The sequence below is a fragment of the Flavobacterium sp. SP2 genome, assembly GCF_057626655.1.
In genome coordinates, this window is the sequence record NZ_JBVHBT010000006.1 from 1 (window position 1) to 57671 (window position 57671).

The window sequence follows — 57671 nt, forward strand, 5'->3', positions numbered from 1 at the left end:
ACTTTAAAAAGGTCTGATTGTCCTAATGTACCCGGCATGTCTGAGGCAAAATACAATGTTTTATCATCTGCCGATAATGCTGGATGGGCAACGCTGTATTGGTCGCTGTTGAATGGTAGTTCGGTTACATCGGTCCAATTGTCGTCTTGTAGTGTTGCTTTGTACAATTTAAGAAGCGTTGATTTTTGGGCGTCTTTTCCTTTTTTACCGTCAATATAATTGTTTCTTGTAAAATAAACAGTTTTTCCGTCTTGGGTAAATGCTGGTGTAGACTCGTGGTATTTGGAGTTTATTTTTTTTCCAAAACGTTCTGCTTTTGACAAGGCTCCTTCGGCACCTATTTCGGCATCGTAGAGATTGGTAAAACTTTCGCCTGTCCACTTGTGTTTTCTGCTGGTCAAGCTTCCGGTATCTCTGGCTGATGTAAAGATTACTTTACTGTTGTAAAAGGTACTTCCGTAATCTGAAAATTCTGAATTGATTCCGGCATCTTCAACGGTATATCTTCCCGAATTTTTTTTGATTTGGGCTAAGTAATCTTTTTGTGATGAAGCTAGTTTTGCGCGTAAATCGTTACCGCTTTTTTGATTGAATTTGACTAGCATTTCGTCGGCTTTCTTATAATCTTTTATCGATTTTAAAGATTGAGCATAACGGTAGTAATATTCAGGTTCTACATCTTGTGTTACTGCAAATAGCTCGGTATACCATTTGGCTGCACTTTCTAAATCGGCTTTGAAATAGTAAGCGTCGCCCAATTTTTGAAGCATGTCTGCCGACTTGTAGCCTTTTTCAAACACGCGTTCGTAGGTTTTTATGGCATCTACATAGGCAAATTTGTCAAATTCTTTGTCTGCTTTGGCTACTTTTAGTTTTTGTGAATAAACATTCATCGAGGCGATGCTTATTGCTACTAGATATATAATTCTTTTCATGATTGTTTCTTTTTTAGAAGAATCTTGGTGATACTATTCGTTCGGCGCGTTTAAACAATTCAAATCGTAGAAATACTTCGTGCGATCCTGAGTTGTAATTGGCAAGTTTAGTGGTTTCTAAATCATATCCATATCCTATATAGAGTCCGTCGCTTACTTGAAATCCGGCCATTAAACTTGCTGCGGCACTCCATCTCCATGCTGCTCCTAAAACAAATTTTTCGTTTATTAAAAAGTTTCCAGATACGTCGACTTGCAATGGTGCGCCTTCGACTGCTTTGGCTAAGAATGCTGGCTTGAATTGTAAACTTGGACTTAAATCGAAAACATAACCTCCTATCAAATACAAATTCAATCGCTCTTTGTACACTGCTACCGAATTGTCATCATAGCGTCTTGTTTCTAAGAAATTAGGAACCGATAATCCTACATATGACTTGTCGGAATGAAAGTAAACTCCTGCGCCAACATTGGGTGAGAAATAGTTGTTTAAATTTTGCAACGATGGATCGCCTTGGTCTACTGGGTTCAACTTATCTCGGTCTAAACTAAACAAGTTGGCTGTTCCTTTTACTCCAAATGAAAGTTTGTAGCTCTCTGAGGTTTTAATAGTATAGGAAATATCGGCAGATATTGTGTTTTCGTTAGTCGGTCCAATTTTATCGTTTACAAACGATAGTCCAACTCCCAAATTGCTATTCTCTATCGGTGAGTTGATAGAAAATGCATTGGTTACTGGCGCACCGTCTAAACCAACCCATTGCGTTCGGTGTAAGCCAAAAATACTCATCACTCCGCGTGATCCTGCATAGGCCGGATTGATATTGATAGTATTATACATATACTGAGTGTACTGAGCATCTTGCTGAGAATAACTCACTAAACTTATTAGAAGCATTACGAATATTATAATCTTTGTTCTCATGTATCGGTTGTATTTCAGTTGAACATTATGATGTTCGGTAAATTTAATTTAATTAATTTATATATAAATATCCGGCCTTCTCTTTCTCTGTATTGTTTGCCTTTGTGTATTTTAATACATAAAAATAGGTTCCATTAGGTAAACTAGAATCTTGTTTGACTGTAACTCTTCCTTCAGAAAAACCTGTGAAAACTTTAGTTACATTGTCATATCCTTCTCGCTCATAAACTAAAACTCCCCAGCGGTTATAAATTTGTACAGAATTTTTTGGAAATCTTTCTATTCCTTCTAACATAAAAAATTCATTTGTTCCATCGCCATTTGGTGATAAATAATTATGAACTATGACTTCGCAAGAACTTGGAGCATCATCAAAATCACATGGATCACTTACGACAATAATAACTTGTGCGGTGTCGCAATTATTAGTGTTATTAGCATCACAAATTGTATATGTTAATGTATAAGTTCCAACAGCTGTACCAGCAGGAATGTTAAGATTACCTTGATTATCTAAAGAAGCTCCAAATACGCCACCATCATTATTTAAAGTAAAAATAACTTGACCTGGACTAAAAGGACTACCATTAAGTAAATCGTTTCCTGAAATTGCTAAAACAGCTCCGGTTTCTGAGTTAATTGGAGTACTGCTGTAGTCGTTATCTACTGCTGTTATTGGTGGCGATGTTACAACTAAAGTTATAGTAGCGTTATCGCAATTTGACGGATTTAAAACTTCACAAATAGCGTAAGTCACCAAATAAGTTCCTCCAGGAGTACCTGCAGGTACGTTAACTGTTCCATCATTAGAAATAATTAATCCTGTCAATCCTCCATTATTTACTATTGAAATATTGACTTCAGCATCTAAAACTGGTAAACCATTTAGAGTATCTACACCATTTCCATTGTCATCAAAAATATTACCTGCAATTCCTCCTTCAAAACCGTTGATAGGATTAGATGATAAATTATCATCTTGAGCTATAATGGCAGGTGAAGAAACAACGACGACAACCGTGGCAGTATCACAATTTAATGGATTCGAATTTAACTCACAGATACTATATGTAAACGAATAGCTTCCTGCAGGAGTATTTGGTGAAACCGAAACTTGTCCCGTATTCACATCAAAATTTATTCCATTAGGTAAAACACTATTTAGAGACAAAATTACCTGTGCATTTGAAAATGTTGTACCATTTAAAGTATCATTATTTAAAACAGAAGTGATTGCAATTCCGCCATCGTAACTATTAATTGAAACTGTGTTAATATCGTTTACGGCATCAATTGGATTTAAAATTACAACTGTAGCAGTTGCTGTTGCGCAATTCGCTGGATTTGCTCCTACTTCACATAATTGGTAAGTAACGGTGTACGTTCCTGATGGTGTGTTTGGTGCTACAGTTAAATTTCCGTTGGCATCTACACTTAATGGTCCGTTTGTTACTGGTGTTACATCGGTGTTCGCTGGTGTTACTGCTACTCCGTTTAACGTATCGTTGGCTGTTACGTTTCCTCCTGTTGATGGAATCGTGTCGTCGTTAGCTACAATTGGATTGGCAACTACTACTGTCGCTACTGCTGTATCGCAATTCGCTGGTGTAGCTCCTACTTCACATAATTGGTATGTGATGGTGTATGTTCCACTTGGTGTGTTTGGTGCTACGGTTAAATTTCCGTTGGCGTCTACAGTTAATGGTCCTGTTGTAATTGGTGTTACATCAGTGTTCGCTGGTGTTACTGCTACTCCGTTTAACGTATCGTTGGCTGTTACGTTTCCTCCTGTTGATGGAATCGTATCGTCGTTAGCTACAATTGGATTGGAAACTACTACTGTCGCTACTGCTGTATCGCAATTAGCTGGTGTAGCTCCTACTTCACACAATTGGTACGTAACGGTGTACGTTCCACTTGGTGTGTTTGGCGCTACAGTTAAATTTCCGTTGGCGTCTACACTTAATGGTCCGTTTGTTACTGGTGTAACATCAGTGTTCGCTGGTGTTACTGCTACTCCGTTTAACGTATCGTTGGCTGTTACGTTTCCTCCTGTTGATGGAATCGTATCGTCATTGGCTACAATTGGATTGGCAACTACTACAGTAGCTACTGCTGTATCGCAATTCGCTGGATTTGCTCCTACTTCACATAATTGGTACGTAACGGTGTATGTTCCACTTGGTGTGTTTGGTGCTACGGTTAAATTTCCGTTGGCATCTACACTTAATGGTCCGTTAGTTACTGGTGTTACATCAGTATTAGCTGGTGTTACTGCTACTCCGTTTAACGTATCGTTGGCTGTTACGTTTCCTCCTGTTGATGGAATCGTATCGTCATTGGCTACAATTGGATTGGCAACTACTACCGTAGCTACTGCTGTATCGCAATTCGCTGGATTTGCTCCTACTTCACAAATTGTATACGTAACTGTGTACGTTCCTGATGGTGTGTTTGGTGCTACAGTTAAATTTCCGTTGGCGTCTACACTTAATGGTCCGTTAGTTACTGGTGTTACATCAGTGTTAGCTGGTGTTACTGCTACTCCGTTTAACGTATCGTTGGCTGTTACGTTTCCTCCTGTTGATGGAATCGTATCGTCGTTAGCTACAATTGGATTGGAAACTACTACTGTAGCTACTGCTGTATCGCAATTCGCTGGATTTGCTCCTACTTCACACAATTGGTAAGTAACGGTGTATGTTCCACTTGGTGTGTTTGGTGCTACAGTTAAATTTCCGTTGGCGTCTACACTTAATGGTCCTGTTGTAATTGGTGTTACATCAGTGTTCGCTGGTGTTACTGCTACTCCGTTTAACGTATCGTTGGCTGTTACGTTTCCTCCTGTTGATGGAATTGTATCGTCATTGGCTACAATTGGATTGGCAACTACTACTGTAGCTATTGCTGTATCGCAATTAGCTGGTGTAGCTCCTACTTCACATAATTGGTAAGTGATGGTGTAAGTTCCACTTGGTGTGTTAGCTGCTAGAGTTAATATTCCGTTTGCGTCTATACTTAATGGTCCTGTTGTAATTGGTGTTACATCGGTGTTAGCAAGTGTTACTGCAATCCCGTTTAATGTATCGTTTAATGTTACATCTCCTACTGTAGTAACTACTGTAGCAGCTGGTACATTATAACTTGGATCGTTTACTGCATCAATTATATTGGCAACTACTACCGTAGCTACTGCTGTATCGCAATTCGCTGGATTTGCTCCTACTTCACATAATTGGTACGTAACGGTGTATGTTCCACTTGGTGTGTTTGGTGCTACGGTTAAATTTCCGTTGGCATCCACACTTAATGGTCCATTTGTTACTGGTGTTACATCGGTGTTCGCTGGTGTTACTGCTACTCCGTTTAACGTATCGTTGGCTGTTACGTTTCCTCCTGTTGATGGAATCGTATCGTCATTGGCTACAATTGGATTGGCAACTACTACCGTAGCTACTGCTGTATCGCAATTCGCTGGATTTGCTCCTACTTCACACAATTGGTATGTAACGGTGTAAGTTCCACTTGGTGTGTTAGCTGCTAGAGTTAATATTCCGTTTGCGTCTATACTTAATGGTCCTGTTGTAATTGGTGTTACATCGGTGTTAGCAAGTGTTACTGCAATCCCGTTTAATGTATCGTTTAATGTTACATCTCCTACTGTAGTAACTACTGTAGCAGCTGGTACATTATAACTTGGATCGTTTACTGCATCAATTATATTGGCAACTACTACCGTAGCTACTGCTGTATCGCAATTCGCTGGATTTGCTCCTACTTCACATAATTGGTACGTAACGGTGTATGTTCCACTTGGTGTGTTTGGTGCTACGGTTAAATTTCCGTTGGCATCTACACTTAATGGTCCTGTTGTAATTGGTGTTACATCAGTGTTCGCTGGTGTTACTGCTACTCCGTTTAACGTATCGTTGGCTGTTACGTTTCCTCCTGTTGATGGAATCGTATCATCATTGGCTACAATTGGATTGGCAACCACTACTGTCGCTACTGCTGTATCGCAATTCGCTGGATTTGCTCCTACTTCACATAATTGGTACGTAACGGTGTATGTTCCTGATGGTGTGTTTGGCGCTACGGTTAAATTTCCGTTTGCGTCTATACTTAATGGTCCGTTAGTTACTGGTGTTACATCCGTGTTCGCTGGTGTTACTGCTACTCCGTTTAACGTATCGTTGGCTGTTACGTTTCCTCCTGTTGATGGAATCGTATCGTCGTTAGCTACAATTGAATTTGTAACTACTACTGTCGCTACTGCTGTATCGCAATTAGCTGGTGTAGCTCCTACTTCACATAATTGGTATGTGATGGTGTATGTTCCACTTGGTGTATTTGGTGCTACGGTTAAATTTCCGTTTGCGTCTATACTTAATGGTCCGTTTGTTACTGGTGTTACATCAGTGTTCGCTGGTGTTACTGCTACTCCGTTTAACGTATCGTTGGCTGTTACGTTTCCTCCTGTTGATGGAATCGTATCGTCGTTAGCTACAATTGGATTGGCAACTACTACTGTCGCTACTGCTGTATCGCAATTCGCTGGTGTAGCTCCTACTTCACATAATTGGTATGTGATGGTGTATGTTCCACTTGGTGTGTTTGGTGCTACGGTTAAATTTCCGTTGGCGTCTACACTTAATGGTCCGTTAGTTACTGGTGTTACATCGGTGTTCGCTGGTGTTACTGCTACTCCGTTTAACGTATCGTTTAATGTTACATTTCCTCCTGTTGATGGAATCGTATCGTCATTGGCAAAGATTGTTCCTCCAACTACTACTGTAGCTACTGCTGTATCGCAATTCGCTGGTGTAGCTCCTACTTCACACAATTGGTATGTGATGGTGTAAGTTCCTGATGGTGTGTTAGCTGCTAGAGTTAATATTCCGTTTGCATCTATACTTAATGGTCCTGTTGTAATTGGTGTTACATCGGTGTTAGCAAGTGTTACTGCAATTCCGTTTAATGTATCGTTTAATGTTACATCTCCTACTGTAGTAACTACTGTAGCAGCTGGTACATTATAACTTGGATCGTTTACTGCATCAATTATATTTGTAACTACAACTGTAGCGGTTGCTGTATCGCAATTCGCTGGATTTGCTCCTACTTCACATAATTGGTACGTAACGGTGTATGTTCCTGATGGTGTGTTTGGCGCTACGGTTAAATTTCCGTTGGCATCTATACTTAATGGTCCGTTAGTTACTGGTGTTACATCCGTGTTCGCTGGTGTTACTGCTACTCCGTTTAACGTATCGTTGGCTGTTACGTTTCCTCCTGTTGATGGAATCGTATCGTCGTTAGCTACAATTGGATTGGTAACTACTACTGTAGCTACTGCTGTATCACAATTCGCTGGATTTGCTCCTACTTCACATAATTGGTAAGTAACTGTATATGTTCCACTTGGTGTGTTTGGTGCTACGGTTAAATTTCCGTTGGCGTCTACAGTTAATGGTCCTGTTGTAATTGGTGTTACATCAGTGTTCGCTGGTGTTACTGCTACTCCGTTTAACGTATCGTTGGCTGTCACGTTTCCTCCTGTTGATGGAATCGTATCGTCATTGGCAAAGATTGTTCCTCCAACTACTACTGTAGCTACTGCTGTATCGCAATTCGCTGGTGTAGCTCCTACTTCACACAATTGGTATGTGATGGTGTAAGTTCCTGATGGTGTGTTAGCTGCTAGAGTTAATATTCCGTTTGCATCTATACTTAATGGTCCTGTTGTAATTGGTGTTACATCGGTGTTAGCAAGTGTTACTGCAATTCCGTTTAATGTATCGTTTAATGTTACATCTCCTACTGTAGTAACTACTGTAGCAGCTGGTACATTATAACTTGGATCGTTTACTGCATCAATTATATTTGTAACTACAACTGTAGCGGTTGCTGTATCGCAATTCGCTGGATTTGCTCCTACTTCACACAATTGGTAAGTAACGGTGTATGTTCCTGATGGTGTGTTTGGCGCTACGGTTAAATTTCCGTTTGCGTCTATACTTAATGGTCCGTTAGTTACTGGTGTTACATCCGTGTTCGCTGGTGTTACTGCTACTCCGTTTAACGTATCGTTGGCTGTTACGTTTCCTCCTGTTGATGGAATCGTATCGTCGTTAGCTACAATTGAATTTGTAACTACTACTGTCGCTACTGCTGTATCGCAATTCGCTGGTGTAGCTCCTACTTCACATAATTGGTATGTGATGGTGTATGTTCCACTTGGTGTGTTTGGTGCTACGGTTAAATTTCCGTTGGCGTCTACAGTTAATGGTCCTGTTGTAATTGGTGTTACATCAGTGTTCGCTGGTGTTACTGCAACTCCGTTTAACGTATCGTTGGCTGTTACATTTCCTCCTGTTGATGGAATCGTATCGTCATTGGCAAAGATTGTTCCTCCAACTACTACTGTAGCTATTGCTGTATCGCAATTCGCTGGTGTAGCTCCTACTTCACACAATTGGTATGTGATGGTGTAAGTTCCACTTGGTGTGTTAGCTGCTAGAGTTAATATTCCGTTTGCATCTATACTTAATGGTCCTGTTGTAATTGGTGTTACATCGGTGTTAGCTGGTGTTACTGCAATTCCGTTTAATGTATCGTTTAATGTTACATCTCCTACTGTAGTAACTACTGTAGCAGCTGGTACATTATAACTTGGATCGTTTACTGCATCAATTATATTTGTAACTACTACTGTAGCTATTGCTGTATCGCAATTGGCTGGATTTGCTCCTACTTCACACAATTGGTAAGTAACGGTGTAAGTTCCTGATGGTGTGTTTGGTGCTACAGTTAAATTTCCGTTGGCGTCTACACTTAATGGTCCGTTTGTTACTGGTGTTACATCGGTGTTCGCTGGTGTTACTGCAACTCCGTTTAACGTATCGTTGGCTGTTACGTTTCCTCCTGTTGATGGAATCGTATCATCATTAGCTACAATTGGATTGGTAACTACTACTGTAGCTACTGCTGTATCACAATTGGCTGGATTTGCTCCTACTTCACATAATTGGTAAGTAACTGTATATGTTCCACTTGGTGTGTTTGGTGCTACGGTTAAATTTCCGTTGGCATCTACACTTAATGGTCCTGTTGTAATTGGTGTTACATCAGTGTTCGCTGGTGTTACTGCTACTCCGTTTAACGTATCGTTGGCTGTTACGTTTCCTCCTGTTGATGGAATCGTATCATCATTGGCTACAATTGGATTGGCAACCACTACTGTCGCTACTGCTGTATCGCAATTCGCTGGATTTGCTCCTACTTCACATAATTGGTACGTAACGGTGTACGTTCCTGATGGTGTGTTTGGTGCTACGGTTAAATTTCCGTTGGCATCTACACTTAATGGTCCGTTTGTTACTGGTGTTACATCGGTATTAGCTGGTGTTACTGCTACTCCGTTTAACGTATCGTTTGCTGTTACGTTTCCTCCTGTTGATGGAATCGTATCGTCGTTAGCTACAATTGGATTGGCAACTACTACCGTAGCTACTGCTGTATCGCAATTCGCTGGTGTAGCTCCTACTTCACACAATTGGTATGTGATGGTGTAAGTTCCACTTGGTGTGTTAGCTGCTAGAGTTAATATTCCGTTTGCGTCTATACTTAATGGTCCTGTTGTAATTGGTGTTACATCGGTGTTAGCAAGTGTTACTGCAATTCCGTTTAATGTATCGTTTAATGTTACATCTCCTACTGTAGTAACTACTGTAGCAGCTGGTACATTATAACTTGGATCGTTTACTGCATCAATTATATTTGTAACTACTACTGTCGCTACTGCTGTATCACAATTCGCTGGATTTGCTCCTACTTCACATAATTGGTACGTAACGGTGTATGTTCCTGATGGTGTGTTTGGTGCTACGGTTAAATTTCCGTTGGCATCTACACTTAATGGTCCGTTAGTTACTGGTGTTACATCAGTGTTAGCTGGTGTTACTGCTACTCCGTTTAACGTATCGTTGGCTGTTACGTTCCCTCCTATTGATGGAATCGTATCATCATTGGCAAAGATTGTTCCTCCAACTACTACTGTAGCTATTGCTGTATCACAATTGGCTGGATTTGCTCCTACTTCACATAATTGGTACGTAACGGTGTATGTTCCACTTGGTGTGTTAGCTGCTAGAGTTAATATTCCGTTGGCGTCTATACTTAATGGTCCTGTTGTGATTGGTGTTACATCAGTATTAGCTGGTGTTACTGCAATTCCGTTTAATGTATCGTTTAATGTTACATCTCCTACTGTAGTAACTACTGTAGCAGCTGGTACATTATAACTTGGATCGTTTACTGCATCAATTATATTTGTAACTACTACTGTAGCTATTGCTGTATCGCAATTGGCTGGTGTAGCTCCTACTTCACATAATTGGTACGTAACGGTGTATGTTCCACTTGGTGTGTTTGGTGCTACGGTTAAATTTCCGTTGGCATCTACACTTAATGGTCCGTTAGTTACTGGTGTTACATCGGTATTAGCTGGTGTTACTGCTACTCCGTTTAACGTATCGTTGGCTGTTACGTTTCCTCCTGTTGATGGAATCGTATCGTCATTGGCTACAATTGGATTGGCAACTACTACCGTAGCTACTGCTGTATCACAATTCGCTGGATTTGCTCCTACTTCACATAATTGGTAAGTAACGGTGTATGTTCCACTTGGTGTGTTTGGTGCTACAGTTAAATTTCCGTTGGCGTCTACACTTAATGGTCCGTTAGTTACTGTTGTTACATCGGTATTCGCTGGTGTTACTGCTACTCCGTTTAACGTATCGTTGGCTGTTACGTTTCCTCCTGTTGATGGAATTGTATCGTCGTTAGCTACAATTGGATTGGCAACTACTACTGTCGCTACTGCTGTATCACAATTGGCTGGTGTTACGTTTAATCCTGTTGATGGATTAGCCTCACATAATTGGTACGTGATGGTATAAGTTCCTGATGGCGTGTTAGCGGCTACTGTTACAATTCCATTTGCATCAATGCTTAATGGTCCACTTGTTAATGGAGTCACATTAGTATTGGTTGTGGTTGCAGCGATTCCTGCTAAAGTATCATTTGTTAAAGCATTAACTGCTGTTACAACTGCATTTGTTGATGCAACGGTTACTGGTCCGTCGTTTACTGCGTCAATTGGATTGGCAACTACTACTGTAGCTACTGCTGTATCGCAATTGGCTGGTGATACGTTTAATCCTGTTGATGGATTAGCTTCACATAATTGGTACGTGATGGTATATGTTCCTGATGGTGTGTTAGCGGCTACTGTTACAATTCCATTTGCATCAATGCTTAATGGTCCAGTTGTTAATGGAGTCACATTAGTATTGGTTGTGGTTGCAGCGATTCCTGCTAAAGTATCATTTGTTAAAGCATTAACGGCTGTTACAACTGCATTTGTTGATGCAACGGTTACTGGTCCGTCATTTACTGCGTCAATTGGGTTGGCAACTACAACTGTAGCTATTGCTGTATCGCAATTGGCTGGTGTTACGTTTAATCCTGTTGATGGATTAGCCTCACATAATTGGTACGTGATGGTATATGTTCCTGATGGCGTGTTAGCGGCTACTGTTACAATTCCATTTGCATCAATACTTAATGGTCCACTTGTTAATGGAGTCACATTAGTATTGGTTGTGGTTGCAGCGATTCCTGCTAAAGTATCATTTGTTAAAGCATTAACTGCTGTTACAACTGCATTTGTTGATGCAACGGTTACTGGTCCGTCGTTTACTGCATCAATTGGATTGGCAACTACAACTGTCGCTACTGCTGTATCGCAATTGGCTGGAGTTACGTTTAATCCTGTTGACGGATTAGCCTCACATAATTGGTACGTGATGGTATAAGTTCCTGATGGTGTGTTCGCGGCTACTGTTACAATTCCATTTGCATCAATGCTTAATGGTCCACTTGTTAATGGAGTCACATTAGTATTGGTTGTGGTTGCAGCGATTCCTGCTAAAGTATCATTTGTTAAAGCATTAACTGCTGTTACAACTGCATTCGTTGAAGCAACGGTTACTGGTCCGTCGTTTACTGCGTCAATTGGATTGGCAACTACTACTGTAGCTATTGCTGTATCGCAATTGGCTGGATTTGCTCCTACTTCACATAATTGATAAGTGATAGTGTAGGTTCCACTTGGTGTATTTGGTGCTAGAGTTAAAACACCGTTAGCATCTACACTTAATGGTCCCGTTGTGATTGGTGTAACATCGGTGTTAGCAGCTGTCACAACAACTCCATTTAACGTATCGTTTGCTGTTACGTTTTGAACTGTGGTTGGTGTTGCAGCCGTTGCAACTGTGGTTGGTCCGTCGTTTACTGCATCTATACAATTTGTTGTAACAACATTAACGATTCCGCTCACTGGTCCATAACAATTTCCTATTGAATCATAAAAAGCTGCATAATAAGTTCCAGCAGACACTGCAGTTAAATTTGAAATTTGATTAGCATTTGTTGCTGGTGTACCAGTATGCCAAGTCAAAGTAGTTCCACTTTGAGAATTGGTAATTGTAATAGCGGTGTTTAAATTCACTGTACTTGTTGGACAAGTATTGGTGAGTGTAATAGGAATTGTAACAGAAGAACTGTTATTATTTGAATTGGTATCTATTTGAGTACCAGAAATAGTTGCATTGTTTGTATAATTACCGCTAGCTCTTACAATTGCGTTTATTGTTAACGTTGCATTTGCTCCATTTGCAAAATTTCCAATAGTCCAAACACCTGTTGTGTTATTGTAACCACCTGTAACTGTAGAAGCAGAAACAAATGTGTAGCCCGAAGGTAGTAAATCATTTACTACAACTCCTGTAGCATTACTTAAACCAGCATTTGTTGCAACTAAAGTAAACTGAACTGTCGAACCGATAGCTGGATTAGGATTGTTAATAGTTTTTGTAATTCCTAAATTAGCTTGACTAACAGGTACGGGTGTTATAGTACTCCCATTATTAGCAGTATTTGGATCTATTTCATTTCCGGTAATTCCAGCAGAATTTGCATACGTTCCAGTTTCATTAACCGTTGCATTTATTGTTAGGGTTGCAGTAGCACCACTATTTAACGTACCAATGTTCCAAAAACCCGAAGTATTATTGTAAATCCCTACAGATGGAGTTGCATTAGTAAAAGTATAACCATTTGGCAACAAGTCAGCAACTTGAACATTTGTAGCATTACTTGTTCCTGCGTTAGTAGCAGTAAGTGTAAAAGATATTGCTCCTCCTCTAACTGGAGACATTGTGTTTGCTACTTTTGTTATTTGCAAATCTGTTTGCGTCAACGCAGTTGCATTGTTGGTTGTCTGTGGTGTAGTGAAAGTTCCTGGAACAGTACCCAAAACCATAGAGAATTGTCTATTTGCTTGAGTTCCTGTCGAACCTAAATTTACATCGACTGAAGTTTTAGAGTTTCCGTAAAATGAAATAAAAGCAGCTGAATTATCAAATGTAATACCTCCCAAACTTGATGCAATTCCCAGAAACTGAGTAAAAGTTGCTGCTGGGGAAATAGTTAAACCTGTTGGATTATTAACTTGATAACTAGTAAAATCTCTAATTTGATATAATTCTCGCTGATTCGTACTGTTACCATCTATATCTAATCCACTCAAATTAAAATTATTCAAATAAGCTGGAATATTAGTAGCGGTATCAAAAAATTCTAATCGATAGGATATAAAACCTGCCACACCATTTGCCGCTGTTGAGGATATTACTGGTTGAAAAGCGGCTGGAGTACCAGGAGCAGCATCTTCGTCAAAAGTTACAACAGTTGCATTTGTTGCAGCTAATATTGTAACCCTAGCATAGATTATTCTCCCTGCAACAGTTGCAACATTATCATATCGATGAACCGAACCTACAGTATTTCCTCCAGTAATAATCGTCTTATTAGTATTTAGAAATGTAAAATTTTGTCCTGTTAAATTAAATACAAATGATTGCGAATTTACACTAACACTAAAAAACATAAATAGTACAACTATTAAGTTTAAAACTGATTTATGTAATGGTTTTGAATGTAAAGTATTTCGACCGTTGAAATTCATTTTTTTATTGTTTGCAACTTTATTAATTAAAACAGAAAATATGTTCGAAGCGTTGCTACGAGAATGGGTAAAATTTTTCATATTTCTAATTTTAATTTTTATTTAATGAAGGCGCTATTGTAGCGTTACAATTGGGCGAGACAGTAACAAAAGAGGTATTGTTACCAGAATCTGCATCTGCGACATTACTAGAGGCTGTTGCAGTATTTGTGTAGTTTCCTGAGCCTAAAACGGTAGCAACTATTTGAAGTGAAACAGAAGCCGAATTTGCTAACGTACCAATAGTCCAAATACCAGTTGAACTGTTATAAGAACCACCACCATTATCACTTACGTAAGTGTAAGCATTTGGCAATAAGTCATTTACAATAACCGATGTAGCCGATCCTGGTCCATCATTAAAAACAGTTAATGTGAAAGTCACATTATTACCGTAGTTAGGAGCATTATTATTAACTGTTTTAGTAATACGTAAATTGGCCGATGCGTCAACAAAATTTCTTCCGATGATAGATTGAAATCCAAAAACGTTATTACCAATTATATCATCGTTCGCACCGTCAACATCTGAAACACTAGAATATCCAGCTAAGTTAGTTTGCGAAATTGTGTATGTACCTAAACTACCAACTGGAACTGAAAAAGAATAATTTCCAGATGCATCAGTGGTTGTACTTTGATTACTTGGTCCGTTAAGATTTATTGTAGAACCAACAATTGGTCCGCCACCTTGTAAAACAACATTTCCACATATAAGCGGATTTGTTATAACAGTCGTAACTTGATTGGTGTAGGTAATATTCTGAAAATACAGCGATTTTAATCTATCTATTGAAGCAGATGCTCCAGATGTACCTATTGTGTAAACAAAACTAGATCTGTTTTCATAATAATTAGTAAACGCATTTCCTGGAGTCACACTTGTTCCAGGTTGAGCCGCTGTAGTAGTTGCAGTTCCTCGTATGGTAGTTGCAGTTGTTGTAAATGTGATGTTAGTAGGAGTATTTCTAAAATAAGCATCAGGTAAAGTTAACTGATCATATTCTAGCAAATTAGCGCCATTACCATCAACGTCTAAAGCTGATGCGTAAAAATTTAAACTTACAGGGTTGGCTAAAGTTCCACCAGCTAAAACAAAATTAAAAGTAAAAGTTATTGAGGTTGGATTACCACCATTAGTCCGTAAAGACGGCTGAAATGCTGCATTATATCCATCAACACCTTCATTAGGTGCTGGTCCATCGAGTATAGGAAGTGTGGCACCACCAGTAGCACTGTTAATAGTTATTAAAGCATCAACACCTGTAAAAACAGCTGGGAAACGATAAACATCACCCACATCGGCTACACCATTATTACTACCAGAAACATAAACTGGATTAGCAAAATTTAAAGTTGGAGCAGTAATTGCGGAATTGTTACAAGCTCTTTGAGCAAATGAATTGGTACATAAAAAAAATAGACTAGCTACTAAAAAAAGTGGTTTTTTAATTTTTTCTGAAAATATTTTAATACAAAAAATGTTTTCAAAAAAATTTGAAAGTGTAATGTTGTTCATGAAAAGTAAATAATTAACGTATTGTAGGGAAATAGTTTAATCATCTAATCTGGGTTAACAGATTTTATAAAATTGCATGGATATAAAACCCATAAAATTTTTCGCAAATTTATACAGATAATTTAATTAAACAAATAAAAGAAATGTAAATAGTGAAAATACTGAAAATAAAAAGTTTATATTTCTAAATAAAGAATATAAAAATATCTTCTTTTGAATATATTCTATTCTTCAGAAACAATAGCTTTATCTCTATCTGAATAAATTTTTAATGTAGATGCAATACCATATTCATTAATCATTGTCATATTTAAAATATCCTTTTGAAAAAGATTTTTAGATACAACACCATTAAATCCATTGTATGAAATATTCATTTCTTTCAAATTAGAAAGCTTTTCTAAATCAAATGGAACTTGACCATTTAGCTTATTATCAAACAAACTTAAATTTTCTAAAGACGTCAAATTTGCTATCGAAGCGTCTAAACTTCCAGTTAATTGATTGCTATTTAACTGCAAGATTTTAAGCATTTTTAAATCATACAAAGCCATCGGAATAGTTCCTGCTATTTGATTATTGTAAAGAGAAAGCACTTCCAAATTACGAAGCTCTCCAATAGAAGCCGGAATTACTCCAGATAATGAATTCATAAATAGCTCTATGCTAACTAAAGAATTTAAACTACCAATTGATACTGGAATACTACCTGTTAAATGATTGAAACTTAAATTTATAGTTCTTAATTTTTTTAAATCTCCAATGCTTTCAGGAATAGTGCCAGAAATGGAATTTTTAAATAAATTTAATTCTTTAAGATCTAGTAATTTTGAGATATCTGTTGGTATAAAACCAGACAACTTATTATCTGGTAAAGAAATTGACACAACTTTATCATTTTCAATTTGCACTCCAAACCATGTAAATGGTGATTTGTTTAAATCCCATTTAATTAACCAAGAATCTCCATTTGTTGATTGATTAAATTTTATTAGCGCTTCTTTTTCTATTGTAGAAATTTCTGCATTCATTAAAACCGGAAAAATAATGAAGAATAATAAAGTAATTTTTGATTTCATGTCATTCATATTTGAGATGCAAATTTACGTAAATATAACGTTGAAATGCAAATTTTATCGATGAAATACACTAATTCTTTATTTTTTATCTTTTTTAAATGTATTTTCTTACATATTTATTTTAAAATTGAAAAGTTAAATTTACTTCCTTCTCCAACTACGGAATGTACTGAAATTGAACCTCCTAAACTTTCGACTACTTTTTTTACCGTAGACAATCCAATTCCACTACCAACTTGATTATTTCTGTCACTTTCTCCTAATGTTTGAAAGATTTCAAAAATTTTATTATAATGCTCTTTTGCAATACCTATACCATTATCAATAACCTCAAAATGATGGTATTTAATATCTTGATAATAAATAATTTTAATATTTACTTGTTCTCTCGAATTGTATCGGATTGCATTCGAAACTAAATTCAGAATGATTTGCTGAAGAACCGACTTGTTTGAAAAAACTAAATTACTTTCAAAATCGGTTTCGATTTGTACCGATGAATCAACCGATAAAATATTCTTAACCTCTAAAATTAAAGCTTCTAAATTTACAGATTCAAAATTATCTTCAACAAGATTTATACTTTTATAAAATCCTAAAACACCATCAATGTAATTTTTTAAAGAATTTGCAGAAGAATGCAAATATTGAATATACAACTCAGAATCTGATGAAAATTTACCACTATTATCTTCTTCAATTAAGCCAGTTAAAGACATAATATTAGCAAGTGGCGATTTTAAATCGTGAGAAACCATACAAGCAAATTTTTCAAGATACTCGTTTTGAAGCTCCAGATTCTTTTTTAAGTTATTCAATACATTATTCTGATATTCATGTTCCAGCAAAACCATTAATTGTTTACCTAAAATTTTTAAAGTCTCGATTTGTTTTGCATTTATTTCTCTAGCAACTACATCAGTAATGCACAAGGTACCTATTTTAAATCCTTGATAATTAACCAATGTGTAACCAGCATAAAAGTTTAGAATACCACTTTTAACATTCGGATTATTTAAATAAATGTCGTTTTGGGAACAATCACTAACAATAGTTATTTCCTCTTCAGAGTTAATTGTATTAATACAAAAGGAGTGAATATTAGATTGGGAAACAAAATCATTATCGTAATACGCTTTAGAGCTATTCTCACCATTGCCAACAAAAACAACCATTGCGCAAGGAACTTCACAAACTTGAGCCACAAGTTTTAAGATATCATTATAATCATCACTGTGTACTTTGAATAAATTTTTATAATTCAATGAAGCAGCTTGTCGGTTGGTTTCGTAAGTTGTATCCATAACAATAGTAGTTTACTATACCATATAGATACGTAAAACAAGAAGTGGTGGATTTAAAAAAATATATTTTTATTTAGAATTGTTTAAATGGATCATAAAAACTGGTAAAACTCATATAATATTGAAAATGAAATGATAACCCATTGTAATCAATAAAAAAATAATTAAATTTGAATATCAACCAATAAAATTTAAAATCATGAACATTAATTTTTTAGCTCTAGCGCTAGCTTCGTTATCAACACTATTTGTGGGATTTATTTGGTATCATCCAAAAGTTTTTGGAACTATTTGGATGAGAGAATCGGGAACTACTGAGGAAAAAATAAACAAATCTAACATGGTTCTATTATTTGTAGCCTCATTATTTTATGCATTTTTAATTTCATTTGTAATCCAATTTCTAGTTATTCACCAAACAGGTGCCTATGCTGCAACTGTTGCTATTAAAGATGTTGATCCAAGTGTTGCAGAAAATTATTTCAAAGCTTTTGGAAAAACCTACAGAACGTTCCAACATGGAGCGTTACACGGATTTATGTCTGGATTATTCTTAGTTTTACCAGTTATCGGAACAAATGCATTATATGAAAGACGCAGTTTTAAATATGTTTTAATAAATGGCGGATTCTGGATTGTGTGTTTTACAATAATGGGAGGCATAATTTGTGCCATGAAATAAATTGCAACTTAAAAAAGGCATCTGTATTTTTCAACTCAGATGCCTTAAAATACTTCGGCTGATTACTTAGAAATCATCAAAAATTTTAAATACAAGATTGCTTTTTTTTGACCATTCCAATTTAAAAGCAGTAATTCTATTTTTCAATTAAAGAATATTTAAGAATTGTAAAACAAATAGTTTAACTAATTTTAAGTAATTTTGAAAAATATCTTCAAAAATAGTTGAAACCTACCTACTCTTTTACCATTTACAATGCTACAGATACACTTCCTAATAGTTGGAACGATCTAGCAAAAGACAATATATTTTTAAGAAAAGAATATCTTGCAATATTACAAGACTCGGCTCCCAAAAATATGATTTGTAATTTCATAGGACTATTTGAAAATACAGAGTTAGTTGGAATTGTATTATCGCAATTCTTAGATTTAAACCAACTTGAGTCATTTGGTGAACGAGACAAATGTTTAAAAAAAACATTTCGGAATTTTATTTTCAAAAAATTCGCATCGCACGTCTTACTCATTGGCAACAATATGCTAACTGGGCAAAATGCAGTTGTATTTTCTGAAAAAATAAATCACGAATTGGCGATAAAAACAATACAAACTGTAGTAGCACAATTAGAAACAAATTTTAAAAGCGTAGGCAAAAAAATTCATATAACGACTTTTAAAGACTTTGATACCACTGAAATTTCAATCTTCAAAAAATCTTATTTTCAAGATTATTATTTGTTTTCTACACAGCCCAATATGATTTTCAAAATAAAGGAAAGTTGGCTTTCTAACGAAGACTACATCAATTCTTTATCTAAAAAATATCGTGATCAATACAAGCGTGCTCGTAAAAAAGCATCTGAAATTGAAAAGCGAAAAATGCATCTAGAAGATTTAATTCTGTACGAAAATGAAATAAACAATTTGTATTACTTTGTTGCAAAAAATGCTCCTTTCAATACTTTCTTTTTAAAACAAAATCATTTTAAAATTTTTAAAGAAAAACTAAAAGACGACTTTCTTTTTTACGGCTACTTTATAGACAATCAACTTGTTGGCTTCAATACCTTGATAAAAAACGGATCCACATTAGACACTTACTTTTTAGGATACAGCGACAAAGTGCAACGTGATACCATGTTGTATTTAAACATGTTGTACGACATGATAGGTTACGCAATAAATAAAGGTTTTAAAGAAATTGTTTTTGGAAGAACTGCCTTAGAAATTAAAAGTTCGGTTGGTGCTAAACCTGAGAAAATGTATGGTTACATAAGGCACAGCACTAGTTATGTAAACAAATATATGTCTAAAATATTTCCTTATTTAGAACCCGAAACCATTTGGCAAGAGCGCAATCCTTTCAAGTAAAAGGTGCTGTTTTATACATTTTCAAACTATACAAGCTGTAAAAGCCAAGTAGCAACTCTCCAAAAACTCCAATTACAAATAGCAATGACGGTACGCCGTCAAAAAACAAACTCATCATTCGTCCAAAACCCAAACTTAGCATAAAAATAGAGTTAGAAACGGTAGCCATTTTCCAGTAATTTTGATTGTAAATTCCTAAAATCCACAACGAAGAAAAGCCTAAATACAACATCATTACCGCTTTAAAAATCGTCTTTAAGTCGGTTGAAACAACATTAAAATCAAGGAAATTATTAGGTAAAAAACCATAACCAATTCCAACAGGCATAACTATGATTGCCGATAGGGATAGATGTAAATTGGAAATTTTAAAAAAACTATTCATTACGATTTATGGAATGGCAACTTTCATTTGAGCTGGCAAAATTTTTATATTCAATTGCGTTTCTTCGCCAATATATTCACCGTCTATTTGAAAACTTACGGGTTTAGTCGTAGTAATTATGGCGCTATCGGTAGATATGATTTCGACATCTTCAGAATTCACCGGAATATTACCTGTAATTATTTTTCCGAAAACTAGTAAATCTAAATTTTTAAGAATTACAATTTCAAATTTACCGTCGTTCATAACGCCGTTAGGATTTATGGTAACTCCTGTTCCATATTTTTGAGAGTTGGCAATGACAATCATTCTTGCAACACATTCGGTAGTTTCATTATTTGCTTCTATTTTGGCAGAAAAAGGTTCTTCCAATTCCGTCAATGTAGTTATAACTTGCAAAGCATATCCCAATTTTCCTCTTGTAGAACCGTTTTCATAATTCTTAACCAACTCGGCATTTAAACCTAAATCGCTTAGGTGAAGACTTTTCTTTCCATTTATCGATATCATATCCATTTCGATAAAATGATTATGAAATGAAACCGAAAGATTCTCTTCTATAGTCGTAGGCAAGTTTAAATCAACAGACAATCCGTTGGCAGAACCAGCAGGCAAAATACCAAATATTACATCTTGCTTTTCAAGTGCTTCTCCAACCATTTTTATAGTTCCATCACCACCAGCAATCAGTATGCGTTCAGGTTTGTGAATGGAATACAGATTTTGAATTGCAGCTTCGTCACCTTCACCAGATGTTTCATACACCATAATTTCGACCTCAAATTCTTTGGCAAAAGCTAGTGTTTTGGTTAAAATTTCGCTTTTATCAACATCGCCAGATATTGGGTTTACTACTAAAATGTATTTCTTTGTTGCTGTCATGAATAGGAATTGCTAAAAAAATTGTAATTTGTGAATCTCTTTCAAATGTATAAAATATTAATGAAACCTATTCTAAAATTATATCGAGGTTATGCCAACGAGCAAGAATTAATTGTAATGGGCCATGTTTTTAAACCCACTTCTAAAGAAGATTATGATTTTCAAAGGAAGAATTTTAAAAATGCAACTTCGGTTATCAGAATGTTTCGTGTTGCAACTCAATCGAATGCCGATGTATATTTAGAACACAACGGGAAAAAAATTCATACAAAAACCTTGGATGATGGTTATTTTAAATTTTGCATTCCGTTACAAGAAAGTATTGCTTTTGGTTGGATAAAATATAGTGTAAGCATTTTTAATGGTGACGAGGAAATTAAAGAAACGGCAAGCTATATTAAACCTCATGAAGGAAATTTTGGATTTATTTCGGATATTGATGACACATTTTTGGTTTCTCATACGCGAAATCCGTTGAAGAAATTATACATTTTACTATTTAAAAATGTGTTTTCAAGAAAAGTTTATGATGATGTTGTAACCCATTATTTAGCATTGAGTTCGGCTGGAAGAACAAATAATGCAGAAGAAAATGCCTTCTTCTATGTTTCCAGTAGCGAATGGAATTTATACCGATTTATTATTCAGTTTACAGAAATCAACAAATTACCAAAAGCGGTTTTGTTGTTGAAAGATATTAAAACCAGCTTGACCGATTTATTTATTACTGGTCGTGGCGATCACAACCATAAGTTTGAAAAGATAAAACACATCTTAGAGTTTTACCCCAATTTACAATACACGCTTTTAGGCGATGATTCGCAGCACGATCCTTACTTATATGAAAACATTTGCAAAATATTTCCTGTAAATGTAAAAGCAGTTTACATAAGACAAACTGGAAGTTCCAAAAAAAATAAAGCCGAAATGGCTTTAAAAAATATTGCAACTTTGAATGTGGAAGTGTGTTACTTCAAAAACAGTTCGGAAGCAATTGCCCATTCTAAAAAAATAGGCTTGATTTTGTAGGCAGTTCTAGCCCAGAGTGCAGTGGAAATCCTTGGTTTGTAAAAACTATTTTTTGCTGGTTTTGCAGAACGACCAACGGAAGTTCCTGCAAAGCCTTGCTAAAAAAGTTTTTACAAAGCAAGATTGAAATGAAAAGCTGGAAATAGCTCCAAAAATTATAAATTATCGATTTCTTCTTGAACGATTTCCCATTCAGAAAGAAGTTTGTCTAAATCGGTTTTTTTCTTGTTGTAGGCTGTGAAAAAATTAGCGTTTTCCAAGTGCTTATCGTAGTTCGAAGCCAGTTCTTTATCGTCCTTTTGAATATCAATTTCGAGTTGTTTTATCTGACTTTCTATTTTGCTTAATCGATTTTGAAGCGATTTACTTTTCTTTTGATCTTCGTACGAAACTTTGGAATTACTAACAGGCGCTTCTTTCTTTGCCACGTCTTTTTTCTCGACTTCGCGCATATTTTCTAGATTGCGTTGTTCCAAGAAAAAGTTGATGTCGCCAAGGTATTCTTTGATTTTTTGATCTTTAAATTCGTATACTAAGTTGGACATTCCTTGTAAGAAATCTCTATCGTGTGATACTAAAAGCAACGTACCTTCATACTTTTGAAGTGCCGCTTTTAGTACGTTTTTAGATTTAATATCCAAGTGATTTGTTGGCTCATCCATCACCAATACATTGATTGGCTGCAGCAACAACTTACACAAAGCCAAACGGTTACGTTCGCCTCCAGAAAGTACCTTGACTTTTTTATCGACATCGTCTCCACGAAATAAAAACGAACCCAACATGTCACGAACTTTACTTCTATTGGTATCTGTGGCAGCATTTTCCATGGTTTGTAGAAGTGTGATTTCGCCGTCAAGATACTCAGCTTGATTTTGAGCGAAATAACCCACTTGAACGTTATGACCTAATTTGATTTCGCCTTGGTATTCGAATTCGTTTACGATTGCTTTGATAAAAGTAGATTTTCCTTGACCATTCTGACCAACAAATGCTATTTTACTTCCTCGTTCTACCAAAAGTGAAATATCTTTAAGAATGGTTTTATCACCGTAAGATTTGGTAACGTGATCGGCTTCGACCACAACTTTTCCTGGTACTTTAGAAACTGGAAATGAAATGTTCATGACTGAATTATCATCTTCATCGACTTCAATTCGTTCCACTTTATCTAATTTTTTAATCAACGATTGCGCCATTGATGCTTTCGACGCTTTGGCACGGAATTTCTCGATTAGTTTTTCGGTTTCCTCAATTTTCTTGGCTTGATTTTTTTGAGTAGCCAATTGCTTTTCACGAATTTCATGACGCAATTCAAGATATTCAGAATACGGTTTATTGAAATCGTAAGCTTTTCCAAGTGAAATTTCAATAGTTCGGTTGGTTACATTATCTAAAAACATTTTATCGTGCGAAACGATAACTACAACTCCAGGAAAATTTCTTAAAAAACTTTCCAACCAAATGATACTTTCGATATCCAAGTGATTGGTTGGCTCATCCAGAAGCAAAATATCGTTGGATTGTAAAAGTAGTTTCGCCAATTCAATACGCATTCTCCAACCTCCAGAAAAAGTTTCGGTTTGGTTATTAAAATCTTCTCTTTTAAAACCTAAACCCAGCAAGATTTTTTCCGTATCTCCAACATAATTATATCCTCCAAGTAATTCAAAGCGGTGTGTATAATCGGATAAGTCTTCAATTATTTGTGAATATTCTTCACTTTCATAATCGGTTCTTGTTACTAATTGGTGGTTTATTTGTTCTAATTTTTTTTCTACAATTTTAATTTCTGTAAAAGCTTCATAAGCCTCTTCAAGAACGGTTCTACCTTGTTCAAAATCAATATCTTGACGAAGAAAACCCATTCGAACTTCTTTTTCGGTAGCAATTTGACCAGAATCAGGTTTGAAATCGCCTGCAAGAATTTTGAGCATTGTCGATTTTCCTGCGCCATTTTTTCCGACAAGTCCTACTCTATCGCCTGAACCAAGGCGAAAAGTTACTTCTTCAAAAAGATAAGAACCACCAAAAGAAACCGATAAATTGTGAATATTTAACATTAAAATAGATTAAAAGATTGTGTTGATTTTAAGACAATATTAAATTAGATATCAGCTTTTCAATCGTAAATTTGTACAACCAAAATAATGGTAAAACAAATTTTTTGCAAATGTTAAAAAAAGGATTCAAATTATATAGTATTTTAACAGGAACTTGTCCTAAATGTCATGAAGAAAGCATGTATGTGGATAAAAACCCATATAATGTCGGAAATTTATACAAGATGCATGAACATTGTGGTCACTGCGGGTTAAAATATCAGGTCGAGCCTTCGTTTTTTTATGGCGCAATGTATGTTAGTTACGGATTAACAGTTCTAATAGGAATCTTAGTATTCTTGATACTAAATACTTTTATTGTTTTAAATGCAAATAAATCACTTCTAGCTATAATTATTGGGATTGTGGTGTTGATGCCAATTACCGCAAGACTAGCTCGAAACATATACATAAACATGTTTATTTCCTTTGACAAGAATTGGAAAAACCATAAGAAAGAAAACTAAAATTGTTCTTTAGATTTCAAATTCTTTATTCTTTTGATGTCAACATGAATATCCAAAGGAATTTTATGCTCAATCAAATTAAATAAGTCTTTGGCCATTGCTGGCGCTAACATAACACCTCTAGTTCCAAGTCCATTAAGCACATGAAGCGTATTAAAATCAGGATGTGTACCAACTAATGGTTTTCTGTCTTTAACCGTTGGTCTAACTCCAGCACGATGTTCGATAACTTCAAAATCACAAGTAACCAATTCTCTTAAATCCTTTAGCAATTCATTTTTTGCCTCTTCTGTAGGATCATTGGTTTTATCAGACCAATTGTACGTAGCGCCAACTTTATACAAATAATTACCAAGTGGAACAACGAAAATAGACGATTTCATGATTACATCTAAATCCAGATTAGCCGCTTTTATGATAAGTAATTCGCCTTTAGTTCCATCAAGAGGTAAATCGCAAAAAAACGGATTTAAACGCATACCAAAGCCTTCTGCAAAAATGATATGCCTTGCTTTTATATTTTTGTATTCAACACTATCGGTATTGAAAATAATTTTACTGTGATCAAAATTATCTTCTAAATAAAAGTTACGTTTTTTCAAATAATTTACATATTCTTTAACAAGCAAATGGGTATCAACATAACCAGAAAATAGTACTTCTCCAAAAGCATACTTTGAAGGAATAGAGTTAAATTTTTTAGTGACTAACGTACTAGATAAAAATTCAGAGAGATTGGGTTTGTCTGATGCAATAAACCAATTGTTTTGCTCTTCCACTGAAAAGAGTTTTCTTAATAATGGTAATTTATAGTCTAACTTACAATTCAATTTGATTTCTAGTTTGGAATAAAAATCATTTCCCAAATGTAATTGTTCTTTTGCTTTCCAAACAGAACTAAATCTTTTCAAGATAACAGGATTATATAAACCTCCAGCAATTTTTGAGGAATTTTGAGATTGATTATTGATTACAATAAATGATTTGTTATTTTCACAAGCATTTTCTGCAAATGCGATACCAGCCAATCCACAACCAACAATAATATAATCAAGCATAAGAATAGTATAAATTGTAAAAGTACATTATGAAAACAAAAAACTCTTACCTTTCAGTAAGAGTTTTTTAAAATATTTTATATGAAATTAATAGTTCCACATATCTTGTTCGAAATCACGAATTTTATCTTTAATTTTTTCAGATTCTAACAATTGTAATTGAGCATTTTCTTTCATGTAATCTTCAACTTGTCTATCACCATAAACATTGTCTTCTTTATAAATCTCACCACTGAATCGACGAGAATTTAATAGATGATCAAAAGTAATTGGCATAGCAGAGTTTTTAGGATTAAAAGCCTTTGCTTCATGAAGTACATCTCTTATTGCTGGGAAATAAACCCAAAACAACTCGATAACGTCAGGATTATCAGCTCCAATTTCTCTAGCTTCAGGAGCAACTGGACAAAGAGCAAGCAAACGATACTTCAATTCACTCTGACGGTTATCAAAATACCAATAACCTTTGATTTTAAAACCAGAAATATCTCTTGCAGTAAGCTCTCTTTCATCGATGTATTGAGGATCAAGAACTTTAGCAGGCGGAGTTGTAGTTTCAGTCACCCATTTACCATTAACTTTTTTTCTAGAAGTTACAGGTTGTGGATAATACAAATCTCTAAAATTATTAATCTCTTCACGACCTCCATCTGTAGTATCCCTAAATTTAAAAGAAGACTGCATATCGCTTAAAGATTTTTTAGTATTGAAATAATCATCAGCATATACTTCTGTAATCTTTCCACTCTTAATACCATTTAGTAAAACAGTAAATAAAGATCTTCTCTCCTTTCCTATACTAGCCGTATCAACAGGAAAATATAAAGGAAAGTTGATTCTTTCATCCAAATCAATAATTTCCCAAGTAGTTCTTGCCATTAAAACATCTCTATCATGAACATATCCATAAGGAAGCGGTTTATCATTGTCAGATTCTTGCTGTGCAGCTGTTTTCTTTCCTATATCGGCTGGAGTTTTCGCATTTAGCAAATTTGACTGTGCGAAAGTCGAGGTAACTCCTATTGAACAGAAAACTACAAATAAAAGGTTTTTAAATTTCATGATATAAATTCTAAATTATTGAAAGAAAATATTTTTTAACAATAACGCAATTACTTAATTTTTATTATAATATTTCATAAATTACTGGTGCAGTCTTAGGAAGTAAAATTGTTGAACCTTGTACAACAGTTTTAATATCAGAAATAGTAATTTGATCTCCTCTAGTAGCTTTTGCCATTGCGGCATTACAACGAGCATCAACTCTATCACCATTAACAATAACAGCAGCTTGACCAGTAACTTTAAATGTAAATTGTGTAACTCTTAGATTTAAATCAAAATCAAAATCTAGTAATTTAGCACTAACTTGAGAAACACCTAAACGAGACTTAGCACCTTTTAAAGAACCTGTTTCTCCACCAATTGCACCAAACGGAGCTGGTATATTTTTAATTCTAAAAACTTTTTTATCGCTAACAGTGCCGCTTGGTAATTTTGCATTTACATTAACAATAACTTCCGTACCGCCACCAGGCGACAAATTGTATTTTCCATTTCCAGAACCTTTAGTTAATCCTGTTGCACTTGCAGTAACATTGTTGTCTGCAACTCCAGCGAATGTAATAGTCATAGGATTCACAACACCACGGTAAACAACATTCATCTTATCAGCAGAAATTGTTGCTGAATTTGGCTTAGGAACAACTACATATTTACCTTCAAATGGAAGTGGAACAGTTTTTCCATCTTCTAAGAAAGAAAATTGACCTTTTATGGTTTGCTCACCAATTGACCCAGCAGTCATAGAAATCACCGCTTGACCATTTTCTATTTTCCCAGGACCTTGAAAAGCAGTCGGAACTGTATTCTCATCATAACGACCTAATACAACTTTACCTGTTACTTTTTCTCCTTGAAAATAAGCGTTTTTATCAAGTACTACTAATGCCGTATAATTTTTCATAGAAGAAGCATCAACTGCAGCTTTTCCTAACAAAATATTGTAACTATCAAACTCAGCTTTTTGAACATCATTTTGCCAAGCTGTAAGTTTAGCTAAAGATGCAATAGCAGGGAAATGTTCAAAATGATAGTTTAAATATTTTTTTGTCACACCTTCTCTATCTTTTACGTCAGCTGTGTTAAATTTAGATTCAATTTCTTTAACAACTGAAGATAATTTTTTATTATTACCAACGGCAGCTTTCATATCTGCAACATATTTATTCATTGCATCAACAATTGCTTTACCTTTAGCTGAATAGTTATCACCTGAAAACCAAGTTTCGTCTATGTGTGGGCCTTTATCCATTGCCTCGTATGGAAGCTTCCCATCCTCTTCTAGCTCAACACCATTAGTAGCATCTGCTTTTAGGGTACCAATGTAGTCATAGAATGACTTGGAAATACCAGCAATTTTTTGGGAAACATTTTTCGCCTCGCCAAAAGTGGCAGGACTATCATTTCCTTTTGAAATAATGGTGGATAATAAAGACCTATTATTTTCAATTGAAGCCTTATTAGCAGACTCAAATTTTTCATTCATTAATCCAAAAGCCGATAATACTTCTTTGGACATATTCAAAGCTAACATTGCGATAAAAACCAAATACATCAGGTTAATCATCTTCTGTCTAGGGGTTAATTTTCCTCCTGCCATTTTTTCTAATTAGTTTAGTTTAAAATTGTTTAATATAAATTTAGTTTAAAACTAATTATTATCCTTTGTTACTCATAGCAGAAAGCATTCCACCATAAACGTTGTTTAATGTAGAAAGGTTTGAAGTCAAAGACTGCATTTGATCTTTTAATTTCAAATTATTTTCTGCAACTTCATTGTTAATTTGAGCGTTTTTCTCAGCACTTTGTACTTGAACTGCATACAAACCATTAAGAGTTTCTAAATTAGAAGCTGCTTTAGTCATTTCCTCAGCATATTTTTTCTGTCCAGCCATTGCATCAACAGTTGGCGAAATACTTTTAGCAGCACCTTCAAAATTCTTGATACTGTTACCTAAACTTGCCATTAATTCTCCATCAATTTTAGCTTCTTTCAGCATATTATCCAATTTTTGAGATAATAATCCTTGTGCATCTTTAGGATCTTCACCTTTTATAGTTTTTGCTTTAGCCTCTCCTCCAGCTAATTCTGGATATACTAAAGACCAATCTAATTCTTTGTCAACTGGATCAAAAGCAGATAAACCAAAAATCAAAGCTTCAGTAACAAGACCAATAATTAATAAAGGTCCAGCTCCAGGGTAATGTTGAATTTTAAATAGAGCTCCGATAATTACAACTGCTGCTCCCATTCCGTAAGCAAAGTTCATTGCTTTTTTACTTAATAATGCCATAATAATAGTTAATTTTAGTTAGTTAAGTTTTAATATAAATAGTTAGTTAATATTCGGTTTTTATAATTTTACAGGTTTTTTAGAATTTCCTGTTGTTTGTGTTCCCATGTAATCTTGAACTGTTCTGAAACCAATATAACTTCTTGCAGTATCTTGGTATTCAAAATTTCTTGTTCCTACTTGTAAATAATAGGATACATCTTTCCATGATCCACCTCGAACAGCTTTACGTTTGTTAGTAGCATCAGCAACATTTGGATTCATTGTTGAAACATATTCATAAGATGCAGCATCATAAGAAGAATCAGTCCATTCAGCAACGTTTCCAGCCATGTTATATAAATTATAACCATTTGGCTCATAAGACTTAGCCTCTACAGTATATAATGCTTGATCGGCAGCATAATCTCCTCTATTAGGTTTAAAGTTTGCCATAAAACAACCTCTATCATTCTTAGTGTAAGGACCACCCCATGGAAATGTTCCAGATTCAATACCACCTCTAGCAGCATATTCCCACTCAGCTTCTGTAGGAAGACGGAAAGAGTTTATTAAATCTCTACCTTTTTTCTTTTTAACATAAATGTTTTTATTTAATGTTCTCCAAGCACAAAATGCTTTTGCTTGCTTCCAGTTCACCCCAACAACAGGATAATCTCCGTAAGCTTGGTGCCAAAAATAATCATTGTGCATTGGCTCGTTATATGAATAAGCAAAATCTTTAATCCACGCTGTTGTATCAGGATATACAGGAGTGTTTTCTGTTTTGATAAACTTACTTCTCTTACCTACCTTAGCTTTAGCTGCAGCTTGAATATCCATCCAAGAGTAGTGAAATTGCAATTTATTTACATCAATTGTTCTTAATCCATTGTATGATTCTGCAACAGGTAAGTACATGGTATCCATTACTTCTGTGTAAAATTCATCTGGATATTTTTTGGTATCGGTAATTAGTTTCACTTTTCTATTTAGCCTTCTACCAGCATATTGATCATCTTCCGTACCAACACTATAGTAATTTTCATACATATATTTGTCGTATGGAGTCATTTTAGATTCGTCGGTATTTGCAAACGCAAACGCACCGATGCTTCCACCATTTTTTCCAGTTTTACCTGTAGCAGCTGTGATACCTTGTTCATCAGCAAGTATCGCTAATCGAACTCTAATGATAGAATCTTTAACCCAATCAACAAATTGACGGTACTCACTATTTGTAATTTCAGTTTCGTCCATGTAAAATGAACGCACTGTTACTGTCTTTGTTGGTGCATCTTGTACATTGGCTAAATCATCATCAGATTTACCCATTATAAATGCTCCACCTGGAACTAAAGTCATTCCGTATGGTTTTTCTGGATGCCATTTTTTACCTTTTACTCCGACTAATTCGCCTTTATCTCCGGACTTACCGCAGCTAACTAAAAGAGTTAAAACAGATGCAAATGCAATGAACTTCTTCATATAAATTTGGGTTAATTGTGTACTAATTTTTAAAGGGCGTAAACCTATCTATTTTTTTTGAAAAAAACAATTAAATGCTTCTAATTTTTTTTTTCAATAACCAAAAATAAGTCAATATTTTTAATCTTAAAAATATTTTATCGACAAAATGCATATTTTAACGATAAAATGTTCTAATAAATTGTTATTGTAATTTAAATACTACAAATATTTGCAAAAGTTAAAGTTAATGTACTGTTAAATTACAAAATACTTTTTCGTTGTGCTTTCCACCATCTTTCAGGCAATTCTTGATTAATTGCAGCGAGATAATCTTCATGCGAACATGGTAATAACGTATGTTTTTTTAATTTATTATTAACATTTGAAAAAAATGGAATTTCTATCCACCAACGATCTGTTTTATCACTCTTAAAAAATACTATTTCCTCGTCATCAAACGGAACAATATATTTTAAATAATTTTTATTAGTTCCAAAAGGATATTCGTTTGATCTAAAATGAATACCTTCTATAAAATACCAAATTATTTGAGCAATTAAGTTCGATTCTCTTGAACTTGATCCATGATTGAAAATTCCAAACATTGAAACTTTATCACTTATTCCAGAATATCGTGCCAGTGAACAAATCTCTTTTCCATTAAATCCGTTCGGAACAAATATATCGAAATTTCCTGAATCAGAAGACTTTATAGATGTTAAATCTACACTTACAAGGTCGGCATCTCGAAAAACCGGCTCCGAAATCGATATATTACTAGATACTTCTCCAAGGCGAAATGCATCAAAAAATAATTTTTCGATTAAATCAATTTCTTCTTGTGAGTTATAATAGGTTTGATAACCAATATTACTGTAATTAAAAAGGTTATTAGGTTCTTCAACAATAATTTTAGAAAGATAGGATTCTGATGATAGCGCTCCATCTTCTTTACCAAAATCAAACTTTGAATCTATTGCAACTAAATTCACCATTTGTTCTAGCGAATCGTAAGCACGATAAAGTGCATAGGTTAAATCTTGAGAACCACCAATAACAACAGGTATTATTTTTTTCTTAATTAATGAAGAAGTTACTTTCTGTAAAGCAAAATAAGTATCTTCAATTGAATTTCCTTGTAAAATATCACCTAAATCAGCTATGATGTGCTGCCAGTTTCCAGGAAAGAGTGAATACAATTCTTTTCTAATTGGCGCTAAATCAACGGTAGAAGATAGTGCAAAACTAGTACCTCTATTTTCTAAAACTCCAATAATAGCAATTTTAACCTTATCTAAATCTGGAAAATCATCATCTGTATGAAACACAACTTTACTTGACAACTGCTGAGAGGAACCGTTTTTAATTTCAATCAGCAAATTAGTATCAATTGGTTTTAAAAAGTCGAATTCCATGTATTATTTCTTTTTTGTAGTTGCTTTTTTGGCAGCAGGTTTTTTTGCCGGTGCTTTTTTAGTTGCCGCTTTCTTCGCTGGAGCTTTCTTTTCAATCATTTCTTGAACTTCGGCTAATGTTAATTTCGTCGCATCAACATCTTTACTCAATTCAATTTTGATTTTACCTTTGGTGATTTCACTTCTACCCCAACGTGCTTTTTGAACCAAAATTCCTTCAGCTTCCCAATTGTGGATGACTTTATCAATATTTTTTTGCAGTTTGTCTTCAATTAATTCTTCAATATCGTTTTGAGACAAATTATCAAAATTATATTTTTTAGATACATTAATGAAAATTCCGTTCCATTTGATGAACGGTCCAAATCGTCCAGTTCCTTTTTGAACACCTTCACCTTTGTAAACGGCAATAGGAGCATCAGCTTGTGCTTTTTCATCAATTAAAACTTTGGCTCTTTCTAAGTCGACATCTAACGGTTCTTCACCTTTTGGAAGCGACACGAACGTAGCTCCAAATCTAATAAATGGTCCATAACGCCCAAGACTTACCTCAACTTCTTCACCTTTATAAGTTCCTAAAGCTTTTGGAAGTAAAAACAAATTTAATGCTTCTTCCAAAGTTATGGTACCAATATTTTGTTCCGGACGCAAGCTAGCAAACTTTTTTTCTTCGTCTTCGCTATCACCAATTTGCGCCATCGCGCCGAATTTACCTAAACGAACCAAAACCGTCTTACCAGATTCTGGATGTTTTCCTAAAATACGTTCTCCACTTTCTCTATCAGCATTCGCTTCAACGTCTTTTACATTTGGATGGAATTTATCGTAAAACTCCTGCATCATTATCGTCCAATTGATGTTTCCTTCTGCAATTTCATCAAAATCTTGTTCCACTTTAGCAGTGAAATTATAATCTAAAATCGCATCAAAATTCTTAACCAAGAAATCGGTTACGATATTACCGATGTCAGTTGGAACTAATTTCCCTTTATCCGATCCTGTGTTTTCTTTTAAAATAGTATCCGAAACTTTACCTGCTTGTAATGTCAATTGCGTATATTTTCGTTCCTGACCTTCCAAAGTTCCTTTTTCTACATAACTTCTGTTGATAATTGTAGAAATAGTTGGCGCATAGGTTGATGGACGACCAATTCCTAATTCTTCCAATTTTTTCACCAAAGCAGCTTCGGTATAACGACTAGGTGGACGCGAATATCTTTCGGTTGCCGTGATGTAATTGTTAATCAGTTTTTCATTGACTTTCATTGCTGGCAACATGCCTTCTTGCTCGTCTTCGTCATCATCGTTTCCTTCTAAATACACTTTAAGGAAACCTTCAAATTTGATAACTTCTCCAGATGCTGTAAAAACTTCTTGATGATTATTAGCTTCGATTTTTACGTTTGTTCTTTCCAATTCGGCATCAGCCATTTGAGAAGCCAAGGTTCTTTTCCAAATTAAATCGTACAATCTTGCCTGATCTCTATCAATATTTACAGTGTGACGCGACATGTCTGTTGGACGAATCGCCTCGTGAGCTTCTTGTGCGCCTTTACTTTTGTTGGTAAATGTTCTTGGCTTAGAATATTCCTTTCCGTAAGAATGAATGATTTCTGCTTGCGCTGCATCCATGGCATCCTTCGAAAGATTAACAGAATCCGTTCTCATATAAGTAATCAATCCGGCTTCGTATAAACGCTGCGCCAATTGCATGGTAATTCCTACTGGAAGATACAATTTACGTGCTGCTTCTTGTTGTAAAGTTGACGTTGTAAATGGTCCAGCAGGCATTTTTTTGGTAGGTTTAGTTTCTAAATCGGCTACCTTATAATTAGAACCTATATTTTTGGCTAAAAAATCTTCGGCTTCTTTTTTTGTATTAAAATTCTTTGGTAATTTGGCTTTAAAAGCTCTTCCTGCTTCATTCACAAACTCAGCAACAACCGAATAACTTGCGACTGCTTTAAAATTTTGAATTTCGCGTTCGCGTTCAACAATTAATCGTACTGAAACCGATTGAACTCGACCTGCAGAAAGTCCGCCTTTGATTTTTCTCCATAAAACTGGCGACAATTCGTAACCAACCAATCTATCTAAAACTCTTCTTGCTTGTTGTGCATTAACCAAATTGTAATCTATTTCTCTCGGATTTTCTATTGCTTTTAGAATGGCAGTTTTGGTGATTTCGTGAAAAACAATTCGTTTAGTTTTGTTTTTATCTAAATTTAATTCTTCTGATAAATGCCAAGAAATAGCTTCTCCTTCGCGATCCTCATCGGAAGCCAACCAAACCATATCGGCTTTTTTCGCTAGTCCTTTAAGTTTGGTAACCAATGCTTTTTTATCGGCTGAAACTTCGTATTTAGGCTTGAATCCGTTTTCGACATCTACTCCTATTTCTTTGGAAGGCAAGTCGGCAATATGACCATAACTCGATTCTACTTGGTAGTCTGCGCCAAGAAATTTCTCGATGGTTTTTGCTTTTGCTGGTGACTCTACTATTACTAAATTCTTTGCCATTTACTTTTTTGTTTGTGTGGCAAAAGTAGAAGTTTTTTTTAAATATATAAGAACAGATGCAATTTTTGGAAATAGAATTCATTTGAAAATTAAATTTATGTAAACAAATTTGTTTACATTTGTACTAATGAAATCGAAACTTGACATATTAAAAGGAGTTCATCCTGGAAAAATAATTGAACGTGAATTGCTGAAAAGAAACATCAGCAAAAGACAATTTGCGCTATCTATTGATGAATATCCGCAAACTTTGGGTTCAATTATAAAAGGTAGTCGAAATATGAATGTGGATTTGTCTTTAAAAATTGAAGATAAGTTAGGATTTGAAGAAGGTTTTTTAATGACTTTACAGGTTTTTTACGATATTAAGCAAGCTAAGAAAGATGAAAATTACAAACCTGATTTAAGCAAATTTAGAAAAGGTATTTTTTGGGACACAACTTATGAAAAAATTGATTGGCGATTGATGAAGAAATCTATAATTCAAAGAGTATTTTCATACGGAAACGAAATAGAAGAGAAAGAAATTAGGAATTTTTACGGATCAAATGAAGTAGATAAAATTTTATCAATTATAAAATTACGATGAAAGAATTGTATTGGAACACTGTAAAACCGTTGCTCAAAGATATTTTGGGAGAAATTATAGCCGAAGATATTTTCACGCCTTTTAGATTAGTAGGCGGAACTTCCTTGAGTTTGCAAATTGGTCACAGAATGTCTGTTGATATTGCTTTATTTACAGATAATGAATATGGTTCAATTGATTACGTTGCAATAAAAGATTTTTTAGAAAACAAATATTCCTATTGTAGTTCACGAAACTTAGACAACGTTAGTTTTGGAACTTATTTTGAAGTTGGAAATTCTAAAGATGATTTTGTCAAAATAGATTTATACTACACCGATGAGTTTATTGAAAATCCAATTGTTATTGAAAACATAAGAATGGCAACTGCTAATGAAATAATTGCCATGAAACTTGATGTAGTATTGCGTGGCGGAAGAAAAAAAGATTTTTGGGATTTGCATTATTACCTTGACAAAATGAGTCTTGATGAAATGATAGATTTATTCAAAAAACGTTATCCCTATAATGATGATTTTACTAAAATTAAAAAACAATTGGTGAATTTTGATTTAGCCGACACCGATTTTGAACCTATTTGCTTATTAGGAAAAACCTGGGAAATAATAAAATTGGATTTTTATGAATATATTGGTAAGTAGCAGATTACCCTAGCCCAGATTAAAGTGTAAAGCCCGGAGCAAAAAAAGTAAAAGTTTCTTGTTTTAAAAAAGCGACCAACGGAAGCTCTTTTTAAGACTTTAGAAACTTTATTTTTTTTGTGAGGACTTGCAACGTAAAGCTGGAATAGCTTCTAATAAAAAAAAGTTAAAACAAAACTGCCATCTTGTCAGATTTTATAATTTAGTATTATCTTTGTAGTCCTGATTTCGAAGTTTCGGAATGACAATAATAAAGTATGGAAAAGGAAATTGATGAACAATTACAAGGACAAAGTCTAGTTCTTGATACTAAAGTAGAAAATACAAAGAAACTTTATATAGAAAGTTATGGTTGCGCTATGAATTTTTCGGATAGCGAAATTGTGGCTTCCATTTTGTCTAATAATGGTTACAATACTACGCAGGTTTTGGAGGAAGCCGATTTGGTTTTGGTAAACACCTGTTCTATTCGTGATAAAGCAGAGCAAACTATCAGAAAACGTTTGGAGAAATACAATGCTGTAAAAAGAACCAATCCGTCAATGAAAGTTGGGGTTTTGGGTTGTATGGCAGAACGTTTGAAAGAGAAATTTCTTGACGAAGAGAAAATTGTAGACATGGTTGTTGGACCTGATGCTTACAAGGATTTACCCAATTTACTTGCCGAAGTGGAAGAAGGTCGCGATGCTATAAACGTAATTTTAAGTAAAGAAGAAACCTACGGAGATATTTCGCCAGTGCGCTTGATGAGTAACGGAATTACAGCTTTGGTTTCTATCACTCGCGGTTGTGATAATATGTGTACGTTTTGTGTTGTGCCTTTTACTCGTGGTCGTGAAAGAAGTCGTGAGCCACAAAGTATTATGAGTGAAATTCAAGATTTGTGGGACAAAGGTTTTAAGGAAATTACGCTTTTGGGTCAGAATGTTGACAGTTACCTTTGGTATGGTGGCGGATTGAAAAAGGATTTTGTAAATGCTAGTGAAATGCAAAAGGCGACTTCGGTAGATTTTGATAATTTACTTGAAATGGTTGCTGTTGGCTTTCCTAAAATGAGAATCCGTTTTTCTACTTCAAATCCTCAAGATATGCACGAAAGTGTGTTGCATGTTATTGCGAAATACCCTAATATTTGTAAGCACATTCACTTGCCGGTTCAATCTGGAAGTAACAGAATTTTGAAGGAAATGAATCGTTTGCATACGCGTGAAGAATACATGACGCTGATTGATAAGATTAAAACCATAATCCCAGAAAGTTCAATTTCGCAAGACATGATTGCTGGTTTCCCGACAGAAACAGAAGAAGATCATCAAGATACATTATCGTTAATGGAATATGTGAAATATAGTTTTGGATATATGTACTCGTATTCTGAACGACCAGGAACATTGGCTGGAAGAAAAATGGAAGACGACGTTCCAGAAGAAACCAAAGCCAGACGTTTGCAAGAAATTGTAGATTTACAACAAAAGCATGCTTGGCAACGAAGCGAAGAATTTATTGGTAAAACGGTTGAAGTTTTAATCGAAAAATTATCTAAAAAATCGAAAGAAGAGTTTTCAGGAAGAAACTCACAAAGCATAACGGTAGTTTTCCCTAAAGAGAATTATAAAATTGGTGATTTTGTAAATGTGAAAATTGAAAGTTGCACTAGTGGTACGTTGAAAGGTGTTGCTGTTGGGTATTCTGAGATGAATTAAAAAACTAGCCGCAGATTCACAGATTTATTAAGCAAAAAAATCTGTGGATCTGTGGCAATAAACAAATAAAAGATACTGAAATAAATTCAGCATAAATGGAAACAGTACAATCAATAAAACAACGATTCGAAATTATAGGAAACGATCCTAAGCTCAATCGTGCCGTAGAAAAAGCCATTCAGGTTGCTCCTACTGATATTTCAGTATTAGTTGTGGGAGAAAGTGGAGTTGGAAAAGAAAGTATTCCAAAAATAATACATTCGCTTTCGCATAGAAAACATGGAAAATACATCGCGGTAAACTGTGGTGCCATTCCAGAAGGAACAATTGACAGTGAGTTATTCGGACACGAAAAAGGTTCGTTTACCGGCGCAACATCCACGCGTGAAGGGTATTTTGAAGTTGCCGATGGCGGAACCATTTTTCTTGATGAAGTTGGCGAATTGCCTCTAACTACCCAAGTGCGTTTGCTTCGTGTTTTAGAAAATGGGGAATTCATAAAAGTGGGTTCATCGCAAGTTCAAAAAACAAATGTTCGAATTGTGGCTGCAACCAACGTAAATATGTTTGACGCCATCGAAAAGGGAAAATTTCGTGAAGATTTATATTACAGATTAAGTACTGTTGACATTCTTTTACCTCCATTGCGCGACCGAAAAGATGACATTCATTTGTTGTTCAGAAAATTTGCAGCCGATTTCGCGCACAAATACAAAATGCCAGCAATTAAGCTAGAAGACGAGGCAATTCCCTATCTTCTAAAATACCGTTGGAGCGGAAACATACGTCAGTTGCGAAATGCGGCTGAACAAATTTCGGTTCTTGAAACTAAACGTGACATTTCGTTACAAACGTTGATGTCCTATTTACCGCAAGATGGTAACCATTTGCCTAGCGTAATCAAAGACAAGAAAAGCGAAAGCGATTTTTCTACTGAACGTGATATTTTGTACAAAGTATTATTTGACATGAAAAGCGATTTGAACGATTTGAAGAAATTGACTTTAGAGTTAATGAAAAATGGTTCAGCCAAAGTTCAAGAGATAAACACCAATTTAATTCAGAAAATTTACGGTCAAAAAGAAGAACTAACAACCGAATTCGAAGAAAATACACGATTTACACCTGCTGTAAAAATGGATAACGATGTACAAGTAGAAGAATTTGATGACGACGACGATTCTAACAACTATTTATTTGCAGAAACAATTGAAGAAATAGAAACATTAAGCCTTGAAGCCAAAGAAATTGAACTAATAAAAAAATCGTTAGACCGCAACAAAGGCAAACGAAAAGCTGCTGCCGATGAACTAGGAATTTCTGAACGAACGCTGTATAGAAAAATAAAACAATACGATTTATAGTTAATTGATAATTAAAATTTACCATTAACCTACAGAAAATAATATCTTTGACTTTTTAAATATCAGATGAAAAAAATCAATCTTTTACTTTTACTATTCGTCGCTGCAACACTTAACAGCTGTGGACCTTATAATTTTACAGGTGCAAAACCTATAAATGCCAAAACGTTTCAAGTAAACTATTTTCAAAATAATGCCGATTTAGTAGAACCAGGAATCGAAAGAACCTTCACACTAGAACTTCAAGAAATTATTCAAAACCAAACCAATTTAAATCTTACTAATTCCAACGGAGATTTATTTTATGATGGCGAAATAACAAGTTACAGAATTACTCCAATGACGGCAACGGCCGATCAAAGAGCAGCGCAAAACCGACTTACAATAACAGTCAATGTTAGATTTGTAAATAAAAACAAAGAAGAAGACAATTTCGAAAAACCATTTTCTTTTTATTACGACTATGATGGATCAACACAGTTAGTTGGTTCACAACTCACAACAGCTTTAGACGAAATTTTCACAAGAATTACACAAGATGTTTTCAACGAATCGCTTGCAAAGTGGTAAAATAGTAAGTTTTATATTTAGCTGTATTGTACTAAATAATTAACTTCAAAAATTACCAAACCAACACAATATGAACCTAACCGATTTTACTTATCTAATTAACAAACCAGATGCCATTAACGAGCGTCAAAATAGTGCATTAGAAAAAATAATCGAAGAGTTTCCCTATTTTCAATCGGCAAGAGTTTTGCGTTTAAAACACTTATACAATCAAGACAGCTTTAAATACAATTACGCATTAAAAGTTGCAGCTGCATATACTGCAGACCGTACTGTTTTGTTTGATTTTATTACTTCAAACAATTTTACAACTATCCAAAATAATTTTTACGATCAAAAAATCGCAGAATTATTAGATATAAATGTAGTAGAAAGTGAAGTTATCGAAATTAGATCTGAAGTTACTCCAATAGATACTTTACATCAATCAATAGTAACTTCGATACAAAATGCAGAAACAACTTCTATTGAAGAAAAACTAGAAATAGGAAAACCATTAGAATTCACTTCACAAGAAACGCACTCTTTTCAAGAATGGTTGCAACTATCAAGGATAAAACCAATCGAAAGAGCCACTGATACCAGCTTAGAAGACAATCCAGAAAAGAAAAAGAAATTGGAATTAATAGACAAGTTCATTGAGTTAAATCCTAAAATTCCGCAAATAAATAAAGAAGCTAAACCAATAATCAAAGAACCTGTTATGGAAGATAAATCCTATCTCATGACAGAGACTTTAGCCAAAGTATATCTGGAACAAAAAAAATACCAACGTGCAATTCAAGCATATGAAATATTAATTTTGAAATATCCAGAAAAAAGTAGTTTCTTTGCAAACCGAATTTTAGATATAAAAAATTTACAACAAAATAATAGTTAAAAACAATGAGTACATTTACAATCTTCTTAGTATTAATAACAATCGTTTGTTTCTTATTAATCGTAGTAATCATGGTTCAAAACCCTAAAGGTGGAGGCTTATCATCAACATTTGGAAGTTCATCGACACTTGGTGGGGTTCAAAAAACAACCGACTTTTTAGATAAAAGTACATGGGTTCTTTCAACAGCGTTAATTGCTTTAATACTATTATCAAGCCTTAGCTTTACAGGAAGTCTTAGCGATACCGATTCCAAAATAATCAAAGATGCTGCTACTGAAGCGCCAAAAGCGGCAACTCCAGCAGCGCCAAAAACAACAACAACTCCAGCAGAAACTACACCAGTAGCGCCAGCAACGGATAAAAAATAATCTAAACAATACCATAAATTAAAATCTCGAGCAATCGGGATTTTTTTTTAATTAGAAGCGAATGGCTTGGGCTTTTTCAACAATGCCTATTCCTGCTGTCCATTACAACCGATAAAAAAATCGGTTTTCATTGCCATCAGGGCTAGATAATTTTTGTCTTACCTAAAATAAATCTGAAAAAATGGCAGTTTCATTCAATTGGCACAATTTCTGAAAAGTAATAAGCAAACATAAAAAAACTAAAATATACCTATTATGGCATTAAACATTAAACCGCTTTCAGACCGAGTTATCGTTGAGCCAGCAGCTGCCGAAACTCAAACAGCATCAGGAATTTTTATACCAGATACTGCAAAAGAAAAACCACAAAAAGGAATTGTTCTTGCAGTTGGAAACGGAAAAAAAGACGAACCAATGACCGTAAAAGTTGGTGATACCGTTTTGTACGGAAAATATGCTGGAACCGATTTAAAATTAGAAGGAAAAGACTATTTGATAATGAGAGAAGACGACATTCTTGCAATTATTTAATTAACCAAAATTTGAATAATTAATTATTAAAATAAACCAAACAAATGGCAAAAGATATAAAATTCGATATAGAAGCACGTGACGGATTAAAACGTGGTGTAGATGCGTTAGCTAATGCAGTGAAAGTAACACTTGGACCAAAAGGAAGAAACGTAATAATTTCTAAAGCTTTTGGCGGACCAACAGTTACTAAAGATGGAGTTTCTGTAGCAAAAGAAATAGAATTAAAAGATCCATTAGAAAACATGGGTGCGCAAATGGTAAAAGAAGTAGCGTCTAAAACTAATGATTTAGCTGGAGACGGAACTACAACTGCAACTGTTCTTGCACAAGCAATAGTAAAAGAAGGATTGAAAAACGTTGCAGCAGGTGCCAATCCGATGGACTTAAAACGCGGAATTGACAAAGCAGTAGAAGCCATAGTTGCTGATCTTGGAAAACAAGCGCAAGAAGTAGGTTCATCTTCGGAAAAAATAAAACAGGTAGCATCAATCTCTGCAAACAACGACGAAGTAATTGGTGATTTAATTGCTAAAGCTTTTGGTAAAGTTGGTAAAGAAGGTGTAATTACAGTTGAAGAAGCAAAAGGAACCGAAACTTACGTCGATGTTGTAGAAGGTATGCAATTTGACAGAGGATATTTATCTCCATATTTCGTTACCAATCCAGAGAAAATGAATGTAGAATTAGAAAATCCTTACATTCTTTTATACGACAAAAAAGTATCTTCTTTAAAAGAATTACTTCCAGTTTTAGAACCAGTAGCACAGTCGGGTAAACCATTATTAATCATTGCAGAAGACGTTGATGGTGAAGCATTATCAACTTTAGTTGTAAATAAGTTGCGTGGTGCCTTAAAAATTGCTGCTGTAAAAGCACCAGGTTTTGGTGACCGAAGAAAAGCAATGTTAGAAGATATTGCCATCTTAACTGGTGGAACTGTAATTGCAGAAGAAAGTGGATATACACTAGAAAATGCCACTTTAGAAATGCTTGGAACAGCAGAAAAAATTGCTATCGATAAAGACAATACTACAATTGTAAATGGTGCTGGACAAGCTGACATGATTAAAAATCGTGTAAACCAAATTAAAGGTCAGATGGAAACTACCACTTCTGATTACGATAAAGAAAAATTGCAAGAACGTTTGGCTAAATTAGCTGGTGGTGTTGCTGTACTTTATGTTGGTGCCGCTTCAGAAGTAGAAATGAAAGAGAAAAAAGACCGTGTTGACGATGCTTTACACGCAACTCGTGCCGCAGTTGAAGAAGGAATTGTAGCTGGTGGTGGTGTTGCACTTTTACGAGCAAAATCAGTTTTGGCGGCTATAAAAGCAGATAATGCCGATGAAGCTACAGGTATTCAAATTGTTTCTCGTGCAGTAGAATCGCCTTTAAGAACAATTGTAGAAAATGCAGGTTTAGAAGGATCAGTAGTTGTTGCTAAAGTATCGGAAGGTAAAGAAAACTTTGGTTACAATGCTAAAACTGACGAATATGTAGACATGCTGAAAGCTGGTATTATCGACCCTAAAAAAGTAACACGTGTAGCGTTAGAAAATGCAGCATCAGTTGCAGGAATGATTCTTACTACAGAATGTGCATTAATAGAAATTAAAGATGAAAATACAGCCGGAAGCCCAATGGGTGGTGGCATGCCAGGAATGATGTAATCATTATTCACAAAAAAACTTTAAGAGTTACCAATATTTATTTATTGGTAACTCTTTTTTTTTAAAGAAAATTATTACATTAGTACAAAATAATAATAGAAATGAAAATAATAATCTGGCTTCTAATTTTTTCTTTCGCATCGTCTTTTTCGCAAAATGACACCTTAAAAAGTAATGATGAAATCTCCAATTCCGTTGCTAATTACTTTTCTTTAGATAGGGAAACCATTCACCTCCATCTGAATAAAAACACCTACTTAACCGATGAGAAAATTTGGTTTAAAGGCTACATAATTGAAAAAAAGAGTAAGTTGCCTTTTTTTGCTACAACCAATGTTTTCATCAATCTTTTAGACGAAAAAGGAACTATAATTTCTTCACAATTATATTTTGCCGAAAACAGCACTTTTAATGGCTATTACAGTTTAAATTCTAACTTGAAATCAGGACGGTACTATTTACAAGTCTTCACGAATTTTATGAACAACTTTAGTGAAGACGAGTCTACTATAATTCCCATTCAGATAGCCAATACAGGAGACAGCAATTTGACTAATTTCAATATTATAAATTATGAAAAAATACTAGTAAATATTACACCCGAAAGTAATGTTTTTCTTGACGGAATTGCAAATACACTCGGAGTAAAAATTAGTGATTGTAACAACAATGGCATCGCAGTTCAGGACATCGAAGTTTTAAATTCTAAAAACGAAAAAATTGTCACGTTTAGCACTAATAAAATTGGGTTTAGTAGGTTTGAACTCACACCAAAAAATGGCGAAAAATATAGAATTTCTTTTATTATCAACAACCAAAAAATCGAAAAAGAACTTCCATTATCAAGTAGTAATGGCATCAAATTATCTGTGAATAATTTTACAATAAAAGATAAAACATCAATAAAAATACAAACAAATAATAGTAATAACGAAAACATCAACAATTTAACATTACTAATTCAACAAAACGACGCAGTAACACATTTACCAATACTATTTGAGAAAAACCAAACTGAAAAAAATATCATTTTACCAAATAACTACTTCAATAATGGAGTAAATACAATCAGATTATTGAATGTTGAGAAAAAACAAATTGCAGAGCGAAATATATACAACTACTTTTCACTACCTGACAAATTAGAACTCACTTTAAATAGCAAAAATAAAGATTCTATAACTTTTACCGGTATTTCAGACATGCCATTAAGTAACTTAAGTATTTCAGTACTACCGTCAAATACATTGTCCGAAAATCCTGAAAAAACAATTCTGAATACATTTTTAATTGAAAGCAATTTACTAGACGACATCCGAAACCTATCCTATTACTTAAAAGATATTACTCGTGCCAAGCAATATGAACTAGATAACCTCATGCTTTTTCAAAAATCCAAATACGACTTTACTAACATTTTAAAAAATCCTCCTGTTAAAAAACACCTATTTGATGCAGGAATAACTATAAAAGGTAGTATAAATAATACTCTTACTCCCAATAAGAAATACAAAATAAATATGACTTCTTACACTATTGGTTTAAACGAATCAACAGAAGTTAACACTAAAAATGAGTTTGTTTTTGATCATGTTTATGCGGTAGACTCCACATCGATACACTTTTCATTGCTAAATCAAAACGACAAAACAACTGAATTGAATGTATATACACAACTTTTGAACAACAAACGCAAGTTTAATAAAATATTTATCCCGAAATATGAATATTGTAACGTTGATAACAGTAATTTATTGAGTGATATTCCTTTTCCTGTAATTGCTAATTCAATATTATTGGATAATATCACGATAAAAAAGACAATTATAAAACAGGAGCTACTTTCCAACACTAAAAAATATAATAATTCAGTTGCAAAAGGTTACAAGATAGACGCAACAGCAGCCGCAACATTTAATGATTTATTTGGTTTTATACAAAGTCACGGATTTACTGTAATTACCAACGGCGCTGCGGTATATATCACTCGAGTTGGAGCTACCTCATTTCAAGACCTTGGACCTACCTCATTTCAAGACGACAACAGTCCAACTGTATTTTTAGATGATATTCCAATAACCGATTTTACACAATTACAATATTACAGTTTGCAAAATGTAGACGAAATTTACATCAGTAGATTAGGTTATGGAGGAGGAAGTACTGGAGCAAATGGTACGATTCGTATCTACTCCAAAACACCTACTGGAAACCAAGACAGTTATATAAAAATTAAATCAAAACCTTTATTAGTCGCCGACGGATTTCAAGCCTACAAAGAATACAAAAATCCTGCTTACACCAATTTTCAAGATCAAAGTTTTCTAACTTATGGCACAATACATTGGATACCAAATGTAAATACAACTGAGCAAGGCACTTTTAAATTTAACATCCCTAACCTCAATCAGCAAAGCGTAAAAATTGTCATAGAAGGAATTTCAAGCAATGGAACACTCTTTTCAGAAACAAAAACCATTCAAATAGACTAAAAAAAATAGCTGCAAAAATTCCAAAAAGACCTTTTCTTTAAATAGTTTAGGTCTTTTTCATTTGCATAAGCTTCACGTTCAAAGGAGATATTAAAATAAGCTTTTTTTCTATCTCTATATTGAGCTAATCGAAATAAATATTCTAATAAATACAAAACATAAAATGGTAAAACTAGCAACTCCAACTGTTGTCTGATATGAATTTTTTCATGATTGATGAAAACCAAATTTAGCTTATCATCCTTATCTGCCAAAAAAACAAAAGGGAAAAAAGTAATTCCTCGAAAACCTTTCGGTGTTAAATATTTAAAAACAATTAGTATCATATGTTCTGCAAAGTTGCTAAATTTGTATCTATGTTTAAAGATAAAGACGAAAATAAATTAATCGAAGGTGAAGATTATTATCTAACTCCAGAAGGTTACCGCTGTTTTACCGAAAAACACCACTTAAAACGTGGCTATTGTTGCAAAAGCGGCTGCCGTCATTGTCCATACGGATTTGATAAAAAAACAGGAAACATAAAAAAGTCAAATTAGAACTTTTGGAAATTTGAATATTTAAAATCTAGCTTTCTAAGAAGTCCAAAAATCTATCAATCTAACAATCTAAGAAGTCCAAAAAATGACCTTTCAAGAACAAATACTACAAGGAATTCCATCGGTTTTACCAAATCCAAAACCTTATGAGGCCGAAATAAATCATGCACCAAAGCGAAAAGAAATTCTTTCACAAGAAGAAAAAAAATTGGCTTTAAAAAATGCTTTACGTTATTTTGATACAAAACATCATGCCGAATTACTTCCTGAATTCAAAGCCGAATTAGAAACCTACGGAAGAATCTACATGTATCGATTTCGTCCTGATTACAAAATATACGCACGTCCAATATCCGAATATCCAGGAAAATGCGAACAAGCAAAAGCCATCATGTTGATGATTCAAAATAATTTGGATTACGCCGTTGCTCAACATCCTCACGAGTTAATCACTTATGGTGGAAATGGTGCTGTTTTTCAAAATTGGGCTCAGTATTTATTGACGATGAAATATTTGGCAGAAATGACCGAAGAACAAACGTTAGCCATGTATTCTGGTCATCCAATGGGATTGTTTCCGTCTCATAAAGAAGCGCCAAGAGTGGTTGTTACTAATGGTATGGTCATTCCAAACTACTCCAAACCCGATGACTGGGAAAAAATGAATGCTTTAGGAGTTTCCCAATACGGACAAATGACCGCTGGAAGTTATATGTACATCGGTCCGCAAGGAATTGTTCACGGAACTACAATCACCGTTTTAAACGGATTCAGAAAAATAAAAAAAGCTCCAAAAGGTGGTTTATTTGTAACTTCCGGATTAGGCGGAATGTCTGGTGCACAACCCAAAGCAGGAAATATTGCAGGTTGCGTTACCGTTTGTGCCGAAGTAAATCCGAAAATTACGCACATTCGTCATTCACAAGGTTGGATTAATGAAGTGATTGAAAATATTGACCAATTAGTTCCAAGGGTTAAAAGCGCCTTAGAAAATAACGAAGTCGTTTCTATTGCTTATCTTGGAAATGTAGTCGATGTTTGGGAACGCTTCGACCAAGAAAATCTGCAAATCGATTTAGGTTCTGATCAAACTTCATTACACAATCCTTGGGCTGGAGGTTACTATCCAATTGGATATACTTTTGAAGAATCTAATGATTTAATGGCTAATAATCCAGATAAATTTAAAGAAGAAGTTCAAAAAACGTTACGTCGCCATGCAACTGCAATTAATAAACATACCGAAAAAGGAACGTATTTCTTCGATTACGGAAATGCTTTTTTATTAGAAGCTTCTCGCGCTGGAGCCGATGTTTTTGCAGAAAATCATATTGATTTTAAATACAACAGCTACGTTCAAGATATTATGGGACCAATGTGTTTCGATTACGGTTTTGGTCCTTTCCGTTGGGTATGCGCTTCAGGAAATCCTGAAGATTTAGTAAAAACCGACAAAATTGCCTGTGATGTTCTGGAAGAAATGATGAAAAATTCGCCTGAAGAAATCCAACAGCAAATGGCCGATAATATCCAATGGATAAAAGGTGCTCAAGAAAATCAATTAGTGGTTGGATCACAAGCGAGAATTCTGTACGCCGATGCTGAAGGACGAATCAAAATCGCCGAAGCTTTCAATCAAGCCATTGCAAAAGGAGAAATTGGATATATAATTCTAGGTCGCGATCACCATGATGTTTCTGGAACCGATTCGCCATACAGAGAAACATCAAACATCTATGACGGTTCACGATTTACAGCCGATATGGCCATCCAAAACGTTATTGGCGATAGCTTTCGCGGCGCAACTTGGGTTTCCATTCACAATGGTGGTGGCGTTGGTTGGGGCGAAGTAATAAATGGTGGATTTGGTATGGTTCTTGATGGAAGTAAAGAAGCATCAAAACGTTTAGAATCAATGCTTTTCTGGGATGTAAATAACGGAATTTCAAGAAGAAGTTGGGCAAGAAACGAAGGAGCAATTTTTGCAATAAAAAGAGCTATGGAGACGCAACCTTTATTGAAAGTTACCATCCCTAATATAGTTGAAGAAGGATTATTGGACTTTTAGATTGTTAGATAATTTAGATTTTGTTTGTTTTTTTAATCTAATAATATCAAATTTCTAGACGTTTAAATTCCGATAATCAAAAATCTAACGATCTAAAAATCTAATATAAATTACTATGAAAACAATTAAATTTTTACCAGTACTCCTACTCTTTGTTTTTGCTTCATGCAGTTCTGTTAGAGTGTATTCAGATTACGACAAAAATGTCGATTTTAATCAATACAAAACCTATGCGTATTTAAAAAGTGGTGTTGACAAAGTCGAAATTTCAGATCTAGATAAAAGAAGAATTCTGAAAGCCATAGACGAACAAATGCTTGCCAAAGGTTTTACTAAAAGCGAAACACCAGATTTGTTGGTGAATATTTTCACTAAAGAGAGAGAACAAGTTGATGTAAACCAATTCAATGCTGGCTGGGGTTACGGTTGGGGATTTGGATGGAATCCGTTTTTCTTTGGCGGAAACTCTACTAGTGTTAATCGATATACCGAAGGAACATTGTTTATCGACTTAATTGATGCCAAGAAAAAAGAACTTATCTGGCAAGGCGAAGGCGAAGGAACATTAACTAAAAATGTTGATAAAAAAGATGCTGTTGTGAAAGAGTTTGTTTCTAAAATTCTAGCACAATATCCACCAGTAAAAAAGTAATCAGTTTGCAGATTTCAGTCTGCAGTTTTACATAAAAATTAAGAAAACCGTAACCGAAATGTTGCGGTTTTTTATTTGAAACGAATGGCTTTAGAATTTCTATTTTCGTAATTCCTGCTATCCGCACTACAAGGTAGTTGCTCCTATCAGGGTTAGTTAAGTTTTGTATTGAAGAGAGGCAAAATTTCAAAGAATTTAAGTTGGTCAATTTCAACTAAAAAGTTCATCGATGCAAAAGTTAGTAGCCCAGAGTGTAATGGAAAACTTTTTACTTCGTTGTCTTTACAATTTTTAGAACTAGAAAGCGACCAACGGAAGCTCTTGTAGTTCTTTAAAATTGTTGACAATGAAGTAAAAACTTGCAATGAAAAGCTGGAAGTTGCTTCAAAAAAAATCATTACCTTTACAACAACAGATATTATTTGAATTATGGAAACCCATTTTGAAAGCAATCCGTTGATTGACAGACTTCCGAAGCATTTAAAACAGTTTATAAAACCCCAAGATTATACTGATTATACTCCGATAAACCAAGCAGTTTGGCGTTATGTGATGCGCAAAAATGTGAATTATTTGTCCAAAGTTGCTCATAATTCCTATTTAGACGGACTGAAAAAAACGGGTTTAGAAGTGGATAATATCCCGAATATGTATGGAATGAACCGAATTTTGAAAGAAATTGGTTGGGCTGCTGTAGCTGTGGATGGATTTATTCCACCCAATGCTTTCATGGAATTTCAGGCATACAATGTACTTGTAATTGCCAGTGATATTCGTCAACTAGAACATATAGAATATACTCCAGCTCCAGATATTATTCACGAAGGCGCAGGACACGCACCAATTATTGCGAATCCTGAATATGCAGAATATTTGCGTCGTTTTGGAGAAATTGGCTGCAAAGCTATTTCATCGCATCGCGATTATGAAATGTACGAAGCAGTACGATTGTTATCGATAATTAAAGAAGCTGAAGGAACGCCACAAGAAGAAATCGAGGCGGCTGAGAAGCAAGTAGATTATTTGCAAAATAATATGGGTGAACTTTCTGAAATGGCGCGCATAAGAAACTTACATTGGTGGACAGTAGAATACGGACTAATTGGAACGGTAGAAAATCCGAAGATTTATGGAGCAGGTTTGCTATCATCAATTGGTGAAAGCGCTTGGTGTATGACTGATGAAGTAACGAAAATTCCTTATGATATTTCGGCTGCCGATCAAAGTTTTGATATTACCAAACCACAACCTCAACTTTATGTGACACCAGATTTTGCTCATTTAAGTCAGGTTTTGGAAGAGTTTGCCAATACAATGGCACTTCGAACTGGCGGATTATCTGGGTTAAAAAAATTAATACAATCTAACGCTTTAGGAACAATTGAGTTGAGTACTGGATTGCAAATTTCTGGCGTTTTTACTAATGTTATCGAAGACGAAGGCAAACCAATATATGTTCAAACAACCGGAAAAACGGCGTTGTCTTACAGAGAAAAAGAGCTAGTTGGTCACGGAACTACAACGCATCCTGATGGTTTTGGTTCTCCAATTGGAAAACTGAAAGGTATCAATTTGGCCATAGAGGATATGAGTCCACGAGATTTACGTGCTTACAACATATATGAAACCGAAGTTGTAACATTGGAATTTGAAGGAAATATAACCGTTTCAGGCGAAATTATTACTGGTTCACGAAATTTGAGAGGTGAAATTATCATAATCAGTTTTAAAAATTGTACTGTTACTCACAACGACACCGTTTTATTTCAGCCCGATTGGGGAATTTACGACATGGCAGTTGGTAAGAAAGTAATTTCGGCATTTTCTGGCCCAGCAGATGTAAATAGTTTCGACATGATCACTCATGTGCCAAGTTCTCAAACTATAAAAGCAAAAAAATCTGAAGAAAGAGAAGACTTGGAAGCGTTATACAAATCGGTTCGAATGATTCGCGAAGGAAACGATCATAACGAATCGCTTAGGAATATTTTTCTGAATGTAAAACTAAACCACCCTAAAGACTGGTTATTATCGATAGAAATTGCTGAACTATTAACATCAAGTACTGATAATGAATTGATGCAAGAAGTATTGATTCATTTGGAAAAACTGAAAGAAAGTCGTCCAGAAATTGCGAAACTTATTTCTAACGGATTGGAATTGGTTTTTGAAAAAGTAGTTGCTTAATATAACATCATTGAATAAAAAAAATCGCCTACTGAGTAATTCAAAAGGCGATTTTTTTATGCTTATAATCCAATGTTGGTAAACGTTCCAGAAATGGATGTAACACCAGTTCCAGTTCCTGATGCAGTAAAAGTTCCTGATACTTTATTATTGGCAAAAGAGGTTATTATTACAGTACCAGAGGTAGGACTTATTAAATTTTCACTTGTAGAAATATTATAATACAATGCATTCCCATTTCCTAAAGTGTATGTTCCTGGCGCACTTCCCGTGAGGTTAATTTCGAAAACTGTTCCGTTTGGTGTGGCAAACAAATTCATAGCACTTCCTTGTAAATTGTAGTTTGTGACTGTAGTATTTTTGGATGCTGTTGTTCCGTTTATTGTCCAAGTGAATCCGTCACTAATTGTTGGCGGCGTTACAGTTGGTGATGAATTATCATCATCGTTAGAACAAGAAATTGAGCTGATTGTCATTAAAACAATCATCACATAATTAATTAATTTAGTTTTAATCATCGTATTATTTTTTTAAGTTAGTTATTCTTGACCGAGTTTTGAAGGCGAATTGCTTGATTATTTTTTTATGAATTTGAAATTTAACGATTTATCCAAATACATAATTTGAACCGTATACAATCCGATATTTAAATTGGATACATCAAAATTAAAATCATTACCATAAAGATTTTGTTTTTCAAAAACGGTTTGCCCTGTTATTGAAAATATTTTTACTGTTGCATTTTCTAGATTAATTTCGAATTTCAAATTCAAATTATCTGTTGTAGGATTTGGATACATTTTAAAATTTATTTTATCAAATACGTCGGTTTGCAATGATGCGCAAGTCACTAAAAGTGGCACTAGTGAATTGGAAGTTGTACCGTCTCCATTTCCAAAAGCACCACCGTTTAATCCCCAAGCGTACTCGGTTGATAAATCGGCTAACGCAATTGACGCACCTTGACCACCTGAGACTTGTGACCAATTGGTTGCAGTTCCAATTTGAACTGGTGCAAATCGATTGGTTGTAGTTCCGTCACCTAATCTTCCCTGATTGTTAAATCCCCAAGTCCAAAGAGTTCCATTTGTTTTAATAGCCATTGAATGAATAAATCCGGCATCAATTTTAGCCCAATCCGATTCCGATCCTATTTGATCCGGCACACTACTACTGTTTGCCACTCCGTTGCCGGATTCACCAGAATAATTTGCACCCCAAGACCAAATTGTTCCGTTCGATTTTAAAGCAAGTACATGTCCGGTTCCTGCGGAAACCTGTGCCCAATCGGTTGCTAACCCAATTTTTGTTGGAGTAGAATAAATAGAGTTGTTTCCATGTCCGAGTTGCCCATACGTATTTCCACCCCAAGACCATAGCGTTCCATCTGTTTTTATGGCAAAACTACTTACTTGACCTGCAGCAACTTTGTCCCAATTGGTAGCAGTTCCAATTTGAACTGGATTTGCTCTAAAAGTTGAAGTACCATCGCCTAAATTTGAGAATGTATTTTGTCCCCAAGCCCATAGCGTTCCGTCAGTTTTAACAGCCAGAAAATATAAATTTCCCACTGCAATTTCTTTCCAATTAACTGCTGTGCCAATTTGAGTTGGAACATTTGATGAATTATTACCCCAAGTCCATAGAGAACCATCCGATTTAATACCTGCACTATCGTTATCTCTAGCTGAAATTTTTACCCAATTGTTTCCTACGCCTACTTGAGTAAAAGAACTTCTTGCAATAAAATCTCCTATGCCCAATTGTCCTGAACTATTATTACCGGTTGCCCAAAGTGTTCCATCCGTTTTAATTCCCAATGTATGTCCAGAACCTATTTCTAATTTGCTCCAGCACTGTGCATTTACATTTAAGTTTACAATCAACGCCAGTAAAAGTAAAATTTGTTTCATATTTTTTATTTTAAGTTATCCATCAAATTTAATAAGGTATAAAACACAAAAAAATACGACAGATGTCGTATTTTGATGTTAGTTACCGAGTACTAACTAAGATTTTTTCTTGAAAATTAAATAGGTTGTGGCATAGTAAACCGATTTTTCGGTCATCATGCCGTTTTCAAGATAAACTGTTTGATCTTTTGTACATACAATATCTTTTACTTGCAGATTTGAAATTTTAGAACTGAATAAACTACCTGTTTTTTCATTTCTAACTTCTGGAACTAGCTCTTTTCCAGATTCGTCTTTTACACGCAAAATTGTGGAACCATTTGGCAAATCAAACACTGAAAAAATGCGATAAGTATAACCTTCTTCTAACGGATAAGACGCTTGCAACATGTTTACATCGGCTAACAAAAAATTGGCTTTATCGACTTTCTTAAAGCCTTGTTCCTTTTGTGCTTTAATAATTTCTTTAACCATTTGCTCGTTGTAAACCGACTTGGTAATAAAATACGAGCCACCTTGATTGCCTTGAATAAATTGACTGTTCGCCACAGGTTTGTCACCAATATCTAAAAATGGTTTACGAGTTATTCCTTGCGCAAAAGCAGTTGCTACTATAAACATTAAAATCATAATTAATGTTGTAATTTTTAAGTTTTTCATTTTTAGGGTTTTTAATTAATTACTATTTAAAGTCAATATCGACCGGTATTAATAATGATTCCTTGTGGTCGTTCTTGTCCTGTTCCATGACAAGCATTACACTCGGTTGGCCAACTGTACTCTTTTCTGGTGTAACTATTTCCGTATTCATGAGTTACGGCTTGTCGTCCTGGCATTTGGGTAGTAAATTCTCGGTAAACTTTTACTGTTTTACTTGCACCAACGTGCATACCTATACCATTGCAAGCAGTACATTTTCTGGGTTTGCTTTGTTCTTCAGCAAGCTTTCTTGCTTTTTCTGCCACAGGATTTACTACTTTCGTTATTCTACCATCTACAACCGTTACGGTAGCTTTATTTGTTTCATAATAATAGTCACCTGACTTAGGTGTACCATCTTGATTAAAACTTCCAGTAAATGAAACGCCATCTTGTGTATAAACAAAAGTGCCATTTGCAAAAACATTATTTACAAAATTTCCTGTAAATACATTTCCCGACGCAAAATAGAATTTGCCTTCGCCAGATTTAACTCCGTATTCAAAATTGCCTTCATACCGATTGCCACTTTCAAATTTTATAATTCCAAATCCAGTGTAACAATCACCTTTTTCGCAACCGTCAACAGTTGGTGCATTACCTCCAATTACCACTCGACTTTCTCTTACTTTGACCTTTCCGTTAACATACGTCACAGGTTGAGGAACGTTTTTTTTATACAAAACTCCATCGCCATCTTCTTGCCCATCTTTAAAATTTCCGACAAATTTCTCTCCATTTCCATAATCCATTGTACCTTTTCCATTGGGTTTTTCGGAAGCAAAATTGCCTTCATAAACTGCAAATCCGTAATCGTATTTGCCGAAACCATTTTTACAATCACCAGAAATACATTGAGAAAACGAGTATATAACTTGGAATAAAAAGAAAATTAAAATTGCTTTTTTCATTATCTGAAATTTATAATTTTACCTAATTCCATATCCATCAGAATTAATTTTTTGTGAATACTCCTTAATACCTAAACCAGTCATTTTTTGATCTACTTGCTGTTGTGAAGCATAAGGCATCCATTCGTATTTCGAGAATAATCTCTTAAAAGTTTCATCTTTATCCGACATTATTTTTGCATACAAAATATCTGACGAAGCAAGACTTTTTCCATAAACATAATAGGTGTTGGCAGAAACGAACTGGCCGCTTTGAATGTTATAAAGTACCAAGCAACCAAGATAGTTTGGTACATCATTTGGACGTAAATCTGAATGGATATAAACCGTGACGGATTTATTTTCTAAATTGTAGTACAACTGAAAAACTTTTCGATTGTTTTTTAAATACAAGACACTTTTCAACTTGTCCTTGTGCTTTTTTTCTTGTTTCTCTACTTTCTTTTTTAGCTTACTTACATTAGCCAATTCATCAAAAATTCTTTCGGCATTTTCAAAAACAAAAATTCCATTTGCATTTTTAGAGTCAAAACCTTGATAAAAAAAGTATTCTTCGGGTAGATTTTTCTTTGAATATTTTAAATAAGTTGCTTCACTGTAACCAATAAACGCATCCTTTTTTGAATTCAAAATAGACAAATTAGAATAATTGTAAGTTGTTATCCATTGCTTTTCTTTGTAATTTCCTTTACTTGTTTGAAAACCTGTTGCAGCATCATTGACAATTTTATTCACATCGTTGGTAAAGATTTGTTCAGTAACTTCTTGCGAAAAAAGCATATTAAAAAGTAGTAATGCACCAATTAAAAATTTCGTTTTCATGTGTAAAATTATTTAGTTAAAACCCCGTAAAATATCAACACATGTTCTTTACTACTGCTTATGTATTGCAAAACCAATTCGCCTTTTGTGTTGGTTAGTTCCGTAATATCTTCTCCATTGCTATTGTAATCTCTACCTTTATAATTGCCAGATTTTACCATTTCATTCAACTCGTTGATGTATTGTTTCGAGATTGATGCAAAAATTCGTAACATCATGGAATCCATTTGTTCTATATTAAATGTGATCAGGTAGATGTGTCCGTCTTTTGGGCTAACCGAAATTAAAGTTTTAGATATAGGCATATCTTCAATTTTCGAGCTGTACAATTTGTAGTTTTTCTCGGTATTATCCTGCAACAAGTCTTTCTTTAAATTATCAAACTGATTGGGAATTTCCTTAACCACTTGTCTAAATTGAAGAATTACATCGCTTTGTGCCATAATTCTAACCGTAGAAAGTAATAGAATTGTTATAAAAAATAGTTTTTTCATGGTCTAAAATTTTAAAATTATTTTTTTGGTCCAACAAATAGTAATAAATGCTCGTTTGGTTTAATTCGATATTCGAGTATTTTTTCTCCCAAATCACTTTTTACTTCGGTGATTAATGTTCCATCACTAGCTTTATAATCGCGAACAACATACTTCCCTGTTTTCGCCATTGCATCTATTTCATCAAAATATTGTTTAGAAACCAATACAAAGAAATCTTTAGTTTGCTGGTTCATTGCATCGAGATTGAAGATTACTAAATATTGCGCGCCTCTTGTTCCATTAATTATCAAATTTCTATTGAACGATAAATTTTCAATCTTAGAACTGTATTCCTTAAAACCTGCTGCGACATTGTCAATTTTTAGCTCTTTCTGTAAGTTCACAAACTCGTTTGGCCTATCAGCAACTATGGTTCTAAAATCTTTAATAATTGGTGTTTGAGCCCAAACATTTGCGGCCATAATTATATTCACTACAACCAGTAAAAGTGATTTTTTCATGATTTCTATTTTTAATTTTTATAAATTATTTATTTTTTTCTGCGTCTAATCGTTGTGCTTTTTGCTGGTACTGTAATGCTAAGTTTTGGTCGCCACCAGTTCTCATAATTCCAATTGCCATGAGCATATTTGCCATTGCATCTTCGGTATTTATAGCCAATAATTGTTCTGCAATTTGTTTTACCTTATAAAAATCTTGTTTATCAACATAAACCGTTGCAAGGTTAGCGCGATGTTCCATTGATTGCGGATTCATGGCGATAGCTTTAGTAAGATAATTTATAGCCATATCATAATTCTTCAATTTATAAGCGACAATTCCTGCATTACCATATGCATTGCCGCTCAACTTATCCGGATTGGATGTTATTGCAGCATCATATTTTGCGTTAGCTTCTTCAAAGCGTTGGTTTTGTAATAAAAATTCTCCGTATAAAGCGTCTATTGAATATTTATCAATTCCTTTAACTAAATAGGCTTTTGCAAAATAATCGTCGGCTTTATTTTCTCCCGATTTTAGACTCATTTGTGCAGCTTCAAGATAATTTAAAGCGTTTAAGGGATTTAATGTGATTTTAGTGTTTACATCTTTAAGCGCCTCAGCAAAATTTTGATTGTAACTATTAATTTGATATCGAGAATTTATAAAATCACTATTTTTAGGTTCCAATCGTATTGCTTCATTAAGGTCAGCAATCGCTTTGTCAAACATTCCTTTAGAAGAGAAAAGTTGTGCTCTACCAGCAAATCCAAGAGCAAATTGAGGATTGGATTTCACGGCATTGGACAAGGAACTTATGGCCGCATTTATATCGCCATCACGAAACTGATAAATTCCTCTCAAATAAAGAACTTTAGGTGTATTTGGAAACTTTTTTTCCAACAATTCTAAATTAGCAATAGCTTTTTGCTGATCATCTCCAGATAAAAGTTCCAACGATTTATCAAATTCTGCTTGAGATATTTGTGCAAAACATGAAAATGAAAACAGTGCAAGTAATAAAATTATTTTTTTCATATTGTTTGTGTTTATAATTTCAAAATTCTATAAATTATAAGCACAAAAAAATACGACAAACGTCGTATTTATGAAATTTCAAACAACTAAATGCTAGTTATTAAGTTTAATTTTAGCATTAAAATCCAACTCTTTCTCAATAGTAGTTCCATTATATTGTAAAGTCCAACCCATCGAATTAGTTAAAATTAACATTTTAGAAAGTTCGCTCATTAATCGGTTGGATGCATTAGTTTTGAGTGTTGATTTTTCAATTTTTTTAGCAAGATTAGCTTTAACTATCTTATTTATTTTGTTGTAATCCTCTCCAGTAAATTCATTTAAAGAACTTTGATTAATGTCATAATACTTTAAATCTGGATAAATTTTGATTTCCTCTTTTGGAATATTGGTAATTGTTAAAATTTTATTTTTAGCATCAATATCGTAAGTCACTTTACT

At 34.5% G+C, this 57671-nt stretch carries 42 protein-coding genes and 1 pseudogene (1 of these 43 running past the window's edge); 18 read left to right on the forward strand and 25 right to left on the reverse strand.

Annotated elements, in window-relative coordinates:
* The 6 genes and pseudogenes from ACZ098_RS12575 to ACZ098_RS12600 form a co-directional block, all read right to left on the reverse strand.
* Nucleotides 1–935, reverse strand: a pseudogene (locus ACZ098_RS12575) (OmpA family protein); the annotation flags it as partial.
* 13 nt (nt 936–948) lie between these two features.
* The gene (locus tag ACZ098_RS12580) at nt 949–1860 is read right to left on the reverse strand and encodes a PorP/SprF family type IX secretion system membrane protein (protein WP_487312104.1); all 912 of its coding nucleotides are present in this window, start codon (nt 1858–1860) and stop codon (nt 949–951) included.
* Nucleotides 1861–1912: 52 nt separating this feature from the next.
* Nucleotides 1913–14032 (reverse strand): T9SS type B sorting domain-containing protein, encoded by a 12120-nt coding sequence (locus ACZ098_RS12585; RefSeq protein WP_487312105.1) that lies wholly within the window; start codon nt 14030–14032, stop codon nt 1913–1915.
* Between the two features lie 10 nt (nt 14033–14042).
* Nucleotides 14043–15509: a DUF11 domain-containing protein gene (locus ACZ098_RS12590; RefSeq protein ID WP_487312106.1), complete on the reverse strand. Its 1467-nt coding sequence runs from the start codon at nt 15507–15509 to the stop codon at nt 14043–14045.
* Between the two features lie 224 nt (nt 15510–15733).
* Nucleotides 15734–16588 carry a leucine-rich repeat domain-containing protein gene (locus ACZ098_RS12595; protein ID WP_487312107.1) on the reverse strand — a complete coding sequence of 285 codons (855 nt, stop codon included), beginning with the start codon at nt 16586–16588 and terminating at the stop codon, nt 15734–15736.
* Between the two features lie 116 nt (nt 16589–16704).
* Complete coding sequence (locus ACZ098_RS12600; protein WP_487312108.1) at nt 16705–17892, reverse strand: sensor histidine kinase; 1188 nt, start codon at nt 17890–17892, stop codon at nt 16705–16707.
* Nucleotides 17893–18091: 199 nt separating this feature from the next.
* Here ACZ098_RS12600 and ACZ098_RS12605 point away from each other — a divergent pair, with 199 nt between their 5' ends.
* Complete coding sequence (locus ACZ098_RS12605) at nt 18092–18574, forward strand: DUF1761 domain-containing protein (RefSeq protein WP_487312109.1); 483 nt, start codon at nt 18092–18094, stop codon at nt 18572–18574.
* A 224-nt stretch (nt 18575–18798) separates the two neighbouring features.
* A complete protein-coding gene (locus ACZ098_RS12610) occupies nt 18799–19947 on the forward strand; it encodes an 8-amino-7-oxononanoate synthase (RefSeq protein ID WP_487312110.1) in 1149 nt (382 codons plus the stop codon).
* Here the strand turns inward: ACZ098_RS12610 and ACZ098_RS12615 are convergent.
* On the reverse strand, nt 19940–20332 hold the full coding sequence (locus ACZ098_RS12615; protein ID WP_487312111.1) for a DUF4345 domain-containing protein: 393 nt from the start codon (nt 20330–20332) through the stop codon (nt 19940–19942). The two genes, ACZ098_RS12610 and ACZ098_RS12615, sit on opposite strands and share 8 nt — an antisense overlap.
* Nucleotides 20333–20338: 6 nt before the next feature.
* Nucleotides 20339–21214, reverse strand: coding sequence for a diacylglycerol/lipid kinase family protein (locus ACZ098_RS12620; RefSeq protein WP_487312112.1), 876 nt, complete (start codon nt 21212–21214; stop codon nt 20339–20341).
* 60 nt (nt 21215–21274) lie between these two features.
* Between ACZ098_RS12620 and ACZ098_RS12625 the strand changes: the two genes are divergently transcribed.
* The gene (locus ACZ098_RS12625) at nt 21275–22243 is read left to right on the forward strand and encodes an App1 family protein phosphatidate phosphatase (protein ID WP_487312337.1); all 969 of its coding nucleotides are present in this window, start codon (nt 21275–21277) and stop codon (nt 22241–22243) included.
* Between the two features lie 155 nt (nt 22244–22398).
* On the opposite strand, the gene ACZ098_RS12630 is transcribed toward ACZ098_RS12625, so the two are convergent.
* The gene (locus ACZ098_RS12630; protein WP_487312113.1) at nt 22399–24306 is read right to left on the reverse strand and encodes an ABC-F family ATP-binding cassette domain-containing protein; all 1908 of its coding nucleotides are present in this window, start codon (nt 24304–24306) and stop codon (nt 22399–22401) included.
* 110 nt (nt 24307–24416) lie between these two features.
* Between ACZ098_RS12630 and ACZ098_RS12635 the strand changes: the two genes are divergently transcribed.
* The gene (locus ACZ098_RS12635; protein WP_487312114.1) at nt 24417–24812 is read left to right on the forward strand and encodes a DUF983 domain-containing protein; all 396 of its coding nucleotides are present in this window, start codon (nt 24417–24419) and stop codon (nt 24810–24812) included.
* On the opposite strand, the gene ACZ098_RS12640 is transcribed toward ACZ098_RS12635, so the two are convergent.
* The 7 genes from ACZ098_RS12640 to topA form a co-directional block, all read right to left on the reverse strand.
* Entirely contained in the window at nt 24809–25870 is a 1062-nt protein-coding gene (locus ACZ098_RS12640; RefSeq protein ID WP_487312115.1) for an NAD(P)/FAD-dependent oxidoreductase, read from the reverse strand. The genes ACZ098_RS12635 and ACZ098_RS12640 overlap by 4 nt on opposite strands.
* A gap of 87 nt (nt 25871–25957) precedes the next feature.
* Nucleotides 25958–26932, reverse strand: a complete 975-nt coding sequence (porN, locus tag ACZ098_RS12645) for a type IX secretion system ring subunit PorN/GldN (RefSeq protein WP_487312116.1) — start codon at nt 26930–26932, stop codon at nt 25958–25960.
* A gap of 64 nt (nt 26933–26996) precedes the next feature.
* Nucleotides 26997–28532 (reverse strand): type IX secretion system motor protein PorM/GldM, encoded by a 1536-nt coding sequence (porM, locus tag ACZ098_RS12650; protein ID WP_487312117.1) that lies wholly within the window; start codon nt 28530–28532, stop codon nt 26997–26999.
* A gap of 58 nt (nt 28533–28590) precedes the next feature.
* A complete protein-coding gene (gene porL, locus ACZ098_RS12655; protein WP_487312118.1) occupies nt 28591–29226 on the reverse strand; it encodes a type IX secretion system motor protein PorL/GldL in 636 nt (211 codons plus the stop codon).
* A gap of 60 nt (nt 29227–29286) precedes the next feature.
* Complete coding sequence (porK, locus tag ACZ098_RS12660) at nt 29287–30693, reverse strand: T9SS ring complex lipoprotein PorK/GldK (protein WP_487312119.1); 1407 nt, start codon at nt 30691–30693, stop codon at nt 29287–29289.
* Nucleotides 30694–30935: 242 nt separating this feature from the next.
* Nucleotides 30936–32090 carry a formimidoylglutamase gene (locus tag ACZ098_RS12665; RefSeq protein ID WP_487312120.1) on the reverse strand — a complete coding sequence of 385 codons (1155 nt, stop codon included), beginning with the start codon at nt 32088–32090 and terminating at the stop codon, nt 30936–30938.
* Nucleotides 32091–32093: 3 nt separating this feature from the next.
* A complete protein-coding gene (gene topA, locus ACZ098_RS12670; protein WP_487312121.1) occupies nt 32094–34610 on the reverse strand; it encodes a type I DNA topoisomerase in 2517 nt (838 codons plus the stop codon).
* 127 nt (nt 34611–34737) lie between these two features.
* On the opposite strand from topA, the gene ACZ098_RS12675 reads away from it, so the two are divergent.
* The 14 genes from ACZ098_RS12675 to ACZ098_RS12740 all read left to right on the forward strand — a co-directional run bounded on the left by ACZ098_RS12675 (nt 34738) and on the right by ACZ098_RS12740 (nt 50870).
* Nucleotides 34738–35199: a helix-turn-helix transcriptional regulator gene (locus tag ACZ098_RS12675; RefSeq protein ID WP_487312122.1), complete on the forward strand. Its 462-nt coding sequence runs from the start codon at nt 34738–34740 to the stop codon at nt 35197–35199.
* Entirely contained in the window at nt 35196–35840 is a 645-nt protein-coding gene (locus ACZ098_RS12680) for a nucleotidyl transferase AbiEii/AbiGii toxin family protein (RefSeq protein ID WP_487312123.1), read from the forward strand. Before ACZ098_RS12675 ends, ACZ098_RS12680 begins: the two co-directional genes overlap by 4 nt.
* Nucleotides 35841–36097: 257 nt before the next feature.
* Nucleotides 36098–37543, forward strand: a complete 1446-nt coding sequence (gene miaB / locus ACZ098_RS12685) for a tRNA (N6-isopentenyl adenosine(37)-C2)-methylthiotransferase MiaB (protein ID WP_487312124.1) — start codon at nt 36098–36100, stop codon at nt 37541–37543.
* Between the two features lie 95 nt (nt 37544–37638).
* Nucleotides 37639–38907, forward strand: a complete 1269-nt coding sequence (locus ACZ098_RS12690) for a sigma-54 interaction domain-containing protein (RefSeq protein WP_487312125.1) — start codon at nt 37639–37641, stop codon at nt 38905–38907.
* A 66-nt stretch (nt 38908–38973) separates the two neighbouring features.
* Nucleotides 38974–39477 (forward strand): LptE family protein, encoded by a 504-nt coding sequence (locus ACZ098_RS12695; protein ID WP_487312126.1) that lies wholly within the window; start codon nt 38974–38976, stop codon nt 39475–39477.
* A gap of 70 nt (nt 39478–39547) precedes the next feature.
* Nucleotides 39548–40357, forward strand: a complete 810-nt coding sequence (locus ACZ098_RS12700) for a tetratricopeptide repeat protein (RefSeq protein WP_487312127.1) — start codon at nt 39548–39550, stop codon at nt 40355–40357.
* A gap of 5 nt (nt 40358–40362) precedes the next feature.
* Nucleotides 40363–40728 (forward strand): preprotein translocase subunit SecG, encoded by a 366-nt coding sequence (secG, locus tag ACZ098_RS12705; protein ID WP_487312128.1) that lies wholly within the window; start codon nt 40363–40365, stop codon nt 40726–40728.
* A 255-nt stretch (nt 40729–40983) separates the two neighbouring features.
* A complete protein-coding gene (locus ACZ098_RS12710; protein WP_487312129.1) occupies nt 40984–41259 on the forward strand; it encodes a co-chaperone GroES in 276 nt (91 codons plus the stop codon).
* 44 nt (nt 41260–41303) lie between these two features.
* The gene (gene groL, locus ACZ098_RS12715; RefSeq protein WP_487312130.1) at nt 41304–42932 is read left to right on the forward strand and encodes a chaperonin GroEL; all 1629 of its coding nucleotides are present in this window, start codon (nt 41304–41306) and stop codon (nt 42930–42932) included.
* A 101-nt stretch (nt 42933–43033) separates the two neighbouring features.
* Nucleotides 43034–45424, forward strand: coding sequence for a hypothetical protein (locus tag ACZ098_RS12720; RefSeq protein WP_487312131.1), 2391 nt, complete (start codon nt 43034–43036; stop codon nt 45422–45424).
* A 356-nt stretch (nt 45425–45780) separates the two neighbouring features.
* Nucleotides 45781–45963 (forward strand): C1orf53 family protein, encoded by a 183-nt coding sequence (locus ACZ098_RS12725; RefSeq protein WP_487312132.1) that lies wholly within the window; start codon nt 45781–45783, stop codon nt 45961–45963.
* Between the two features lie 85 nt (nt 45964–46048).
* Complete coding sequence (hutU, locus tag ACZ098_RS12730; RefSeq protein ID WP_487312133.1) at nt 46049–48031, forward strand: urocanate hydratase; 1983 nt, start codon at nt 46049–46051, stop codon at nt 48029–48031.
* Between the two features lie 115 nt (nt 48032–48146).
* On the forward strand, nt 48147–48683 hold the full coding sequence (locus tag ACZ098_RS12735) for a DUF4136 domain-containing protein (protein WP_487312134.1): 537 nt from the start codon (nt 48147–48149) through the stop codon (nt 48681–48683).
* A 429-nt stretch (nt 48684–49112) separates the two neighbouring features.
* Nucleotides 49113–50870, forward strand: coding sequence for an aromatic amino acid hydroxylase (locus ACZ098_RS12740; protein WP_487312135.1), 1758 nt, complete (start codon nt 49113–49115; stop codon nt 50868–50870).
* A 62-nt stretch (nt 50871–50932) separates the two neighbouring features.
* On the opposite strand, the gene ACZ098_RS12745 is transcribed toward ACZ098_RS12740, so the two are convergent.
* The 9 genes from ACZ098_RS12745 to ACZ098_RS12785 form a co-directional block, all read right to left on the reverse strand.
* The gene (locus tag ACZ098_RS12745; RefSeq protein WP_487312136.1) at nt 50933–51388 is read right to left on the reverse strand and encodes a hypothetical protein; all 456 of its coding nucleotides are present in this window, start codon (nt 51386–51388) and stop codon (nt 50933–50935) included.
* A 57-nt stretch (nt 51389–51445) separates the two neighbouring features.
* On the reverse strand, nt 51446–52783 hold the full coding sequence (locus ACZ098_RS12750; RefSeq protein ID WP_487312137.1) for an RCC1 domain-containing protein: 1338 nt from the start codon (nt 52781–52783) through the stop codon (nt 51446–51448).
* 96 nt (nt 52784–52879) lie between these two features.
* A complete protein-coding gene (locus ACZ098_RS12755; protein ID WP_487312138.1) occupies nt 52880–53443 on the reverse strand; it encodes a hypothetical protein in 564 nt (187 codons plus the stop codon).
* A 32-nt stretch (nt 53444–53475) separates the two neighbouring features.
* Nucleotides 53476–54393 (reverse strand): MORN repeat-containing protein, encoded by a 918-nt coding sequence (locus ACZ098_RS12760; protein ID WP_487312139.1) that lies wholly within the window; start codon nt 54391–54393, stop codon nt 53476–53478.
* Between the two features lie 18 nt (nt 54394–54411).
* Nucleotides 54412–55215: a hypothetical protein gene (locus ACZ098_RS12765; protein ID WP_487312140.1), complete on the reverse strand. Its 804-nt coding sequence runs from the start codon at nt 55213–55215 to the stop codon at nt 54412–54414.
* An 8-nt stretch (nt 55216–55223) separates the two neighbouring features.
* Nucleotides 55224–55709 carry a hypothetical protein gene (locus ACZ098_RS12770; RefSeq protein WP_487312141.1) on the reverse strand — a complete coding sequence of 162 codons (486 nt, stop codon included), beginning with the start codon at nt 55707–55709 and terminating at the stop codon, nt 55224–55226.
* A 17-nt stretch (nt 55710–55726) separates the two neighbouring features.
* A complete protein-coding gene (locus ACZ098_RS12775; RefSeq protein ID WP_487312142.1) occupies nt 55727–56212 on the reverse strand; it encodes a hypothetical protein in 486 nt (161 codons plus the stop codon).
* A 25-nt stretch (nt 56213–56237) separates the two neighbouring features.
* A complete protein-coding gene (locus tag ACZ098_RS12780) occupies nt 56238–57230 on the reverse strand; it encodes a tetratricopeptide repeat protein (protein ID WP_487312143.1) in 993 nt (330 codons plus the stop codon).
* Between the two features lie 93 nt (nt 57231–57323).
* Nucleotides 57324–57671, reverse strand: partial view of a DUF4230 domain-containing protein gene (locus ACZ098_RS12785; protein ID WP_487312338.1) — the 3' portion only. It continues 291 nt past the right edge of the window; the window shows 348 of its 639 coding nt (coding positions 292–639); its start codon lies off the right edge, out of view; the stop codon is at nt 57324–57326.

Bases quoted from the DNA above. Each gene is read 5' to 3' on its own strand.
- ACZ098_RS12580 (WP_487312104.1), bottom strand. From the start codon at position 1,860: ATGAGAACAAAGATTATAATATTCGTAATGCTTCTAATAAGTTTAGTG.
- ACZ098_RS12585 (WP_487312105.1), bottom strand. From the start codon at position 14,032: ATGAAAAATTTTACCCATTCTCGTAGCAACGCTTCGAACATATTTTCT.
- ACZ098_RS12590 (WP_487312106.1), bottom strand. From the start codon at position 15,509: ATGAACAACATTACACTTTCAAATTTTTTTGAAAACATTTTTTGTATT.
- ACZ098_RS12595 (WP_487312107.1), bottom strand. From the start codon at position 16,588: ATGAAATCAAAAATTACTTTATTATTCTTCATTATTTTTCCGGTTTTA.
- ACZ098_RS12600 (WP_487312108.1), bottom strand. From the start codon at position 17,892: ATGGATACAACTTACGAAACCAACCGACAAGCTGCTTCATTGAATTAT.
- ACZ098_RS12605 (WP_487312109.1), top strand. From the start codon at position 18,092: ATGAACATTAATTTTTTAGCTCTAGCGCTAGCTTCGTTATCAACACTA.
- ACZ098_RS12615 (WP_487312111.1), bottom strand. From the start codon at position 20,332: ATGAATAGTTTTTTTAAAATTTCCAATTTACATCTATCCCTATCGGCA.
- ACZ098_RS12620 (WP_487312112.1), bottom strand. From the start codon at position 21,214: ATGACAGCAACAAAGAAATACATTTTAGTAGTAAACCCAATATCTGGC.
- ACZ098_RS12625 (WP_487312337.1), top strand. From the start codon at position 21,275: ATGAAACCTATTCTAAAATTATATCGAGGTTATGCCAACGAGCAAGAA.
- ACZ098_RS12630 (WP_487312113.1), bottom strand. From the start codon at position 24,306: ATGTTAAATATTCACAATTTATCGGTTTCTTTTGGTGGTTCTTATCTT.
- ACZ098_RS12635 (WP_487312114.1), top strand. From the start codon at position 24,417: ATGTTAAAAAAAGGATTCAAATTATATAGTATTTTAACAGGAACTTGT.
- ACZ098_RS12640 (WP_487312115.1), bottom strand. From the start codon at position 25,870: ATGCTTGATTATATTATTGTTGGTTGTGGATTGGCTGGTATCGCATTT.
- porN (WP_487312116.1), bottom strand. From the start codon at position 26,932: ATGAAATTTAAAAACCTTTTATTTGTAGTTTTCTGTTCAATAGGAGTT.
- porM (WP_487312117.1), bottom strand. From the start codon at position 28,532: ATGGCAGGAGGAAAATTAACCCCTAGACAGAAGATGATTAACCTGATG.
- porL (WP_487312118.1), bottom strand. From the start codon at position 29,226: ATGGCATTATTAAGTAAAAAAGCAATGAACTTTGCTTACGGAATGGGA.
- porK (WP_487312119.1), bottom strand. From the start codon at position 30,693: ATGAAGAAGTTCATTGCATTTGCATCTGTTTTAACTCTTTTAGTTAGC.
- ACZ098_RS12665 (WP_487312120.1), bottom strand. From the start codon at position 32,090: ATGGAATTCGACTTTTTAAAACCAATTGATACTAATTTGCTGATTGAA.
- topA (WP_487312121.1), bottom strand. From the start codon at position 34,610: ATGGCAAAGAATTTAGTAATAGTAGAGTCACCAGCAAAAGCAAAAACC.
- ACZ098_RS12675 (WP_487312122.1), top strand. From the start codon at position 34,738: ATGAAATCGAAACTTGACATATTAAAAGGAGTTCATCCTGGAAAAATA.
- ACZ098_RS12680 (WP_487312123.1), top strand. From the start codon at position 35,196: ATGAAAGAATTGTATTGGAACACTGTAAAACCGTTGCTCAAAGATATT.
- miaB (WP_487312124.1), top strand. From the start codon at position 36,098: ATGGAAAAGGAAATTGATGAACAATTACAAGGACAAAGTCTAGTTCTT.
- ACZ098_RS12690 (WP_487312125.1), top strand. From the start codon at position 37,639: ATGGAAACAGTACAATCAATAAAACAACGATTCGAAATTATAGGAAAC.
- ACZ098_RS12695 (WP_487312126.1), top strand. From the start codon at position 38,974: ATGAAAAAAATCAATCTTTTACTTTTACTATTCGTCGCTGCAACACTT.
- ACZ098_RS12700 (WP_487312127.1), top strand. From the start codon at position 39,548: ATGAACCTAACCGATTTTACTTATCTAATTAACAAACCAGATGCCATT.
- secG (WP_487312128.1), top strand. From the start codon at position 40,363: ATGAGTACATTTACAATCTTCTTAGTATTAATAACAATCGTTTGTTTC.
- ACZ098_RS12710 (WP_487312129.1), top strand. From the start codon at position 40,984: ATGGCATTAAACATTAAACCGCTTTCAGACCGAGTTATCGTTGAGCCA.
- groL (WP_487312130.1), top strand. From the start codon at position 41,304: ATGGCAAAAGATATAAAATTCGATATAGAAGCACGTGACGGATTAAAA.
- ACZ098_RS12720 (WP_487312131.1), top strand. From the start codon at position 43,034: ATGAAAATAATAATCTGGCTTCTAATTTTTTCTTTCGCATCGTCTTTT.
- ACZ098_RS12725 (WP_487312132.1), top strand. From the start codon at position 45,781: ATGTTTAAAGATAAAGACGAAAATAAATTAATCGAAGGTGAAGATTAT.
- hutU (WP_487312133.1), top strand. From the start codon at position 46,049: ATGACCTTTCAAGAACAAATACTACAAGGAATTCCATCGGTTTTACCA.
- ACZ098_RS12735 (WP_487312134.1), top strand. From the start codon at position 48,147: ATGAAAACAATTAAATTTTTACCAGTACTCCTACTCTTTGTTTTTGCT.
- ACZ098_RS12740 (WP_487312135.1), top strand. From the start codon at position 49,113: ATGGAAACCCATTTTGAAAGCAATCCGTTGATTGACAGACTTCCGAAG.
- ACZ098_RS12745 (WP_487312136.1), bottom strand. From the start codon at position 51,388: ATGATTAAAACTAAATTAATTAATTATGTGATGATTGTTTTAATGACA.
- ACZ098_RS12750 (WP_487312137.1), bottom strand. From the start codon at position 52,783: ATGAAACAAATTTTACTTTTACTGGCGTTGATTGTAAACTTAAATGTA.
- ACZ098_RS12755 (WP_487312138.1), bottom strand. From the start codon at position 53,443: ATGAAAAACTTAAAAATTACAACATTAATTATGATTTTAATGTTTATA.
- ACZ098_RS12760 (WP_487312139.1), bottom strand. From the start codon at position 54,393: ATGAAAAAAGCAATTTTAATTTTCTTTTTATTCCAAGTTATATACTCG.
- ACZ098_RS12765 (WP_487312140.1), bottom strand. From the start codon at position 55,215: ATGAAAACGAAATTTTTAATTGGTGCATTACTACTTTTTAATATGCTT.
- ACZ098_RS12770 (WP_487312141.1), bottom strand. From the start codon at position 55,709: ATGAAAAAACTATTTTTTATAACAATTCTATTACTTTCTACGGTTAGA.
- ACZ098_RS12775 (WP_487312142.1), bottom strand. From the start codon at position 56,212: ATGAAAAAATCACTTTTACTGGTTGTAGTGAATATAATTATGGCCGCA.
- ACZ098_RS12780 (WP_487312143.1), bottom strand. From the start codon at position 57,230: ATGAAAAAAATAATTTTATTACTTGCACTGTTTTCATTTTCATGTTTT.